44 protein-coding genes, 1 other RNA gene, 1 pseudogene and 2 other annotated features are annotated in these 44,870 nt (G+C 50.1%); of the genes and pseudogenes, 41 read left to right on the top strand and 5 right to left on the bottom strand.

The window, feature by feature from the left end:
* Positions 1-87: 87 nt before the first annotated feature.
* The 16 genes and pseudogenes from IC21_RS16235 to pheA all read left to right on the top strand — a co-directional run.
* Positions 88-213, top strand: a pseudogene (locus IC21_RS16235) (JAB domain-containing protein); the annotation flags it as partial.
* A 171-nt stretch (positions 214-384) separates the two neighbouring features.
* A complete protein-coding gene (locus IC21_RS07860) occupies positions 385-1,401 on the top strand; it encodes a rod shape-determining protein (protein WP_029141928.1) in 1,017 nt (338 codons plus the stop codon).
* A 107-nt stretch (positions 1,402-1,508) separates the two neighbouring features.
* Entirely contained in the window at positions 1,509-2,381 is an 873-nt protein-coding gene (gene mreC / locus IC21_RS07855; protein WP_029141929.1) for a rod shape-determining protein MreC, read from the top strand.
* Positions 2,381-2,899 carry a rod shape-determining protein MreD gene (gene mreD, locus IC21_RS07850; RefSeq protein WP_029141930.1) on the top strand — a complete coding sequence of 173 codons (519 nt, stop codon included), beginning with the start codon at positions 2,381-2,383 and terminating at the stop codon, positions 2,897-2,899. The genes mreC and mreD overlap by 1 nt, the downstream gene beginning before the upstream one ends.
* A gap of 227 nt (positions 2,900-3,126) precedes the next feature.
* Complete coding sequence (gene minC / locus IC21_RS07845; protein ID WP_029141931.1) at positions 3,127-3,819, top strand: septum site-determining protein MinC; 693 nt, start codon at positions 3,127-3,129, stop codon at positions 3,817-3,819.
* Complete coding sequence (minD, locus tag IC21_RS07840) at positions 3,812-4,621, top strand: septum site-determining protein MinD (RefSeq protein WP_029141932.1); 810 nt, start codon at positions 3,812-3,814, stop codon at positions 4,619-4,621. The genes minC and minD overlap by 8 nt, the downstream gene beginning before the upstream one ends.
* 126 nt (positions 4,622-4,747) lie before the next feature.
* Complete coding sequence (locus tag IC21_RS07835) at positions 4,748-5,500, top strand: M23 family metallopeptidase (protein WP_029141933.1); 753 nt, start codon at positions 4,748-4,750, stop codon at positions 5,498-5,500.
* Positions 5,493-6,359 (top strand): M50 family metallopeptidase, encoded by an 867-nt coding sequence (locus IC21_RS07830; RefSeq protein ID WP_029141934.1) that lies wholly within the window; start codon positions 5,493-5,495, stop codon positions 6,357-6,359. Before IC21_RS07835 ends, IC21_RS07830 begins: the two co-directional genes overlap by 8 nt.
* On the top strand, positions 6,359-7,888 hold the full coding sequence (locus tag IC21_RS07825; protein ID WP_234969508.1) for an Rne/Rng family ribonuclease: 1,530 nt from the start codon (positions 6,359-6,361) through the stop codon (positions 7,886-7,888). The genes IC21_RS07830 and IC21_RS07825 overlap by 1 nt, the downstream gene beginning before the upstream one ends.
* Positions 7,889-7,935: 47 nt before the next feature.
* Positions 7,936-8,019 (top strand) — a sequence feature (ribosomal protein L21 leader region).
* A gap of 11 nt (positions 8,020-8,030) precedes the next feature.
* A complete protein-coding gene (gene rplU, locus IC21_RS07820; protein ID WP_013859803.1) occupies positions 8,031-8,339 on the top strand; it encodes a 50S ribosomal protein L21 in 309 nt (102 codons plus the stop codon).
* Between the two features lie 12 nt (positions 8,340-8,351).
* A complete protein-coding gene (locus tag IC21_RS07815) occupies positions 8,352-8,681 on the top strand; it encodes a ribosomal-processing cysteine protease Prp (RefSeq protein ID WP_013859802.1) in 330 nt (109 codons plus the stop codon).
* Between the two features lie 12 nt (positions 8,682-8,693).
* Positions 8,694-8,984, top strand: a complete 291-nt coding sequence (rpmA, locus tag IC21_RS07810; protein WP_013859801.1) for a 50S ribosomal protein L27 — start codon at positions 8,694-8,696, stop codon at positions 8,982-8,984.
* A gap of 207 nt (positions 8,985-9,191) precedes the next feature.
* Positions 9,192-9,722 (top strand): Spo0B C-terminal domain-containing protein, encoded by a 531-nt coding sequence (locus IC21_RS07805; protein ID WP_234969507.1) that lies wholly within the window; start codon positions 9,192-9,194, stop codon positions 9,720-9,722.
* Positions 9,723-9,756: 34 nt separating this feature from the next.
* The gene (gene obgE, locus IC21_RS07800; RefSeq protein ID WP_019720853.1) at positions 9,757-11,052 is read left to right on the top strand and encodes a GTPase ObgE; all 1,296 of its coding nucleotides are present in this window, start codon (positions 9,757-9,759) and stop codon (positions 11,050-11,052) included.
* 47 nt (positions 11,053-11,099) lie between these two features.
* Positions 11,100-11,552 carry a transcriptional regulator ThrR gene (gene thrR / locus IC21_RS07795; RefSeq protein ID WP_014097873.1) on the top strand — a complete coding sequence of 151 codons (453 nt, stop codon included), beginning with the start codon at positions 11,100-11,102 and terminating at the stop codon, positions 11,550-11,552.
* A 25-nt stretch (positions 11,553-11,577) separates the two neighbouring features.
* On the top strand, positions 11,578-12,423 hold the full coding sequence (gene pheA, locus IC21_RS07790) for a prephenate dehydratase (protein WP_029141937.1): 846 nt from the start codon (positions 11,578-11,580) through the stop codon (positions 12,421-12,423).
* Positions 12,424-12,550: 127 nt separating this feature from the next.
* Here the strand turns inward: pheA and IC21_RS07785 are convergent, their stop codons facing one another.
* Positions 12,551-13,138, bottom strand: a complete 588-nt coding sequence (locus tag IC21_RS07785; RefSeq protein WP_029141938.1) for a transcription repressor NadR — start codon at positions 13,136-13,138, stop codon at positions 12,551-12,553.
* A gap of 155 nt (positions 13,139-13,293) precedes the next feature.
* Between IC21_RS07785 and safA the strand changes: the two genes are divergently transcribed.
* The 9 genes from safA (at position 13,294) to yajC (ending at position 21,162) form a co-directional block, all read left to right on the top strand.
* Entirely contained in the window at positions 13,294-14,553 is a 1,260-nt protein-coding gene (safA, locus tag IC21_RS07780; RefSeq protein ID WP_029141939.1) for a SafA/ExsA family spore coat assembly protein, read from the top strand.
* On the top strand, positions 14,553-15,521 hold the full coding sequence (locus tag IC21_RS07775) for an aminoglycoside phosphotransferase family protein (RefSeq protein ID WP_029141940.1): 969 nt from the start codon (positions 14,553-14,555) through the stop codon (positions 15,519-15,521). The genes safA and IC21_RS07775 overlap by 1 nt, the downstream gene beginning before the upstream one ends.
* Positions 15,522-15,632: 111 nt before the next feature.
* On the top strand, positions 15,633-16,355 hold the full coding sequence (locus IC21_RS07770) for a YebC/PmpR family DNA-binding transcriptional regulator (RefSeq protein WP_017552656.1): 723 nt from the start codon (positions 15,633-15,635) through the stop codon (positions 16,353-16,355).
* Between the two features lie 400 nt (positions 16,356-16,755).
* Entirely contained in the window at positions 16,756-17,358 is a 603-nt protein-coding gene (ruvA, locus tag IC21_RS07760; protein WP_019720849.1) for a Holliday junction branch migration protein RuvA, read from the top strand.
* A gap of 16 nt (positions 17,359-17,374) precedes the next feature.
* On the top strand, positions 17,375-18,373 hold the full coding sequence (ruvB, locus tag IC21_RS07755) for a Holliday junction branch migration DNA helicase RuvB (protein ID WP_017552653.1): 999 nt from the start codon (positions 17,375-17,377) through the stop codon (positions 18,371-18,373).
* Positions 18,370-18,576: a DUF2905 domain-containing protein gene (locus tag IC21_RS07750; RefSeq protein WP_013859790.1), complete on the top strand. Its 207-nt coding sequence runs from the start codon at positions 18,370-18,372 to the stop codon at positions 18,574-18,576. Before ruvB ends, IC21_RS07750 begins: the two co-directional genes overlap by 4 nt.
* 35 nt (positions 18,577-18,611) lie before the next feature.
* Positions 18,612-19,640, top strand: a complete 1,029-nt coding sequence (queA, locus tag IC21_RS07745; RefSeq protein WP_029141942.1) for a tRNA preQ1(34) S-adenosylmethionine ribosyltransferase-isomerase QueA — start codon at positions 18,612-18,614, stop codon at positions 19,638-19,640.
* 17 nt (positions 19,641-19,657) lie between these two features.
* A complete protein-coding gene (gene tgt / locus IC21_RS07740) occupies positions 19,658-20,797 on the top strand; it encodes a tRNA guanosine(34) transglycosylase Tgt (RefSeq protein ID WP_013859788.1) in 1,140 nt (379 codons plus the stop codon).
* Positions 20,798-20,826: 29 nt separating this feature from the next.
* Positions 20,827-21,162 (top strand): preprotein translocase subunit YajC, encoded by a 336-nt coding sequence (gene yajC / locus IC21_RS07735; protein ID WP_019720847.1) that lies wholly within the window; start codon positions 20,827-20,829, stop codon positions 21,160-21,162.
* 29 nt (positions 21,163-21,191) lie between these two features.
* On the opposite strand, the gene IC21_RS07730 is transcribed toward yajC, so the two are convergent.
* The gene (locus IC21_RS07730; protein WP_017552650.1) at positions 21,192-21,587 is read right to left on the bottom strand and encodes a TIGR04086 family membrane protein; all 396 of its coding nucleotides are present in this window, start codon (positions 21,585-21,587) and stop codon (positions 21,192-21,194) included.
* 143 nt (positions 21,588-21,730) lie between these two features.
* On the opposite strand from IC21_RS07730, the gene IC21_RS07725 reads away from it, so the two are divergent.
* On the top strand, positions 21,731-22,384 hold the full coding sequence (locus IC21_RS07725) for a DUF421 domain-containing protein (RefSeq protein ID WP_029141943.1): 654 nt from the start codon (positions 21,731-21,733) through the stop codon (positions 22,382-22,384).
* A gap of 34 nt (positions 22,385-22,418) precedes the next feature.
* Here IC21_RS07725 and spoVB read toward each other — a convergent pair whose 3' ends face one another.
* Positions 22,419-23,963 carry a stage V sporulation protein B gene (spoVB, locus tag IC21_RS07720; RefSeq protein ID WP_029141944.1) on the bottom strand — a complete coding sequence of 515 codons (1,545 nt, stop codon included), beginning with the start codon at positions 23,961-23,963 and terminating at the stop codon, positions 22,419-22,421.
* A 102-nt stretch (positions 23,964-24,065) separates the two neighbouring features.
* On the opposite strand from spoVB, the gene IC21_RS07715 reads away from it, so the two are divergent.
* The 9 genes from IC21_RS07715 to IC21_RS07675 all read left to right on the top strand — a co-directional run bounded on the left by IC21_RS07715 (position 24,066) and on the right by IC21_RS07675 (position 35,748).
* Entirely contained in the window at positions 24,066-24,386 is a 321-nt protein-coding gene (locus IC21_RS07715) for a post-transcriptional regulator (RefSeq protein WP_017552647.1), read from the top strand.
* 157 nt (positions 24,387-24,543) lie between these two features.
* A complete protein-coding gene (secDF, locus tag IC21_RS07710; RefSeq protein WP_029141945.1) occupies positions 24,544-26,808 on the top strand; it encodes a protein translocase subunit SecDF in 2,265 nt (754 codons plus the stop codon).
* A gap of 88 nt (positions 26,809-26,896) precedes the next feature.
* Positions 26,897-29,260, top strand: coding sequence for a single-stranded-DNA-specific exonuclease RecJ (gene recJ / locus IC21_RS07705; protein ID WP_029141946.1), 2,364 nt, complete (start codon positions 26,897-26,899; stop codon positions 29,258-29,260).
* Positions 29,251-29,772, top strand: a complete 522-nt coding sequence (locus IC21_RS07700) for an adenine phosphoribosyltransferase (protein ID WP_013859780.1) — start codon at positions 29,251-29,253, stop codon at positions 29,770-29,772. Before recJ ends, IC21_RS07700 begins: the two co-directional genes overlap by 10 nt.
* Before the next feature lie 221 nt (positions 29,773-29,993).
* Positions 29,994-32,183, top strand: a complete 2,190-nt coding sequence (locus IC21_RS07695) for a RelA/SpoT family protein (protein ID WP_029141947.1) — start codon at positions 29,994-29,996, stop codon at positions 32,181-32,183.
* A gap of 13 nt (positions 32,184-32,196) precedes the next feature.
* Positions 32,197-32,637, top strand: a complete 441-nt coding sequence (gene dtd, locus IC21_RS07690) for a D-aminoacyl-tRNA deacylase (protein WP_029141948.1) — start codon at positions 32,197-32,199, stop codon at positions 32,635-32,637.
* Positions 32,638-32,816: 179 nt separating this feature from the next.
* A complete protein-coding gene (locus IC21_RS07685) occupies positions 32,817-33,257 on the top strand; it encodes a MarR family winged helix-turn-helix transcriptional regulator (RefSeq protein ID WP_029141949.1) in 441 nt (146 codons plus the stop codon).
* A 7-nt stretch (positions 33,258-33,264) separates the two neighbouring features.
* Positions 33,265-33,915, top strand: a complete 651-nt coding sequence (locus tag IC21_RS07680; protein ID WP_029141950.1) for a beta-barrel domain-containing protein — start codon at positions 33,265-33,267, stop codon at positions 33,913-33,915.
* Between the two features lie 9 nt (positions 33,916-33,924).
* Positions 33,925-35,748 (top strand): DHA2 family efflux MFS transporter permease subunit, encoded by a 1,824-nt coding sequence (locus tag IC21_RS07675; RefSeq protein ID WP_029141951.1) that lies wholly within the window; start codon positions 33,925-33,927, stop codon positions 35,746-35,748.
* A gap of 30 nt (positions 35,749-35,778) precedes the next feature.
* On the opposite strand, the gene IC21_RS07670 is transcribed toward IC21_RS07675, so the two are convergent.
* Positions 35,779-37,236 carry an N-acetylmuramoyl-L-alanine amidase family protein gene (locus IC21_RS07670; RefSeq protein ID WP_029141952.1) on the bottom strand — a complete coding sequence of 486 codons (1,458 nt, stop codon included), beginning with the start codon at positions 37,234-37,236 and terminating at the stop codon, positions 35,779-35,781.
* A 137-nt stretch (positions 37,237-37,373) separates the two neighbouring features.
* Here IC21_RS07670 and IC21_RS16990 point away from each other — a divergent pair, with 137 nt between their 5' ends.
* The 6 genes from IC21_RS16990 (at position 37,374) to IC21_RS07650 (ending at position 43,329) form a co-directional block, all read left to right on the top strand.
* Positions 37,374-37,550 carry a hypothetical protein gene (locus IC21_RS16990; RefSeq protein WP_013859771.1) on the top strand — a complete coding sequence of 59 codons (177 nt, stop codon included), beginning with the start codon at positions 37,374-37,376 and terminating at the stop codon, positions 37,548-37,550.
* 127 nt (positions 37,551-37,677) lie between these two features.
* Positions 37,678-37,900 (top strand) — a binding site (T-box leader).
* Between the two features lie 144 nt (positions 37,901-38,044).
* On the top strand, positions 38,045-39,328 hold the full coding sequence (hisS, locus tag IC21_RS07665; protein ID WP_029141953.1) for a histidine--tRNA ligase: 1,284 nt from the start codon (positions 38,045-38,047) through the stop codon (positions 39,326-39,328).
* A complete protein-coding gene (aspS, locus tag IC21_RS07660) occupies positions 39,325-41,097 on the top strand; it encodes an aspartate--tRNA ligase (protein ID WP_013859769.1) in 1,773 nt (590 codons plus the stop codon). The genes hisS and aspS overlap by 4 nt, the downstream gene beginning before the upstream one ends.
* 162 nt (positions 41,098-41,259) lie before the next feature.
* Positions 41,260-41,444, top strand: a non-coding RNA gene (ssrS, locus tag IC21_RS16230) — 6S RNA.
* Between the two features lie 108 nt (positions 41,445-41,552).
* Positions 41,553-42,488: a bile acid:sodium symporter family protein gene (locus IC21_RS07655; RefSeq protein ID WP_050996516.1), complete on the top strand. Its 936-nt coding sequence runs from the start codon at positions 41,553-41,555 to the stop codon at positions 42,486-42,488.
* A 73-nt stretch (positions 42,489-42,561) separates the two neighbouring features.
* Positions 42,562-43,329 (top strand): tRNA threonylcarbamoyladenosine dehydratase, encoded by a 768-nt coding sequence (locus IC21_RS07650; RefSeq protein ID WP_017552633.1) that lies wholly within the window; start codon positions 42,562-42,564, stop codon positions 43,327-43,329.
* Between the two features lie 32 nt (positions 43,330-43,361).
* Here IC21_RS07650 and IC21_RS07645 read toward each other — a convergent pair whose 3' ends face one another.
* The gene (locus IC21_RS07645) at positions 43,362-44,639 is read right to left on the bottom strand and encodes a replication-associated recombination protein A (RefSeq protein WP_019720831.1); all 1,278 of its coding nucleotides are present in this window, start codon (positions 44,637-44,639) and stop codon (positions 43,362-43,364) included.
* Positions 44,640-44,870 lie beyond the last annotated feature (231 nt).

The following is a 44,870-nucleotide window of genomic DNA, read 5'->3' as shown; positions in this document are numbered from 1 at the left end:
AAGTAAAGCACGGTAGCCGAAAGTGTACAAAAAGAGTGTCTTGGAATACCCGATATTTAAACCTTGTCGAGAAAAACTTGACACATACAAGAAGATATCGAAGTTACCAAACGGCTTGCCGAATGTGGTAAAATAATGGGGATTGAGATTCTTGACCATTTGATCATCGGTGAGAAAAAATTTGTGAGCCTGAGAGAAAAAGGGTATTTGTAAGGCTTTGAATTTTTTTATGGTTACGATATAATAAATCGTATGATTTTTACGGCCGGCACTGCGCCGGAAAGCCTGAATCCGGATGCATTTTCAAAGCGGCATCCATAAATAAGCAAAAGTATGGCACCAACTGGTGATGAAAATTTATCGTGAAGAAAGGGAGATACATCCATGTTCGGAAGTAAAGACCTGGGGATTGATCTTGGGACAGCCAATACATTGGTTTTTATAAAAGGGAAAGGAATTGTCGTGCGGGAACCTTCCGTTGTGGCTATCCAGACGGATACGAAACAAATTGTCGCAGTCGGGGATGCCGCGAAAAAAATGATCGGCAGGACGCCGGGAAACATCGTGGCGACGCGGCCGATGAAAGACGGCGTGATTGCGGATTATGAAACGACGGCTGCGATGATGAAGTATTATATTCAGCAGGCCACAAATAAAAAAGGCTTTTTTTCAAAAAATCCGTATGTCATGGTCTGCGTTCCGTCCGGCATCACGGCGGTGGAAGAGCGCGCGGTGATTGATGCAACCCGCCAGGCCGGGGCAAGGGATGCTTTTACGATTGAAGAGCCTTTTGCAGCAGCGATCGGCGCCGGGCTGCCTGTCTGGGAGCCGACCGGAAGCATGGTTGTCGATATCGGCGGCGGCACAACGGAAGTGGCGATTATTTCGCTGGGCGGGATTGTGACAAGCCAGTCGATCCGGGTGGCCGGGGATGAAATGGATGAAGCGATCATCAGTTATATCCGCAAAAATTATAATCTTTTAATCGGGGACCGGACCGCAGAACAAATTAAAATGGAAATTGGTTCAGCAGGCGAGCCGGAGGGGATCGAACCGATGGATATCAGGGGCCGGGATTTGCTGACCGGTTTGCCGAAGACGATCACGATTTCCGCGGATGAGGTGGCCGATGCGCTGCACGACACGGTGTATGCCATTGTCGATGCGGTCAAATACACGCTTGAACAGACACCGCCTGAACTGGCAGCTGATATTATGGACCGCGGCATCGTCCTGACAGGTGGGGGTGCCCTGTTGCGCAACCTCGACCATGTCATCAGCAAAGAAACCGAAATGCCGGTGCTCATTGCCGAAAACCCGCTTGACTGCGTAGCAATCGGAACAGGCGGCGCGCTCGAAAATATTGAACTGTTTAAAAACAAAGCAAAAGATTCTAAATAAGAAGAATGTCAGTGTCCTGTTAACTCATTCTCCTGCCGGCTTTCCTGGCGGGAGAATGGTTTTCAATCCGGGAATGGCCGGAACAAAGTGTTATGGGAGTGGATTTTATGCCACAGTTTTTTTTGAATAAACGATTGATCGTCCTTTTAATCAGTGTTATCCTGCTTGTCGCCATGATCGGGTTTTCCATCAGGGAACGCGACCGGATTTCAAAACCGGAACAGTTTGTGCGCGATATCGTCGGGCTCGGCCAGTCCGTCATTGCCAAACCTGCCAATGCCCTTGCCGGTTTTTTTGACAATATCGAGGACTTAAAAAATACATATACCGAAAACAAAAAACTGAAATCCCATTTGGAACAGTTGACAAGCCTGGAAGCGCAAAATCACGAACTAAAAAAAGAAAATGAAAATTTGAGATCTATTATAAAGGAAAAAAACAGTCTCGGAGATTCAGAGTCCATTCAGGCCCAGGTCATTGCACGCAACCCGGATAATTGGTACGAGCAAGTGGTGATTGATAAAGGCGAAGTCAACGGCGTTGCCAAAAACATGGCCGTCGTCACTTCAGGTGGTTTCCTCGGAAAAGTCACGCAGGTCGACAAATTTTATTCAACCGTCGAACTTTTGAGCTCGCCCGATGAAACGAACCGCGTATCCGCCAAAGTGCAAAATGCCAAAAAAGATGCTTACGGATTAATCGAAGGGTACGACAAAAAAACCAAAATGCTGCTTTTGAAACAGCTTGATTTTAATATCAAAGTCAAAAAAGGCGATCATGTCGTGACATCCGGTTTAAGCGGCATGTTTCCGAGCGGGCTTCTGATTGGTGACATCGAAAAAGTGACCCCGGATGAAAACGGGCTGACGCAAACCGCTTATGTCAAGCCGGCAGCCAATTTTTATGATGTCCGCGAAGTGCTCGTCATCAACCGGAAAACACAAAAATTCAACGCGGGCGGCACGGGAGGAGGGCAGTGATGAAACGTATCGTGCTCCCTCTGATTTTAAGCCTGTGCTATATTGCTGAAAGTTTATTTGCCCAATTTTTTGCGGCCCGTTCTTTTGGCGGAAAATTTACCATCGTTCCCCATTTTCTGCTCGTGATGCTGATTTTAATGGGGATGCATTACCGCAAAAGGCTCTCCATCATTTATGCCTTTGTATTCGGCATGCTGTTTGATGCTTTTTACACGGGCATTTTGGGCATTTATCTGTTTTTCTATCCGCTTGCGGTTTACCTGACAGAAAAAATGGACAGGATCCTCCAATCCAATATTTTTACCGGCACGCTTGTGGCAGTCTTAAACATGGCGATTGTCGAATTTTTGGTCTATGGCATCAATGCTTTAATTAATCCGCAGGTGATGGGATTTGACGATTTTCTCTTGTTCAGGCTTTGGCCGACTTTGATCTTAAACGCCGCTTTTTTTATTTTGGCATGGTATCCGATGGGAAATTTTTTAAAGCGGCGCGCAAGGGAAGAAGAAAAGGAATAACCGGCGGGGAGAAAATCTGTTAAAATGGGAAAGAAGGATTCCCTGCCTTTTTGTCGAATTATCCGGACAAGGGGGAGTGGAAAAAGCAAAGGGGTTTGCGGGCCGAAACCAGCCGGAACCGCACGCACGGAGGCTTATTCTTGCGTGCCGGGCCGAAAAACGCCGTCTGAAAGCCATTTCGGATGGATGCCGTTTCATTTATCAGCCGTTGAGGTGAGCAGTTTGAAATGAAAAAAACGCAAAATGTAACCATAAAAGGCACGAAAGACGGAATTGTGCTGCATTTAAACGACCAATGCTCCTTTCAAGCTTTAAAGGCGGAGTTAGAGCAAAAATTACTGGCCCAGGCTGCCGATGAGGAAGAGAACAGCCCGATTCTTGCCGTCAAAATTCAGCTTGGCAACCGTTATTTGACGCCCGGTCAGGAAGAGGAGATCAAAAGCCTTGTGCGTTCCCGGCGGAACCTTGTTGTCGATGAAATCATCAGCAATGTCATCACAAAAGAAGCGGCTGCGCGCGAAAAAGCGGAAAATGAAATTGTGCCTGTCACCACCATCGTCCGGTCCGGGCAGGTGTTAAAGGCGGAAGGCGATCTTTTGCTTATCGGCAATGTCAATCCGGGTGGTACCGTGATTGCAAACGGCAATATTTTTATCATGGGAAACCTCCGCGGCATTGCGCATGCCGGCTACAGTGGGAGAAGGGACGCCGTTGTTGTCGCTTCCAATATGGTTCCATCCCAAATCCGGATTGCCAATTGCCTGAACCGGGCCCCTGATGATTACGGGGAAGAGGGCCGGCATGAGATGGAATGTGCTTACATAGATGAATCGGACCATATTATCATTGATAAATTGCAAGTTTTGAAATATTTGCGGCCGAATATGACAAGATTAAAAGGAGGGTTCTCATATGGGTGAAGCGATTGTCATCACATCCGGAAAAGGCGGCGTCGGCAAAACGACGACATCGGCAAACCTCGGGACAGCGCTCGCGCTTCTCGGAAAGAAAGTCTGCCTTGTCGATACAGACATCGGGCTCCGTAATCTTGATGTCCTGCTGGGGCTTGAAAACCGGATTATCTACGATCTGGTCGATGTCGTAGAAGGCCGCTGTAAAATCCACCAGGCAATCGTAAAGGACAAGCGTTTCGATGACAAGCTCTTTTTGCTGCCGGCTGCCCAGACAAGCGACAAATCCGCCGTCACGCCGGAACAAATGAAACAATTGATCCACGGGTTAAAACAGGATTACGATTATATTCTGATTGACTGCCCGGCCGGCATTGAGCAGGGATATAAAAATGCAGTGGCGGGTGCTGACCAGGCGATTGTTGTGACAACGCCGGAAATCTCGGCGGTAAGGGATGCCGACCGGATCGTCGGGCTTTTGGAAAAGGAAGAACATATCGAGCCACCGAAACTGATCATCAACCGGATCCGGAGCCATATGATGAAAAGCGGGGACATGCTGGACATCGATGAAGTGACAAACCATTTATCGATCGATTTGATCGGGATTGTAGCCGATGATGAAGAAGTGATCCGCGCCTCGAACCAGGGCGAACCGATTGCGCTAAATCCGACGAACCGCGCATCCCTTGCCTACCGGAATATTGCCCGCCGGATTTTGGGGGAAACGGTGCCTTTAATGCCGCTTGAAGACCAGAAACCCGGCATGTTTGCGCGCTTTAAAAAATTATTTAGTTCGAAATCTTCTTAATGGCAGAGCCGTTTCTGAACGTTTTTCCAAACGATCAGGGCGGCTTGTTTTGTTCCCGGTTCTAACCGCTTTGGACAGGTCATACATTGGTAATAAACGAATGCCTGTACAGAAGGGGTGAATCGATTGGGAAACCGCGCCGATGAAATCCGGAGGCAAATGGCGAAGCGGAGAAAAACGATGAAACAGGCTTATAACGGCAAAGAAACGGTCTATGCGAGCCTGATTAAGGATGAAGGCACACATGTATATGAACCGCCGGGCAAAACGCCGCATCCGCTTTTTAAAAAAGAAACGGTGCTATTTAAAATTCTGGCTTCTGCCTGCCTTGTCCTCGCTGTGGCAATTCTGTTTAAATCGGAACGTCCGGAATTTGACAAACCGAAAGCCGCCGTCAAACAGGTAATGGCGTCCGAATTTCAATTTGCAAAAGCAGCCGCCTGGTATGAAAAAAAGTTTGGCAAGCCGGTCGCGCTCTTTCCGGAAAAATCGTCAAAAACGGAAACCGCTGCTTCCAATGAAGATTCGCAATATGCGATGCCGGTATCGGGAAAAGTTCTGACCAGTTTTTCAGCCGATGGAAGAGGGGTTACGATTGAAACAAAGCCGGGCGCAAGCGTAAAAGCGATGAGCGGCGGGACGGTCATTTTTGCCGGGAAAAAGCCGAAACTGGGCAATACCGTCATTATCCAGCATGCCGATTCAACGGAAACATGGTACGCAAACCTCAGCAAAATTGATGTGGGCCAGTATGACAGCCTCAAGACGGGCGAAAAGGTCGGCACGGCGCGAAGCAGCGGGGAAAAAGGGGAATTTTATTTTGCGCTTAAAAAAGACGGCGGTTTTATCGACCCGATCCAGGTGATTAAATTTGAATGAGCGGTTTTGGCTTCTGAAAAAAATCAAAATCCATCCCCTTTTCTGGGCCGTGGCCGCCATTGCAGCTGTTACCGCCCGTTTCCAGGATCTCATCCTGCTGTTTGCGATCATTTTCATCCACGAAATGGGGCACGCGGTTGCGGCGCAATATTTTTCATGGCGGGTTAAAAGAATTGCCATTTTGCCGTTCGGCGGCGTCGCTGAAACGGAGGAACACGGAAACCGCCCGCTGAAAGAAGAACTGATCGTGACACTTGCAGGCCCCCTCCAGCATATTTGGATCGCTGTTTTCGCGCACGTGTTGTTCCGTTTCGATATCTTGCCCGGGCAGATGTATACACAAATCGGGGAGTGGAACCGGGCCATTCTTTTTTTTAATTTGCTCCCGATTTGGCCGCTTGACGGCGGGAAACTGCTGAATATGGCGTTTTCCACGGTCTATCCTTTTTTGCGCGCATTCCGGATGACGATTTGTTGTTCGTTTATCGCGCTGTTCCTTTTTCATGCGGCCGCCCTGTTGAATGCGCCGGCAAATTTGAACGTCTGGGCGATCGTCGTTTATTTATATGCCGCACTTTGGAAAGAATGGAAACAGCTTTACTTTGTTTTTATCCGTTTCCTGCTTGAACGGTATTACGGAAAAAGGGAACCGCTCCGCCATCTGGAAACGATCGAAGTGGATGCGGGCGCATACTTGTATGAAGTGCTTGAAAGCTTTAAACGCGGGCGCAAACATCCGCTCATTGTCCTTAAAAACGGGATGGAAGTCGGGAAACTCGATGAAAATGAACTCCTTCACGCCTTTTTTTCCGAGAAGCAAACCAATGCGAAAGTAAGCGATATACTGTATAATTATTGATGGCAATCGCAATAGAAGCGGCTGAAAGCGAAGACAGTGTGGTGGAATTTTTGGACAGGTCAATCATCATCAATGTGAAAACAAGGGAAAAACGGTATGCGGTCATGGAAAACGGCGAAGTATCCGCCATCCGCATCCGGCAGCCGGGCGGCGCGGCAAAAGTCGGGAATATTTATCTCGGCAAGGTGGCGGACGTCAAACCCGGCATCAATGCCGCGTTTATCGATATCGGCGGAGGCCGGCACGGTTACTTGCATATCAGCCGGCTTCCCGCTTTTGTGCACGGCAAAAATCCAAATGCCGCGATTTCCGCTTATCTTTCGCCCGGGCAGACGGTCATGGTCCAGGTGAAAAAAGATGAAACAGGGCAAAAAGGGCCGCTTCTGACCGGCATCATTGAGCTTTCGGGGGAACAGATTGTGTATCTGCCGGAAGGAAAGTACACGGCTGTTTCCAAAAAAGCGGATGATGCGGACCGGAACAAGTGGCGGGCCTGGGCCCGCAAAGCGCTTGAACCGCAGGAAGGGATTATTGTCCGGACCGCGGCCATCCATGCCGGCGGGGACGGGTGGCTCGATGAACTAAAATCCCTCAGGCTTCGGTACAAAAGCCTGCTCGAAAAGGCGGCACAACTGAAAGCGCCGGCTGTTCTGCACGAAAAAAGCACGGTGGAAGCGGAAATTTTCCGCGAACTTGCCCGTTTAAAAAGCGGCATGGTGATTGCGGACGATGCGGAGGCGCTTGCCCGCCTGAAAGCATTGCTTGCGGGCCGGCCGGAACTGGACTGGTCGTTTGAGCTCTATAGCGGAAGACAGAATATTTTTACCCGCTACCGTATCGACCGGGCGCTTGAGGATGCGTTGAAAAGAGTGGTCTGGCTTGAAAACGGCGCCTATCTTGTCATCGACGAAGCAGAAGCGCTCACCATCATCGATGTGAATACCGGAAAATATACGGGCACAACGGACCAGGCCGAGACGGTGCTGAAAACGAATCTGCTTGCGGCGAAAGAAATCGGCCGCCAGCTGAAACTGCGCGATTACGGCGGCATCATTCTCGTTGATTTTATCGATATGCAGCGCGATGAACAGCGCGCGCAAGTGAGGGCGGCGCTAGAAAAAGAGCTGGAAAACGACGAGAAGCAAACCCGTATCACCGGTTTTACGGAGCTCGGCATTTTGCAAATGACACGCAAGAAAACGCGCAAATCGCTCCCCGAGGCACTGCTTTCCGTTTGCCCGGTCTGCGGGGGCAGCGGCAAAATCGAAAGCCCCGAGACGCTTGCTTTCCGCCTCGAACGCGAGCTGTGGGAAGCGCCGCACGCGGATTACGAAGCCGTTTTGATTGAATGCACGCAAGATGTGAAAGATTGTTTTTGCGGGGAAACGGGGGTACACTTAAAGCGGCTGGAAAACCTGCTCGGCATGAAACTGTTTTTTCACATCTCCCGCGATGCGCATCCGTTTTATGCCATCCGGCAGTTCGGGCCCCTGTCCGCGCTTGCCGCAAAAGGCAAAGATCCCAATTGACAAAGGAAAAAGTGTGTGTTACCATCAGTATGTTATGTTTGTAGCGCCCTGTGCTACAACCGCTCAGGAACAGGCTTTCCAAGTTTTTACGCTTCGTAAAACGCCTGTCTTTGGCGAGTCTGAGTCTTAAGGAGGTGCAGTGATGTACGCAATTATTGAAACCGGCGGGAAACAAATCAAAGTAGAAGAAGGCCAGGCTGTATACATTGAAAAATTGGATGCAGCAGAAGGCGAATCTGTTACATTTGACCGCGTTCTTTTTGTCGGCGGCGAATCGGTAAAAGTCGGCAGCCCTGTTGTTGAAGGCGCTACGGTTACGGGTAAAGTGGAAAAACACGGCCGTGCGAAAAAAATCGTTGTGTTCAAATATAAAGCGAAGAAAAATTACCATAAAAAACAAGGCCACCGTCAGCCGTACACAAAAGTGGTCATTGAAAAAATCAATGCGTAAGGTGCACGCGGCATGATCCGGGTCCGCATCAAACGCAAAAAGAATGGGAACATCTCGTCTTTTGAAATGAGCGGCCATGCCGAATTTGCCGGATACGGCCAGGACATTGTCTGTGCCGGCGCTTCCGCTGTTTCTTTCGGGACGGTGAACGCCATTATGGAAGTGGCGGGGGTTGAACCTGAAATCCGCCAGTCCGAAAGCGGCCTTTTGGAATGCAAAATCCCTGCGCAGCTGCCGGAAGAACAGGCGGCAAAAGTGCAGATTCTGCTTGAAGGCATGGTTGTATCCCTCGAGACGATAGAACGGGAATACGGCGAATTTATCCATATAACCTTTGAATAGGAGGTGAGCATCATGTTGAAATTAGATCTTCAGTTTTTCGCTTCCAAAAAAGGGGTCGGCTCCACGAAAAACGGCCGTGACTCGATCGCAAAACGCCTCGGCGCAAAACGTGCGGACGGGCAGTTCGTAACAGGCGGCTCGATCCTTTACCGCCAGCGCGGGACGAAAGTCTTTCCGGGCGAAAACGTCGGTCGCGGGGGCGACGACACTTTGTTTGCGAAAGTTGACGGCGTTGTGCGTTTTGAACGCCTCGGCCGCGACAAGAAAAAAGTGAGCGTATATCCGGTGGCACAAGAAGCCTGACCCATAAAGCCCCGGGCTGCGATATTCGCGGCCCGGGGCTTTTGCATTTTCCGTCAGTACAAACGCCGCGTCTGTACCGAAAAACGTACAAAAACCGCGCTGCCGCACCCGCCTGGCGAGTGCGCTATCCATTCGCGCCCCGTGCAACCTGGGGCAATTTTTGCTATACTTAAACATAACCTATTTCGGAGAACGGGAGCTATGAAAATGCGGGAATGGACGACGGTTGACGTGCTTCGCCACGCCAGGCATGACTGGCTGAACAAGGTGCAGCTGATCAAAGGATACGCCAGCTTGAACAAGATGGAAAAAGTCAAAAATATTGTGGAAGACATTATCCGGGAAACGCAGCAGGAGTCAAAATTATCAAATTTGCATCGGCCGGAATTTGCCGAACTTTTGCTTACATATAACTGGGAAGGGCACACGGTGCAGATTGCATATGAAATATTGGATGTAGACCGGAATGCGCTCCCGGATGACGGGGAGCTGACCGGCTGGATGAATCATTTTCTCGCGGCTGTTGAGGAAGCAGCCGATCCAAACGGGGACAACCGGTTATATATGTCGGTCAGCACTTTGCCATCCGGTGCCCGTTTCTTTTTCGAGTTTAGCGGAACAATAAAAAAGCGCGGACTGCTTGCCGGGTTTCTGGAAAACGATTGCCCGGGGATGAACGTGATCCACGCATACCCGGCATCCGCTTTCCCGGTTGAAATAATCTTTCCGAAAGCCTAACGATACAGCAATTGCAAAGGTGGTTTTATCTTTTATGTTTGTGGACCAGGTGAAAATTTATGTGAAAGGCGGGGACGGCGGCAACGGGATGGTCGCATTCCGCCGCGAGAAATATGTGCCGATGGGCGGCCCTGCCGGAGGAGACGGCGGCCGCGGCGGCGATGTTATTTTTGAAGTCGATGAAGGGTTGCGGACGCTCATGGACTTCCGCTACAAGCGCCATTTTAAAGCGGACCACGGCGAAAACGGCATGAGCAAAGGAAAACACGGCCGCGGGGCGGAAGACATGATTGTCAAGGTGCCGCCGGGTACGGTCGTCATCGATGACGATACAAAGCAAACGATTGCCGATTTAACGCGCCACGGGGAACGGGCAGTGATTGCCAAAGGCGGGCGCGGCGGCAGGGGCAATATCCGCTTTGCGACACCGGCCAATCCCGCACCGGAAATTGCCGAGAACGGCGAACCGGGCCAGGAACGTTATATTGTCCTTGAACTGAAACTGCTAGCCGATGTCGGCCTTGTCGGTTTTCCGAGCGTCGGGAAATCAACCTTGCTTTCCGTTGTCTCTTCGGCACGCCCGAAAATTGCGGAATACCATTTTACGACGCTTGTGCCGAATCTCGGTGTAGTCGAGACGGAGGACGGCAGAAGTTTTGTCATGGCCGATCTGCCGGGGCTGATTGAAGGCGCGCACGAAGGCGTCGGGCTCGGCCACCAGTTTTTGCGCCATATCGAACGGACACGGGTGATCGTCCACGTTATTGACATGGCGGCGGTGGAAGGGCGCGACCCGTATGAAGATTATTTGACGATCAACAAAGAACTGAAAGCTTATCATGAACGCCTTTCTGAGCGCCCGCAGCTCATTATTGCCAATAAAATGGACCTTCCGGGCGCGGAAGAAAATCTGGCGGCATTTAAAGAGAAGCTGGGCGATGATGCCGCACGCGTCTTCCCGATTTCCGCGGTGACGCGCAAGGGATTAAGGGATGTTTTGTTTGCGATTGCCGATTTGCTCGATGAAACACCTGCCTTCCCGCTTCACGCCGGCGAAGAACCGGATGCGGAACCGTCCCGTGTATTGTACAAGCATGAAAAAGAAAAGGCTGATTTTACCATTACACGCGATCCAGACGGCAGCTTCGTCATCCACGGGGAAAAAGTTGAGAAGCTGTTTAAAATGACGAATTTCAGCCATGACGAGTCTGTCCGGAGATTTGCCCGCCAGCTGCGCGGAATGGGCATTGATGACGCGCTCCGTGCACGCGGCGCGAAAAACGGCGATACCGTCCGCCTCTTGGATTTTGAGTTTGAATTTGTAGATTAACCGTGCTGGGCCGGGGAATCCCGGCTCCGAGTGGAGGAAAGGGCATTTTGGAAAAGAAAGCAGAGCATAAGTTTATCTTGGTGCGTGAGGATGTTTTGCCGGAAGCGATGATCAAAACACTTCAGGCGAAAGAACTGCTGGAAAGGGGACAAGCGGTATCAGTCGGGGACGCGGCGAAAAAAGCGGGCTTAAGCCGCAGCGCTTTTTATAAATACCGCGATACCGTTTTTCCGTTCCATTCAGTTGTAAAAGAAAAAATTGTGACCTTGTTTTTTTATTTGGAAGACCGGTCCGGGACATTATCCGAAATTTTAAGGATCATTGCGTCTTATTCATGCAATATTTTAACGATTCACCAGACGATTCCGATACAGGGGCGGGCAAATGTCACTGTCTCGCTGAATGTGTCCGGGATCAACAGGAGTTTAAATGATCTGCTGGAAGAACTGCAGGCATTTGAGTTTGTCAATAAAGTAGAAATATTAGGGTCCGGAGCCTAGAACTCCGCCCGGCGGGGGAGAGGAAATGAAAGCAGCTTTTTTCGGGCCGGAAGCGACGTTTACCGATATCGCTGTCCAGTCAGTGTTCCCGGAGGCCAGCCGGGTTGCGTACCGGACGATTCCGGAATGCCTGGAAGCCGTTAAGGCAAAACAGGTGGATATGGCGGTTGTTCCGCTTGAAAATGCCCTGGAAGGTTCGGTGAATTTAACGGTCGATTACTTGTATCATGAAGAACTGCCGCCGATCCGTGCGGAAATCATTGTGCCGATCGAGCAGCATTTTATGGTTCATCCTGCAAATGCCGGCGCCTGGCGAGAAACGGAAAAAATCATTTCCCATTCCCATGCGCTTGCGCAGTGCCACCAGTTTCTGCGCCGGGAATTCCAGCATGCGGAAGTGGAACCAATGGGCTCTACGGCCGCTGCTGCGAAATATGTGAGCGAACACCCGGAACTGAAATGGGGGGCGGTCGCCAATGAAATGGCAGCGGAACTGTACGGCCTTGAAATCGTCAGGCGTGCCATCCATGATTATCCGTTTAACCATACGAGATTCATTGTCCTTTCAAATGAGGAGCTTCATATCGAAAAAACGCCTGATTTCCTGAAATCGACGATCATGGTCACACTGCCGACGGACAAGGCCGGCTCGCTGTACCAGGTGTTGTCTGCCTTTGCTTGGCGAAAGATTAACTTGAGCAAGCTTGAATCGCGACCGTTAAAGACGGGGCTTGGAAACTACTTTTTTATGATTGATCTGAACCACTCCTTAGAGGAAAAGCTTGTCCGCTTTTCGCTTGAGGAAATCCATGCGCTCGGCTGCACCGTGAAAGAACTCGGGACCTATTACAGGTATATGGCGGATGAATGATGGCCGCTTCTTCAATATTGTTTTGATAAGCTCGGCTGGAACCCGGGCTTATTATTTTTTTGCAAAACAAGCTTTAAACCCGGTTTTTTAGGCCGGATGGGAGATAAAAAAGAGCTGTCCTTTATGTTCAGGGCAGCTCTTTTTCATTTTCTGCAAATAAAATGCCGGCTTCTTTCAGCGCCTGTTCCGCTTCTTCAAGCTGTCGCCCGCTTGTGGCTTCAACCGTATGCAGGTGGATGCCGCCCGTTAATTCGGATAAGTAGCTGGCATTTGTTTCTTCAATGCGGCGGATAAACCGGGCCACTTCTGCGCGGGTGGAGACCATAATCGAGGCGGTCAGATCGCCGTATACCGGATGCTCCACTTTGACATCTTTTACGGTCACCCCGTGGTCCACGAGCAAATTCAGCTCCTGTGCAACCTGTTCGCGCGTATGCATGCAAACAAGCGTTTTTTCCACTTTGTTTTCCGCACCGGCGGGGTGTATGTACAAATATCCCTGGCTCGTTGCCAGGATCGGCTCGTTTTTCGCTTTCAGGAGCGTAATATCGTTTACAATAATCTGCCGGCTCACATTTGTCCTTTTCGCCAGCTCCCCGCCCGTAATCGGCTCCCGGCTATTCTGCAGCCATTCGAGGATCAAATGCCGCCTTTTTTCCCCGGGAATTTTTTTCTTTCCTGCCAACAGCGTTTCCTCCCATTCATTCGGCCTCATTCGGATTTTATCATACGAAGGCGCCCGGATAAAAGAATCAATCCTTTTAGTGCATAAAGGACGCGGGACGTTCATAAGTTTTTATGTAAAATCAATCGCATTTTGCCCGGCACCACATAGAATGTATGGACTTAAGCCTTGAGGAGGGGAAATGTGTGAAAATCCATATCGTGCAAAAAGGCGATACGCTTTGGAAAATCGCTAAAAAATATGACGTCGATTTTGACGAACTGAAAAAATTGAATGCGCAATTATCCAATCCGGAAATGATTATGCCCGGCATGAAAATTAAAGTCCCGACAACGGGCGGCATGGTAAAAAAAGAGACACATACAGGCCATGCAGGCTACACGGGCCACGCGGGCATAAAAGAAATGCCGCTCGTGACCCATCCGTACGAGCAAATGCCTGAGGTAAAGATGCCTGTGGCGAAAGAAATGCCGGTTCAAAAAGAGTTGCCAAAAGCGGCGGGACCGAAAGAAATGCCGGTGAAAGAAAAAGTGGTTGAAAAAAAAGAAACGATTTATAAGCCGGTAATGCCGCAACCGGTCATTCCTGAAATTGACATCCATAATTACTATGTGACCAATATGGCTGAAATCGAAACCCATACAGCGGCACCGCCGCCGAAGCACCATGAAAGCGAATCGTCGGAAAGCATGCACTACACCATGCCGGTAAAGGAAGAGTGCCCGGAAATGTATGTACCATACAATCCGTGTCCGCCCGTGATGCCGGTATACGATTGCGGCTGCGGGGGAGAGGACATGCACGCCGGATTTTTCCCGCATCCTTTCAGCATGTCTTATCCGCAAGTCCCGTATCCAATGCCGTACCCGATGGCCTATCCGCAAATGCCGGTGATGTCCGCGCCGGCAGGATTTATGCCGCAACAGCAGCCGGCGTGGCAGGAGGGGCAGCAAGTGATGCCGGGTTACGAATGGGAAGAAGAATCTTCTTCATCTTCTCCTTACCCGTATGGCCCCAGTATGCAGGCAGGGGTTTCTGCGCAACATCCTGCCGCCGTGCCGCAATGGGGAGCGCAGCAGGCTCCTTTATACGGCGCTGCTTCAGAAAGCCCCGCTTATATGCCGCAGTACATGCCGCCGCAAACCATGCCGCAGTACGCCCCGTACCCGCCGCACCAGCCGCAGCCATGCGGGTGCCAAAAGCAACCGTACGCCGGCATGCAGGAATCGTACGGGATGGCGGCGCAACCGTACGGCATGCAGGAACCATTTGGCGGCATGCCGCAACCGCCATACGGGATGCCACAACCGCCATACGGGATGCCACAACCGCCATACGGCGTGCAGGAACCGTACGGGATGCAGGCCCCGTTCGGCTATGACCGGGGCGAAAAAACGGACCAGCCGCAGGAAACCCGGGATCCTTCCGGCGAAGAAGAAAAATAATGGGCGGCGGAAGACAAGAAGGAGACGAAACCAAACGTCTCCTTCTTTATGCGGAAACCATGCTGCAGGAACCCATTGTTCACTGGCGCAGGTTGCGCGACCGGGTGTGGCTTGTCTGGACAAAGACAAAAAAAGTGATGATGAAGCAATATGGTTCCGATGCGCGCCTTAAACGGCAAATGCTGCTTACATCGGAACTGCAGAAAAGCGGTTTCACTCAAACTTGCCGTTTTCTGGAAGATGAAAGCGGCAGCCCCTTTCAAGGCAAAACTTTTGGCTTTATGGCATACATTGAAGAAGACCCGGCCGGTTTCAACTTCGGGACGGAAGAAGACATCCGCGCCGCTTTCCGCCTGTTAAAACAGTATCACGAAAAGACTGCACATTTTCCGCAAGCCGTAAAAATGGAATTTCCACGCTTTTTTCAGCTGAGAAAATGGCAGGCGCGGTACCGTGCATTTCTTGAAAACAAAGAACAGATTGTCCGATATTTGCCGGAAACGTATTTCACCGCGTACGAAAGATGGGCAGGCGAGGCGTTAAACCGGCTCGAAAAAAAACAGCATTGGCTTCACCACCCGCCGTACTGCATCACGCACGGCGATGTTGCCCACCATAATTTTTTGCGTGCGAAAAACGGGAAACTGTATTTGATTGATTTTGACCTTGCCCGCCTTGCCCCGGCCTGGACTGATGATCTCCAGTTTTGCAACCGGGTTTTGCCCGCTGCTTCATGGTCGCTTGCCGCCCTTGAAAACTGGGGAATGCTGGACGGCGCGCCGGACCGGGAAACTTTTCTGGAGGCGCTTCTTTACCCGACGGATGTTTTAAGGGAGTGGAACCGTTTTGCTGGAAGCGGCAAAAAAGAAAAAGAGCAGTACTGGCCGCATCTTTCCCTGCTTTCAATTGGGCAGTTCGGGGAACGCGCCCGGTTTCAAAAAGAAGTAAAAAGGCGTTTGCAAGCATAACGGAAAACCAGGGGCGCTCCCCGCCGGCATAACGATTTTCATCCTCCTTTCGGGCGAGTATGGTATAGTAATAGTGGACTGTATCAGCGCTGTCAGAAAGGAGTGATGGCCATGTCCGGCCATTCCAAATGGAAAAATATTCAGGGCAGAAAAAATGCGCAGGATGCAAAGCGCGGAAAAATCTTTCAAAAACTGGCAAAGGAAATTTATGTAGCGGCGAAAAACGGGCCTGATCCGGAAGCAAATTCAAGCCTCCGCCTGGTCATTGAAAAGGCAAAGGCCGCCAATATGCCGAATGACAATATTAAACGCGCCATCGAGAAAGCAAACGGCAGCCAAAACGCCGAACATTACGAGGAAATAACATATGAAGGGTACGGGCCGGGCGGCGTTGCCGTCATGGTCACGGCTTTAACCGATAATAAAAACCGGACCGCTTCGAATGTCCGTGTTGCTTTTTCGCGCAACGGCGGAAATCTCGGCGAAAACGGATGCGTGTCTTTCCTGTTTGACCGGAAAGGGTATCTTGTCATCGAGCGAGAAGGGCTCGAGATAGATGAAGACGGAATGCTGCTTGCCGTGATTGAAGCAGGCGCCGAGGAAATGGAAACGAGCGATGAAGTGTTTGAAATTTATACAGACCCGGAGCAATTCATGGATGTGAAGAAGAATCTGGAGGAAAAAGGCTTTACATTTGCCCGGGCAGAAATCACCATGGTGCCGCAAAACACAATTGCTTTGGATGAAGCGCAAAAAGAAAAGATGGAGCGATTGCTGGACAGGCTGGAAGACGATGACGATGTAAAGGAAATTTACCATAACGCCGAATTATAATGTCCCAGGCACTTTCTGCACCCGGCCCGGCCGGGTGCAGAAAGTGCCTTTTTTGCGGCAAAGCCGGTTAGGCCTGTATCAAACCGGCTACAATGTGGAGTGTGGCCCGTGCTATTTTAAACCGATGCACTGCGGCTAATCGTGCCATTTAAACCCGGGCGATTGTTCCAGCTGAAAATCCGGGGAAGCCCGTCCGGAGGCAGCGGCGGCCCGGTATGCCGGACGGACACTCATCTGTCTCCGGATGCCGGTTTCCTTCCGCCATGGAAACAGGAAAAGCGCCTCATCTTTAGGAACCATCCGGCCGGAAAAAAGGGCAAGACCGGACATTCGTTCCCAAAACGGTTGCGTTCTGTGGTACAATATGGGATAGCAAGTTTTTGAGGAGCGTGTGGGAAGGTTGTACGAATATATTAAAGGCATCATTGATTCCGTGAGCCCGGATTACGTTGTCGTGGAAAACGGGGGGATCGGCTACCGGCTGCTGGCGCCGAACCCGTATATTTTTTCAAAAAGCATCGGGCAGGAACGAAAAATTTTTACATACCAGCATGTGCGCGAAGATTTGATCGCGCTTTACGGTTTTGAAACGGCGGAAGAACGGGCGCTGTTTCAAAAGCTGCTTAATGTTTCCGGCATCGGGCCAAAAGGGGCGCTTGCCATTCTAGCGTACGGGCAGCCGCAGCAGGTCGTTGACGCCATCGAGAATGAAAATGAATCTTTCCTTGTCAAATTCCCCGGTGTCGGCAAAAAAACGGCAAGGCAGATGATTCTTGATCTGAAAGGAAAGCTGCAAGGCCTCGTGCCGGAGATGCCGGATGATGTGGGCGGGGAAAAAGCGGCGCCTGCTTCCGGCAACCAAAACCTCGAAGAAGCGGTGCTCGCTCTGGCGGCGCTCGGCTACTCGGAAAAAGAAATCGCGAAAGTGGTGCCTGAACTTCCGGAAGAAGTGCTTTCTGCGGATGAATATATTAAACTCGCTTTAAAAGCAATGGTAAAATAATGGAGGAGGGGAGAGCATGGAAGACCGCGTAGTTTCCGGCGAGGCAAACGAACAGGAAGTTTCCTTTGAAATGAGCCTCAGGCCGCAAACCCTTGCGCAATATATCGGCCAGGATGAAGTGAAGCATAATTTAGCCGTGTTTATTGAAGCGGCAAAAGGACGGCGCGAAACACTCGATCATGTGCTGCTTTACGGTCCGCCGGGGCTTGGCAAAACGACGCTTGCCGCCGTGATCGCAAACGAAATGGGCGCGAACATCCGGACGACTTCAGGGCCTGCCATCGAGCGGCCGGGCGATCTTGCCAGCGTGTTAACCGCGCTTGAACCGGGGGAAGTGCTGTTTATTGACGAAATCCACCGCCTGCCGAAAGCGATTGAAGAAGTGCTGTACCCGGCAATGGAAGACTTTTGCCTTGATATCGTAATCGGTAAAGGATCGGGTGCCCGCTCCATCCGCCTTGATTTGCCCCCGTTTACTTTGATCGGGGCGACGACAAGGGCTGGTTCGGTTTCAGCACCGCTGCGCGACCGGTTCGGGGTGATCAGCCGGCTCGAATATTATAACGAAGCGCAACTGGCGGAAATTGTGCTGCGGACAGCCGGCATCCTTGAGACGGCGATTGAGCCTGAGGGGGCGGCGGAAATTGCAAGGCGTTCGCGGGGCACGCCGCGGATTGCGAACCGGTTGTTAAGAAGGGTGCGCGACTTTGCCCAGGTCAAAGGAGACGGAAAGGTAACCCTTGAGATCGCCAATTATGCCCTTGAACTTTTGCAAGTTGACAAACGCGGGCTTGACCATATTGATCATAAACTGTTAAAAGCGATCATAGAGCGCTTCCGGGGCGGTCCTGTCGGGCTCGACACGATTGCGGCCAGCATCGGGGAAGAAAGGGAAACGATTGAAGATGTATATGAGCCGTATTTGCTGCAAATTGGCTTTTTGCAGCGAACGCCGCGCGGCAGGGTAGCGACCCCGCTTTGCTATGCGCATTTTCATATGGAGGTGCCGGAATGAGCGGATTTGGAAAAGTGCTGATGACCATCGCCGTGATTCTTTTTGCTCTCGGCCTGTTGTTGCAGTTTACGAAAATCGGCCGGCTGCCCGGCGATATCCTCATTAAAAAAGGGAACACAACCTTTTATTTTCCAATCGCAACATCGATCCTTTTAAGCGTGATCTTAAGTGTGTTATTATATATCATTGGACGGTTCAAGTAGCCGCAAATGGAATTCAAAACGAAGGGGAAGCAACAATGAAACTCGATTTATTTGATTATGACCTGCCGGAAGAGCTGATTGCCCAAACGCCTTTAAAAAACCGTTCGGACAGCCGGCTGATGGTGCTGGATAAAAAAACAGGGGAAATTGAACACAGCGTATTTAAAAACATTACGCAATACCTGCGCCCGGGGGACTGCCTTGTCCTGAACAATACAAAAGTATTGCCGGCAAGGCTGATCGGCATAAAAGACGAAACAGGCGCAAAAATTGAGGTGCTGCTTTTAAAACAGCTCGAAGGAGACCGGTGGGAAACCCTTGTCAAACCGGCAAAACGTGTGAAAACAGGGACGGTTGTCCGGTTTGGCGACGGAAAGCTTTCCGCCGTTTGTGCGGAGGAGCTGGACCATGGCGGCCGGGTAATGAAATTCCGGTACGAAGGGATTTTTTACGAAGTGCTGAATGAACTCGGAAAAATGCCGCTGCCGCCCTATATTAAAGAACAGCTCGAGGACCAGGACCGCTACCAGACCGTGTATGCAAAAGAACCGGGTTCTGCCGCTGCGCCGACGGCCGGGCTCCATTTCACGGAAGCGTTATTGAAAAAAATTGAAGCAATGGGCGTGAAAATAGTCTATATTACGCTCCATGTCGGCCTTGGCACCTTCCGTCCCGTCAATGAGGAAAATATTGAAAACCATGATATGCATGCGGAATTTTACCAGGTATCAGAAGAAGCGGCCCGCACGATTATGGAAGTAAAAGAAAACGGCGGCCGTGTGGTCTCTGTCGGCACCACCTCCACCCGCACACTTGAAACGGTGGCAAGCGCCCATGGTGGAAAAATTGCCGCCTCAAGCGGATGGACGGATATTTTTATTTATCCGGGTTATCAATATAAAGCAATTGATGCCCTGATCACCAATTTCCACCTGCCGAAGTCGACGCTTATTATGATGGTAAGCGCATTGGCAGGGAGGGAAAATATTTTGCATGCCTACGAGACGGCGGTAAAAGAAAAATACCGTTTCTTCAGTTTCGGGGATGCGATGCTGATTAAATAGTGGAAGGAGCGCATCACTTGGCTGCCATTACTTATGAACTGATCAAAACGGAAAAACATACAGGCGCCCGCCTCGGAAAACTCCATACGCCGCATGGCACCTATGATACCCCGATGTTCATGCCGGTCGGAACGCTCGCCACGGTGAAGACGATGTCGCCGGAAGAATTGAAAACAATGGGGGCCGGCACCATTTTGAGCAATACATATCATTTGTGGCTGCGCCCCGGGCATGATATTGTTAAAGAGGCAGGCGGGCTGCACAAATTTATGAACTGGGACCAGGCGATCCTGACCGATTCAGGCGGGTTCCAGGTCTTCAGCTTGAGCAAGATCCGGGACATTACGGAAGAAGGCGTCCATTTCCGGAACCATTTAAACGGGGACAAGCTGTTTTTGTCTCCGGAAAAATCAATGGAAATCCAGAATGCGCTCGGTTCCGATATCATGATGGCATTCGATGAGTGCCCGCCGTACCCTGCTTCTTATGAATATATGAAACAGTCGGTGGAAAGGACAGCGCGCTGGGCGGAGCGCTGTCTCCGTGCGCATGCGCGCCCCGGTGTGCAGGGCTTGTTCGGGATCGTACAGGGTGGCGCGTATGAAGATTTGCGGCTTGAAAGCGCAAATGCCCTTGTGTCTCTCGGCTTCCCGGGCTATGCGATCGGCGGCCTGTCCGTCGGCGAGCCGAAGGACGTGATGAACCGGATGCTCGCATTTACAACACCGCTACTTCCGTCGGACAAGCCGCGTTATTTAATGGGGGTCGGTTCGCCCGATTCTTTGATTGACGGCGCCATCCGCGGCATTGACATGTTCGACTGCGTGCTGCCAACCCGGATTGCAAGGAACGGCACGGTGATGACATCAACCGGCCGGCTTGTTGTCAAAAACGCACAGTACGCCCGCGATTTCCGCCCGCTTGATGAGCATTGCGACTGTTATACATGCCGGCACTACTCACGCGCTTACATCCGGCATTTGATTAAATGTGGCGAAACTTTCGGAATTCGTCTGACCACTTACCATAATTTATATTTTTTGTTAAAATTAATGGAAAATGTAAGGCAGGCGATCCGCGAAGACCGGCTGCTTGATTTCAAGGAAGAATTTTTTGAGCAATACGGATTTAACCGTCCGGATGCAAAAAATTTCTAATACAAGCAACTTAAGAAGGGAGGATTCAGATGGCGTGGGCCCAGTTACTGCCTTTGGTGATTCTGTTTGTGCTGTTTTATTTCCTGCTCATCAGGCCACAGCAAAAAAGGCAGAAAAACATCCAGCAGATGCAGAGCAATCTGGCGAAAGGGGACAAAATTGTCACTATCGGCGGCTTGCATGCAACTGTGGATTCGATTGATGAAAATAAAGTCGTCTTAAGATGCGGCGATGGCACGCGGTTGACGTTTGACCGCTCGGCGATCCGTGAAGTGACGGAATCCGTTGCAGCGAAAAAAGCAAAAGCCGAAAGCCAGAAAGTAGACAAAAAAGCGGCAGAAAAAAATGCCGGGGAAAAGAAATAAAAAAAGCGCCGCGCGATGCGGCGCTTTTTTCAGGTTTCCCGCGACCTTCCCGAGAAGAGGTTGACCCCTAAAATGCCCCCCATTGCGGCGGCAACAATATAGCAAGCATGATAAATGGCCTGTTTCACTGTAAAGAGTTCATTATAACCAAGATACTGGACGAGAAAAACAATCGCTGTGTAGAGGATCCCCGTCAAACTGCCGAGAAGCCACCCTTTCTTTTTCCCTTTTCCGCCCCCGACGAGCCCCCCGAGAAATAAACTGAAAAAAGAAATCATCGTGACCGCCATATGCAAAGCATGCTCCGTCATATCTGAAAACCGCAGAATCAGTGAAATCACGAGGCTTGATATGGCAAGCAGGACAAAAATGGCGCCCAGCCCGTAAACAAGGCCGATGCTATATTTTTGCGCTCCGATTTTCATTCTCCCCCTTTGGCAAGCTTTTTTCCTCAGTACAAGCATATGCCTGGAAACAGCAAAAAGAACCGAGCAAAAGATTTTTGAGAGTTTTTTAAGCATGCTGCGCATACTAAATACATGATTTTGACCGAACGGGGGGATTGGCGTTGGAAAATTTATTGATTATTTTTTTTCGGACACTGCTGATGTATTTTGCCATTCTTATTATTTTCCGGTTGATGGGAAAAAGGGAGATCGGCGAACTGAGCGTTTTGGATCTTGTTGTGTTTATCATGATCGGGGAGATGGCGGTCGTTGCCATTGAAAACCACAGTGAGCCCGTTGTAAATACCCTTTTGCCGATGGTTGTCCTGCTCGGCATCCAAATCGCGCTGGCGCTTTTCTCGCTCCACAGCAACCGGTTCCGCAAGCTGATTGACGGCAAGCCGAGCATTCTCATCAGTAAAGGAAAAATCGATGAAAAAGAAATGCGCAAGCAGCGTTACAATTTTGACGACCTTTTGATGCAGCTCCGTTCAAAAGATATTGACAATATTGCGGATGTGGAATTTGCGATTCTGGAAACTTCCGGGGAGCTGTCAGTGGTGAAAAAAAGCAAAAACAAAAACAAACCGGCATCCTATACGGAACCGCTCATTGTCGGAGGGAAAATCCAGCAAAACAATTTAAAGAAAAGCAACAAGACCGAAGCATGGCTGCGCAGCGAGCTGCAAAAAAGAGGGTACGGGGATATCAGCCGGATTTCGTTTTGCAGTTATCAGGATGGCGAGTTTTATATTGATCTGGATGATGTGCAATAAGCCCGGCCGGAACATGCAGGGCCTATTGCTCTTTTTATAGCCATTTATTCAGGATCGGAACATACATGAGATCGGACCGGCGGATCAATTTTGTCATCACAAGCAGCAGAGCATAAACAGCCACGGTCAAACAAATGCCCGCTAAAAGCCGCAGGAAAGATGCGTCTTGCGCCATTATACCGGTGAACCACCAGTGCCCGAATGCGCCGGAAACGACCGAAACAGCCAGAAGCTTGGCCCAGTCATGGACATACAGGGTAAACTGGATTTTTTTCAAAACGGTTGCAAAATGAAGAAAGGTCACAAGCACCATTCCCGCCATGATGCCGATCGCGGCGCCGTTGATCCCGAACTCCGGTCGGGAAGCAAGGACAAAAATGGTGCCCAATTTCACGACTGCCCCGATGATGCTGTTGATCATCGCCGCTTTTGCCAGATCCAAAGCCTGCAGTGCGGCCTGGAGCGGTGCCTGGCATGCTTGAAAAATAAAAAACGGCGCCATGATTTTGATAAACTGTGCCCCGTTTGCCGTCCCATACATCGCCTGCATGAGCGGTTCCGCAAAGACATACAGGATGACAACCGAGATGCCGCCGGTTAAAAGGGAAAAACGCAATGCCTGCTGGAGCCTGTGTTCAACAAGCCTGGCATTTTTCCTTGAATTGGCTTCGCTGATCGCAGGCACAAGGGCGGTTGACAAGGAAACCGTCACAAAAGACGGCAGCATCAACAGCGGCATGGCAAAGCCGGTTAAAGAACCGTACTGTTTTGTTGCAAGATGTGAAGCGACACCGGCAAGGGTCAGGCAGTGGGAGACGACAATCGGCTCGAGGAACCAGGAGAAATTGCCGATCAGCCGGCTCCAGACGGTCGGAACCGCCACGCGCATCAGTTCGTAAAACGTGTCTTTCCCTGATTTTACGGCTTTGAAAAAATGTTTGCGGACGCGGATCTGCTTTTTCAATTTAAACATCGTAAACATATAAAGAAGGGATGACAGTTCGCCCAATATGGATGCAAACATTACGCCGGCTGCCGCATATTCAATCCCGTACGGCAGAAGCAAATTGGCAAAAAACGCAATCAGCATAATCCGCACACTTTGCTCGATGACCTGTGAGACGGCAAAAGGCTTCATGTTTTGCTTCCCCTGGAAATAGCCGCGCAATACAGCGGAAACCGCTACAATCGGGATAATTGGCGTGATGGCGGCAAGCGGGTAATAGACGCGCGGATCTGTGAATAAATGGTCAGCCAGATACGGCGCCAGTAAAATCAGCCCGGGCGTAAAAACGGCCGACAGCGAAATGGTAACCGTTAAGGAAATGACAAGGATCTTCTTGATTTTTACCCTGTCTCCGACCGCGTCTGCTTCGGCAATGCATTTCGAGATCGCGACCGGCAGCCCGAGCTGGGTTACCGTAATGACGAGCATTAAGGTCGGGAAAGCCATCTGATGGAGCCCGACGCCCGTTTCCCCGAGCGACCGGGCAATGACAATCCGGTTGATAAATCCAAGCACCCTTGTTACAAAACCTGCGGCGAGCAATATAATCGTTCCCCTTAAAAACTTGGACATTCTGTTAACCTGCCTTCTCAAATCTGCAATTTTCCTATACAATGATGTATATGCACGGTAATGGACAAGAATACATCAATGCTCAGGAAAGGGGCAGAACGTGTGAAGGACCGCCATCCGTATGAAAAATACTATAAAAAACTTGAACCTGCGGTTAAAAGCAAGGCGGAAGAACTGGCCGTCTTCGGCTACGGGTCTTTTGAAGCAAGGGATGTCTGGGAATATTTAATCCGGAAAGTGTGGAAAAATCCGGATCCGGCGCATGTCCGCATGTATGCGCTTGTTTCCGACGTTTTAACGGTTAAGCCCGGCGATTTGATGAGTTTTAAAACCGTGGAAGCTTACCGTTCGCCAAACTGGTTTGCCGAGCTGGACGAAAAGGAGCTGGATGCGCTTTTTAACGGGGAAAGGACGGAAGAATAAGCGGGCAAATAAGCAAAACCGGGCATCCTGCTGCTGCATGCGGAATAATAAGAAAAATTGACACGCTTTTTGCCCTGCATCATAATAGAAATGATATTGCCGGAAGCATGTATTTTCGGCATGCTACATGTTTTGATTCGCTAGGAGGCTGTACATAATGGTGAAAAGGAGCCGCATCGTTGCCTTCTTTCTCATTGTCCTGCTGTTTGCGGGATTAATAGGGGGAACGACGGATAAAGTTGTGAAAAAAATTAACCTTGGCCTTGATTTACGGGGCGGGTTTGAAGTGCTTTACAAAGTGGAACCGGTCAAAAAAGGGCAGAAGATTGATAAAGCCGCGCTTGCGGATACGGCAGCCGCTTTGGACCGGCGCGTGAATGCCCTTGGCGTCAGCGAACCGCAGATCTCAGTCGAAGGCAACAACCGGATCCGCGTCCAGCTTGCCGGGGTGAAAGACCAGAACGAAGCGAGAAAGATGCTTTCGACAACCGCGAACCTAACTTTCCGTGACGTCAATGACAAAGTGATGATGGACGGGACGGACCTTGTACAGGGTAAAGCGAAACAGTCATTTGACCAGAACGGCAAACCGGATGTTGTCCTGCAGTTAAAGAGCCGGAAAAAGTTTGCCAATGTCACGAAAAAAATCCTGGCGATGGCGCCGAACAACCAGCTTGTCATTTGGATGGACTTTCAAAAAGGCGATTCCTATAAAAAAGAAGTGGCAAAGAAAAATCCGAAATTTTTGTCAAATCCGAGTGTAAATTCTGTTTTAAATACAGACCAGGTTGAAATTACCGGGAACTTTACGGTAAAAGAGGCGTCCAATCTTGCAGACCTGCTGAATGCAGGGGCGCTTCCGGTGAAGCTGCACGAAATCTATTCGACATCTGTCGGCGCGTCTTTCGGCCAGGAAGCGCTGCATGATACAATTCTTGCCGGAATAATCGGCGTTGCAGCCATTTTTCTCTTTATGATCGGCTACTACCGTTTTCCGGGTTTTATCGCATGCATTACGCTGTCCGTTTATATTTTCCTGATTTTGCTCGTTTACCGTTTAATGGGCGCGGTACTGACGCTTCCCGGGATTGCTGCGCTTGTCCTCGGGGTCGGGATGGCGGTCGACGCCAATATTATCACCTATGAGCGGATCAAAGAAGAACTGCGCGTCGGCAAAAGTGTGAAATCGGCGTTCCGGGCGGGGAACAAGTCATCGTTCGTGGCCATTTTTGATTCCAACATCACGACCATTCTTGCGGCCATCATTCTCTTTTATTTCGGGACAAGTTCAATCAGGGGATTTGCGACAACATTAATTATCAGTATTCTGCTGAGCTTTCTGACGGCTGTTTACGGTTCCAGATGGCTGCTCGGCCTCTGGGTAAACAGCAATTTCCTGAAAAAACGGCCGCACTGGTTCGGCGTGAAAAAATCGGCGATCCACGATATTGCTGAAAACGTTGATACGCATGATTTGAAAACAAAGTTTGACTGGTACGACTTTGTCAAGCACCGCAATATTTTCTTTGCGATTTCAGCTGTGCTGATCATCGGCGGGTTTATTCTCCTTTCGATTTTCAAACTGAATCTGAGCATTGATTTTTCGAGCGGGACGCGCATTGAAGTCAGTTCAAACCATGCGCTCAGCCAGCAGGAGATTCAGCGCGACCTCGACCATTTGCATTTGAAATCAGAAGATATTGTGATGCAGGGGGCCAACCGGCATCATGCCGTGATCCGGGTGAAAGGCTCGTTCAGCGACAAAGAGAAGAGCACAAAAATCAACCAGTATTTTACAGAGAAATACGGAAAGAGCCCGAGCATCAGCTCCGTTTCACCGACAGTCGGAAGAGAGCTGGCCTTAAGCGCCGTGTATTCTTTGCTGTTGGCGGCAGTCGGCATCATTATTTACGTGGCCTTCCGGTTTGAATGGAGAATGGGGGTTGCCTCCATCGTGGCGCTCTTCCATGACGCCTTTTTCATGATCGCCTTTTTCAGCATCACAAGGCTCGAGGTCGACGTCACCTTCATTGCGGCGGTCCTGACGATTGTCGGTTATTCCATCAACGATACGATTGTCACATTCGACCGGATCCGCGACAATTTAAACCGGCGGCGGAAAATTAAAACGGCGAAGGAAATCCATGATATTGTCAATGCCGGGATCCGCCAGACACTGGCCCGGTCGGTCAATACCGTTTTGACCGTGCTGATGACGTCCGTGGCTCTCGCCATTTTCGGCAGCGAATCGATCCGAAATTTCTCGATCGCGCTGATTGTCGGGTTAATTACCGGGACATACTCGTCTGTTTTCATTGCCGCACAAATCTGGTTTGTACTGAAAAAACGGCAGCTGAAAAAACACGGCTCCATTCTCATTCAAAAAGCGCGGCGCACCCGCGCGGATGAACCGCAAGTATAAGAAAAATGCAGGCGAAAAGCCTGCATTTTTTGTAATGACAGTTTTCCTCCGAAACGTTATAATAAAGTATTGTGAAAGAGGTGGGGATATGCTGCAGTCAAGAACAAGGTGGCGGGTGCCGGAAACCGATCCGGAGGCAGCCGCAACGATCTCGCAACAATTGAACGTTTCGCCACTTGTTTCAAAATTGCTTGTAAACCGCGGCATAACGGATGTTGAAGAAGCGCGGTCTTTTTTATTCCATGAAGGGGCAGAATACCATGATCCGTTTTTGCTGCATGATATGGAAAAAGCAGCCGCCCGTATCCGCGAAGCGATTAAAAGGGAAGAGCCGGTTCTCGTCTTCGGCGATTACGATGCGGACGGCGTAACGAGCACCGCGATCATGATGGCCGTTTTAAACGATCTTGGCGCCCGTGCGGAATTTTATATCCCGGACCGGTTTAAAGAAGGGTACGGGCCAAATGAGGCGGCTTTCCGGCGGGCGGCTGAAGAAGGATTCCAGCTGATCATTACCGTGGACACCGGTATTGCCGCTGTCCACGAAGCGGAAGTGGCCCGCGAACTGGGGATCCCGCTCATTATTACGGACCATCACGAACCCGGGCCGGTGTTGCCGGAAGCTTTTGCCATCGTCCATCCGAAGCATCCGGAAAGTACATACCCGTTCCGGGAACTGTCGGGCGCAGGCGTCGCTTTTAAAGTCGCCCATGCGCTGTACGGCAAAGTGCCGGAACAACTTGAAGAACTGGCCGCTATCGGGACGGTCGCGGATCTTGTGCCGCTATTGGATGAAAACCGGCTGATTGCCGCAAACGGCATCAAACGGCTGAGAACAACAAAGCGGCCGGGGCTTGCGGCGCTGTGCCGGTGTGCGGATATCCGCCAGGAAGAGATTAACGAAGAAACAATCGGCTTTGTGCTCGCCCCCCGCTTAAATGCGGCCGGGCGCCTGCAACATGCGGCACCGGCAGCAGAACTGCTGATGACCGAAAACGCAGAAGAAGCCGGGATGCTCGCTGAAACGATTGACGGGCTCAATAAAGAACGGCAAAAAATCGTAAACGAGATGACAAATGAAGCAATCGAAATGGTGGAAGAAGAAGTGGAAAAGGGGGCGCGTGTCCTTGTTGTCGGGAAAGAAGGATGGAATGCCGGCGTAATCGGCATTGTCGCCTCGCGCCTTACAGAACGCTTTTACCGGCCTGCGATTGTGCTCAGCTTTGATCCGGAAACAGGGCTGGCAAAAGGATCGGCGCGCAGTATTGACGGCTTCCATATGTTTAACGAATTATCGAAATGCAGGGATATTTTGCCGCATTTTGGCGGGCATCCGATGGCGGCGGGGATGACGCTTTCTTTATCCGATGTGGATGAACTGCGGCGCCGGCTGAACGAACAGGCCGCGGCATTGCCGGATGAGATGTTTGTGCCGGTTACAAACATCAGCGCTGAAATTTCCATAGAAGAAGCAGGGATGGAAGCGATCCGCGAAATGGCATTGCTCTCGCCGTTTGGCACGGCGAATCCGAAGCCGCTTCTGTTGCTGGATGGGGCCTATTGCCCGCAAATCCGGGCGATCGGCGCAGACGGGAAACATTTGAAATTGGCGCTTTCCAAAAACGGCACAACGCTCGATGGAGTCGGCTTCGGGCTCGGAAATCTTGCCCCGCAGATTTCCCCTTCTGCCTGCATATCGGTTGTCGGGGAACTGTCCATCAATGAATGGAATAATATCCGCAAGCCGCAAATGATGGTAAAGGACATCAAAATCACAAACTGGCAATTGTTTGATTTCAGGGGCAACAGGCCTTTAAAGCAATGGGTCGGGCACGTCCCGGAAGATGGCCAGGCTTTTGTTGTGTTCCAAAAAGAAACATTGCGGAAACTGCCGCTGCCGGATTTTTCCGTCCACCTTGTGCCGGTGGCGACAATGGAAGAGGCAAGGGCATTTGACCCGGCAAATAAAAATATTGTGTTTCTTGATCTTCCGCCAGGCCCGAAGATGATGGCGGCACTGCTTGAAGGCGGTGCGCCGGCCAGGATTTATGCGTATTTTTACCATGCCGGGAACCACTTTTTCAGCACGTTTCCGACGCGCGAACATTTTAAATGGTTTTACGCTTTTCTTGCAAAAAGGAAAACGTTCAACCTGAAGCGGCACGGGGATGAGCTGGCGGCTTACCGCGGCTGGTCGAGAAATACGATCGATTTTATTTCGCAGGTGTTTTTTGAACTTGATTTTGTTACAATAAAGGATGGGTTTATTTCCCTAAAAGCAGCCAAACAAAAACGCGATTTAAAGGAATCTTTTACGTATCAGAAAAAACTGGCACAATATCAAATGGAAAAGGACCTGCTGTACTCATCTTTCCATGAGCTGAAGATGTGGTTTGACCAAATGATCAAGCCTGCTGTACAGTATGAGGAGGAAACAGCAAAATGGATTTAAAACAATATATTGCACTCGTCCCCGACTGGCCTAAGAAAGGCGTGATGTTTAAGGATGTGACGCCTTTGATGAATGATGGAGAGGCGTTTAAATATGCGACGGACCAGATCGTCCAGTATGCGAAAGACAAACATATTGATCTCGTCGTCGGCCCTGAAGCGCGCGGCTTTATTATCGGCTGCCCGGTCGCATACGAACTTGGCGTCGGCTTTGCCCCGGTCCGCAAAGAAGGCAAGCTGCCGCGGGAAACGATCCGTGCGGAATATGATCTCGAATACGGGAAAGCGGTGCTCACGATCCATAAAGATGCGATCAGGCCAGGCCAGCGCGTTTTGGTTACGGACGATCTTTTGGCAACAGGCGGCACGATGGAAGCAACCATCCGGCTTGTTGAAGAACTGGGCGGGGTTGTAGCCGGCCTTGCTTTTTTAATTGAACTGAATTATTTGCACGGCCGCGATAAATTGAAGGGCTATGATATCCTCACCCTGATGGAATACGAGAATGAATAAACTGTAAGGAAATCGGCAAAATTGTCGGTTTCTTTATTTATCCTTCATCCGGATGAAATGACGGGATGGTTTTGTCTGTACCGGGAAAAACCGTCTTTTTTCGCCAAATTTCTTCCATTCTGTGTCATTTGCTTTACAATCTTCTTTTTTTTCATGATAATAATGACAATATGATATTGCAATCATCGATTCATATATTCCAGTTTAAAGGTGATTTTTTTATGGCGAATGACCGAATAATGACCGCCGAAGACGTCATTGACAGGACAAAACAATATTTAAACGACGAACATGTTGAAATGGTGCGGCATGCCTGTGCGTTCGCCAGTAAAGCGCATGAAGGCCAGAAGCGCAAATCGGGGGAGCCGTATATCATTCACCCGATTCAGGTTGCTGGGATACTGGCGGATTTGGAGATGGATCCTTCAACGGTAGCAGCAGGTTTTCTGCATGACGTTGTGGAAGATACAGATGTGACACTTGACGAACTCCGTGAAGAATTTAACGATGAAGTGGCGATGCTTGTTGACGGGGTAACGAAACTCGGGAAGATTAAGTATAAATCGCACGAAGAGCAGCAGGCGGAAAACTACCGGAAAATGTTTGTCGCGATGGCGCAGGATATCCGCGTCATTTTGATCAAACTCGCAGACCGGCTGCACAATATGCGCACATTGAAACATCTTCCCCCCGAAAAACAGCGGCGGATCGCGAATGAAACACTCGAAATTTTTGCGCCGCTCGCCCACCGCCTCGGCATTTCCGCCATCAAATGGGAGCTTGAGGACACCTCGCTCCGTTATTTAAATCCCCAGCAATACTACCGGATTGTGAATTTGATGAAGCGGAAGCGCGCCGAGCGTGAACAGTACCTGCAAAATGTCATTGAAGAAGTGAAGGAACGGCTTGCGGATATTCGCATCAAATCGGAAATTTCCGGCAGGCCGAAGCATATTTATTCAATTTACCGGAAAATGGTCCAGCAGCATAAGCAATTTAACGAAATTTATGACTTGCTTGCCGTAAGGATTATTGTGAAAAGCATCAAAGACTGTTATGCTGTGCTCGGTGTGATCCATACATGCTGGAAACCGATGCCGGGCCGGTTTAAAGACTATATTGCAATGCCAAAGCCGAACATGTACCAGTCGCTCCATACGACGGTGATCGGGCCAAAAGGCGAACCGCTTGAAGTGCAGATCCGGACGTTTGAAATGCACCGCATTGCCGAATACGGGGTTGCCGCACACTGGGCATATAAAGAAGGAAAAACGGTCAATGAGAAAACGTCTTTTGAGAAAAAATTGTCGTGGTTCCGCGAAATTCTAGAATTTCAAAATGACACCAATAATGCGGAAGAATTCATGGAATCGCTGAAAATCGACCTGTTTTCCGACATGGTGTTTGTCTTTACGCCTAAAGGGGATGTCATTGAACTGCCGTCCGGGTCCGTCCCAATTGATTTTGCCTACCGGATCCACTCGGAAATCGGCAACAAGACGATCGGCGCGAAAGTCAACGGCAAAATGGTGACGCTCGATTACCAGTTAAAAACCGGCGATATTGTCGAAATTCTCACTTCAAAACACTCATACGGGCCGAGCCTCGACTGGGTGAACCTTGCCCAGACATCGCAGGCGAAAAACAAAATCCGCCAGTTTTTCAAACGCCAGCGGAAAGAAGAAAATATTGAAAAAGGCCGCGAGATGGTGGAAAAAGAAATCCGGGCGATGGAATTCGACGTAAAAGAAGTGATGGCAGCCGACAATATCAAAAGAGTTGCCGAAAAATTTAATTTTGCCAATGAAGATGATATGTATGCTGCTGTCGGGTACAACGGGATCACCGCAAGCCAAATCGCCAACCGGCTGACGGAAAAATGGCGGAAGCAGCGGGATTCCGAAGAAACGATTAAGGAGATTGTCTCCGAGCAGAAACCGGCCGCAAAGCACCGGAAAAAGGATGCAGGCGTACACGTGAAGGGCGTCGACAATTTACTGATCCGCCTTTCGAAATGTTGCAACCCGGTGCCGGGCGATGAAATTGTCGGCTTTATCACGAAAGGCAGAGGCGTTTCCGTCCACCGTGCCGACTGCCCGAACGTGCAGAACGAAGAGGCGCAAAACCGGCTTATCCCGGTCGAATGGGAAACGGATGCGGCCGACCGGAAAGAGTATAATGTCGACATTGAAATTACCGGGTACGACCGCCGCGGCCTGCTCAATGAAGTCCTGCAGGTGGTCAATGAAACGAAAACGAATATTTCAGCCGTCAGCGGGCGCACTGACCGCAACAAAATGGCTACGATTATCATGTCGATTTCCATTCAGAACATCAGCCATCTGCACCGGGTCGTGGAAAGAATTAAACATATTCCGGATATTTATTCAGTCAGAAGGATCATGAGTTAAAGGAGCCAGAAAAATGCGGGTTGTTTTGCAACGCAGCAAGGAAGCATGCGTCACTGTAGGCGGAGAAGTGGCAGGAAGCATTACAAAAGGCTTTGTCCTCCTTGTCGGCGTAACGCACGAGGATACCGAAAAAGATGCAGCCTATCTCGCCGACAAAATCGTCCATCTCCGCGTGTTTGAAGATGAACAGGGAAAAATGAACTTGTCGCTTTTGGATACCGGCGGGGACATTTTGTCGGTTTCCCAATTTACTTTATACGGCGATTGCCGGAAAGGGCGGCGCCCGAATTTTATGGCGGCGGCAAAGCCCGGACAGGCGGAAAAGCTTTACCATCTGTTTAACCGGAAGCTTGAAGAAAAGGGGGTCCATGTCGAAACCGGCAGATTCGGGGAGATGATGGATGTCCGGCTGGTAAATGACGGGCCGGTTACGCTCATTTTGGAAAGCAAATAAACAGCTAAAACCCCGAAAAATCTGGGGTTTTTCCTTTTCACAAAAAAACGTTTCCAAAAAAGTTTTGGTGTAATATAGTTGACAATTGTACTTTGGATATGCAAAGATAGATAGCGTTAATAATTCGGATGCGAATTATTTCGCAAAGAATCATTTAAAGGTTAAAGGAAGGGGGATACATGGAGAACGGTTCATATGATTTGTTAAAATCGCTTTTCAGGCTGAATAAAGCCATTTTTCGTTTGGCCGCGAAAGACGCGGAACAGCACGGTTTAACCGTGATGCAAATGTTTGCGCTGAATGCCATCGCGCTTCATCCCAATATGCGATTAAATGAGCTGGCGGACAGCCTTTATTTAACGAACAGCACGGTCAGCGGCATTGTCGACAGGCTTGTGCAGCAGGAATTTGTTAACAGGTTATCATCCAAGGATGACCGGAGAGCCGTTGTCCTCTGCCTGACCGAAAAAGGGAGAAGCAAGCTCAAAGCGTTTATGGGCGGCAATACAGTGCTGAAACAAAAAATGGACCTGATCACAGAACGTTATGGAGCGGAGTTGGAAAATCTGTTAAGGCTTCACAACGAAATGCTGGAAATTTTAACATCTGAGGAGGAGTAAACTTTTTATGAACGCAAGACGGATGATTTTGATCAATATTATTATTCTTGTTATTCTCGTTGGCGGCGGTTTTACCGGATATTATTTTTACAACCGCTCGGTCAGCTATGTCACAACCGATAATGCCTATATTGACGGCCAGTCGGTCACCATCGCTTCCCCTGCAACCGGCAAACTCGTTTCATGGGACGGCAAAGAAGGCAAGTCTTTTACCAAAGGGGATAAAGTCGGCACAGTTGAAGTACAAAACGGCGCCAATACGGTGAAAATGGATATTAAAGCGCCGGCGGATGGCACGATCGTGAAAAATTTCGCGGTTGCGAATACGTATGTTGCAGCCGGCACAACGCTTGCACAAAGCTATGATTTGGACAGCTTGTTTGTCACCGCTGAAGTAAAAGAAACGGATCTCAATGACGTGAAAACCGGACAGGACGTTGACGTGTACGTGGATGCCTATCCGAACACCAGACTGACAGGAACTGTCGATTCAATCGGAAAAGCGACTGCCAGCACGTTCTCCCTGATGCCGACGGACAGAAGCTCCGGCAATTATACGAAAGAAACACAGGTCATTCCTGTTAAAGTTAAACTTGACAGCTATGGCGGGCTGGACCTGGTTCCGGGCATGAACGTGACTGTGCGCATTCATAAGTAGGTGAATCCGATGGGAAAATTTATCGCAGGTTATGTTCTTTTATCGGTCATTGTCCTTCTTGTCCTGAATCTCATATTAAGGAACAGGGGAAGGAAGAAAAAGATGGAAAGCCCGCTTCTTGACAAGCGGGTGCCGGAAATGGAAACAATGCCTGCACCGCCTGAAAAAGCGGAAACGCAGGTGTCGGCAAAAACAGATGAAGGATTGGCGGCACGGCCAGAAAAAATGGAAACGCGCCGCGCCGGAACGGACGGCGAAAAACGTCCGACGGAAGCGCCCAGTCGAGCTGTTCCTCGGGAAGTGGAAGAAGGGCACGGCAGGGGGAAAATTGTTGCTGCCATGATGCTCGGGGCATTTGTGGCGATTTTGAACCAAACGCTTTTGAATGTCGCCATTCCGCATATTATGAACGACTTGAATGTGACGGCAAATACGGTGCAATGGCTGTCAACCGGATATATGCTTGTAAACGGGATCCTTGTTCCGGTTACGGCATTTATGATCAGTAAATGGGGCACGCGGAAAATGCTGATTACAGCCGTTTCCCTCTTTACGGCCGGATCGGTTTTTTGCGCCATTTCGACAAACTTCTCGATCCTGATGCTCGGGCGCATTGTCCAGGCTTCCGGTGCCGGGATCATCATGCCGCTGATGATGACGGTGTTCTTAACCATCTTCCCGCCGGAAAAACGCGGTAGCGCGATGGGGATGATGGGGGTTGCCATGATTTTCGCCCCGGCGATCGGCCCGACATTGTCAGGGTGGCTGATCGGCCATTACGACTGGCACATTTTGTTCTGGATTGTCATTCCGTTCGGCGTGATTGATATATTTGTCACTTTGGCATGGATGAAAGATGTCATGAAAACGACAAACCCGAAAATCGATTTTCCGGGTATTATATTCTCCACGCTCGGTTTCGGATTTTTGCTGTACGGATTTAGTGAAGCCGGAAATGACGGCTGGAGCAGCAAACAAGTGGTTATTTCCCTGATCATTGCCGTTATCTCGCTTGTTTTGTTCGTATGGCGGGAATTAACGACGGAAAAACCGATGCTTGATTTGCGTGTATTCAAGTATGATATCTTTACTTTAACGACGATTGTCAGCATGGTGGTGAATATGGCGATGTTTGCCGGGATGATTTTGCTGCCGATTTATTTGCAAAACATCCGCGGGTTTACAGCGCTTGATTCCGGTTTGCTGATGCTGCCGGGGGCGATCATCATGGGGATTATGTCGCCGATATCCGGCTGGCTGTTTGACAAGATGGGGGCAAGGCCGCTCGCTGTCTTTGGTTTGATTATCACCGTCTGGACGACTTACGAATTTACGAAGCTGTCGATGACGACCTCCTACGGCCACTTGTTGTTCCTATATGTTTTGCGCAGCTTTGGGATGTCTTTCATTATGATGACCATCATGACAGAAGGGATGAACCAGCTGCCAATTCATATGACCAGCCATGGGACGGCTGCGGCCAACACCGCCCGTACGGTTGCCGGAAGTCTCGGAACGGCATTTCTCGTAACCGTAATGTCCACTCGTGCCGATTTCCATACGGCAAACTATGTCAATGCCTATGCAAACCTCAACCCGTATGTGTCTGAAAAAATTGCGGCCATCGGACAGGGCCTGGCCCATGCTTCCGGTCTGCCTTCCCAGTACGGACAGGTGCTTGGCTCCTATATTGTATATCAAAAATCGGTTGTGAATGCGACGATCAGCGGCATAAACGATGCCTTTTTCGTCGCGACCGGGATCGCAGCGTTTGCGTTAATTTTGTCGTTCTTTATCAAACGCGCAATGCCGCAGCCAAACATTAAAAAATAAAAAATGCCGGGGATGCCCCGGCATTTTTTTTTACTGAAAATAAGCTTTTAACCCGTTATAAATCCCGGCCACCGCCTTCGTTTGAAAAGATTTCTCCGCGATATGCTTTTCTTCAGCCGGGCTGCTCAAGTAACCGAGTTCAAGCAAAATGGCTGGCTGTGTATTTTCACGGATGACATGGAAATCCCCGAATTTTACGCCCCTGTCAACGGTGCCGAGCCGGCTTGTGATCTGGTTATTGACAAGCCTTGCGAAATTATAGTCCTGCGCGTGGTAATAGTACGTCGTATGCCCGCGCGTATGAGGATCTTCAGCGCTGTCAAAATGAATGCTGACAAAAGCATCGGCATGGTTTGTATTGCTGATGGCGGTTCTTTCCGGCAAGGATACGTACGTATCGCTGTTCCGGGTAAGGATGACGCGGGCGCCTGCTTTTTTCAGCTTTTCGTACAGGGCATTCGCCGTTTTCAGCGTCGCCAGTTTTTCAAGCGTGCCGTAAGCGCCGGTTGTGCCGTTATCCGTTCCGCCGTGCCCGGGATCAAGCACAATCGTCTTTCCCTTGATGCCTTTTTTTACAGTCTTATTGCTTTTTTGGGCGACATTTGCCGGAATATAGGCTGAAATGCCGCTTTCCATCCTGATTTTATACCAGCCGTCCATTTCTGAAACTACGGGAAAACGGTCCCCTGCCTTGGCGGTTCCCACCGTGTCCGAGCTGGATTGGGGCCTTTTGTAAAGGCTTGTGCCGGAATGGAGGGTCACCTCTGCTTCACTGCTGCGCTTTGCCTGGCTTTCGCGCGCCACGTAGAAGCCTGCGACCCATCCGTGCGTGCCGTCGTCCAGTTCGACTTCATACCAGCCGTGGTCGGTTCCGGTAATTTGCAGCCTCGTCCCGTATGTCACCGTTGCCACCGTTTCGCTTTGAAGCGAAGGAGACTGGCGGATATTCAGGCTGGAGGCGGCAACAATCGCGGCGCTTACATTGTTTTCCGCCGTTTTCCCGGCATCCCGGTTTGTTTCCGTCTGTACATACCGGTTGTCTGCCCAGCCTGAAACATTGCCGCTTTCGATATAAACCCAGCTGCCTTCCGTCTTGGCAACCGTGACAGCGGCGTTTTTTTCAAGCGTACCAATGATTGCGGCGGACTTGTCCGGCGCTTTTCTGATGCGCAGGCGGTCAGCGGTGATTTTTCCTTGTTCTGCTTGTTTTGCGGAAGAGATGCCTGTTTCCACAAGCCAGTCCGCAATCCAGCCCGTATTTCCCGACGGCAGGCGGATTTGAAACCAATCCCCGTCTTTTTGAAGAACCGTGTACGTGTCGTTTTCGGCTGCTTTGCCTGTGATCGGGTAGGACACCCCGGGCCCGCTGCGGATGTAGACAGCCGCATGCGTCACCGTCCCGGCCTCTTCCGCCCTCGCATGGATCACGCCGGGTGCAATCTGAAAAAAGAGTGCCAGGAAAAACAGCCGGAAAAAAAGTTTTTTCACATCTCCACCCCTCATCCCTGTCTGGAAAATTATGCACTATTTGTTATTCGCGCTCCGTAAAAAAACTCCTTTTTTCGGGTAAGAAAAAATAAAAAAGGGAAAAATAGAAAAGATGGAACGAGAAGGAGTGAACGGCATTGAGAGCAGCGGATAAAAATATGACAGCAGGTAATGTATTTAATCAAGTTTACGGCGTCAATTTCCAGGATCCGGGAATTGCCGGACAGGAAATGTTCAACGCTGAATCAGCAATCGAACCCGGCCTTTCAAAAGGGGACGTGAAACTTTTAAAAAAGAAGCTGGGGCGCTCATAATGAAAAATCCGATCCGAAAAAAAAGGGCATTTTCAGGCGCTGAACGCAAACCGGGGAAAAACTTTGCCGGCAGCCTTGACAACAGCCGGTGCCACGCGTAACATAATAAAAATAGATGGTAAAATTGGCAAAACCGATGACAAAGAAGAGTAATTAAGATCCGTGTGAAAAGAGAGGAAATGTCCCGGGCTGAAAACATTTCTGCGCAACGGCTTAATGAACGAACACTTTGTAGGTTCTGTCCTGAACGGAAATCCAGTAGGGACGGGCGTTACAGGCGTTAACTGTAAAAGTGGAAGCAGACGCTTCAATTAGGGTGGCACCACGGGAATTTAACTCTCGTCCCTTGTTTACAAGACAAGGGACCGGGGGTTTTTTATTTTACATAAACATTGGCTGAGAAGGAGGATACTCGTCTTCATATTCATTTTTTTAGACATGCAGGATAAAAATGGAACCCCATCATTTTTCAGCAATAGAAGGAGGAGTACGCCATGACCGTTCAAATTCCGCGCGGCACGCAGGACATCCTGCCCGGCGAGGTGGAAAAATGGAATTATATTGAGAACACCGCAAAAAAAATATGTGAAAACTATCAGTACCGGGAAATACGGACACCGATTTTCGAATATACCGAGCTTTTCCAAAAAGGGGTCGGGGACACGACGGATATCGTCCAAAAAGAAATGTACACATTCAATGACAGGGGCGGGCGCAGCCTGACACTGCGGCCGGAGGGCACAGCGCCTGTCGTCCGTTCTTTTATCGGGCATAAAATGTTCGGAAACGCGGTCCAGCCGGTCAAATTGTATTACAACGGCCCGATGTTCCGTTATGAACGGCCGCAAGCAGGGCGCTTCCGCCAGTTTGTCCAGTTCGGCGTTGAAGCGCTCGGAAGCGAAGACCCGGCCATCGATGCCGAAGTCATTTCGCTCGCAATGGACATTTACAAACAGCTTGGTTTAAAAAATGTCAAACTTGTGATCAACAGCCTCGGCGATAAAGAAAGCCGGCTCAGGCACCGTGAAGCGCTGATTGATCATTTCAAACCGCATATCGGGGAGTTTTGCGCGGACTGCCAAAAACGTCTTGAACAAAACCCGCTGCGCATTCTTGACTGCAAAAAAGACCATGACCATCCGCTCATGAAAACAGCACCGTCTATTTTGGATTATTTAAACGATGCGTCAAAAGCCTATTTTGATAAAGTTTTGCAGTTTCTCGCAACGCTCGGCATCCCTTATGAAATTGACCCCGGGCTTGTGCGCGGCCTCGATTACTATGTGCATACGTGCTTTGAAATCATGAGCAATGCGGAAGGATTCGGCGCGATCACCACCCTTTGCGGCGGCGGGCGTTACAACGGCCTCGTGCAGGAAATGGGCGGGCCGGAAACACCGGGGATCGGGTTTGCCCTAAGCATTGAACGGCTGCTTGCGGCACTGGACGCGGAAGGCATCGAACTTCCTGCCGGCCACAGGACGGACTGCTATGTTGTCGCGATCGGCGAGGAGACGAAACCGGCTGCTTTTAAATTGCTCCAGGCATTAAGAAGGGCCGGATTCTCGGCCGACCAGGATTATTTGGGCCGCAAAGTGAAAGCACAGTTTAAAGCGGCGGACCGGGTGAAAGCCGCGTTTGTTGCGGTCATCGGCGAAGCGGAGCTGCAGGCCGGGAAAGCAAGCGTCAGAAATATGGCGACAGGCGAACAAAAAGAACTGCCACTTGAAGGGTTTATTACAGCCTTTAAAGATATGGCAAACAGGGGGGAAGCATGATGGAAGGACGTTCTTACTATTGCGGTGATGTAACGGAACAACAAATTGGCGAAAAAGTGGTGCTGAAAGGATGGGTACAGAGAAGGCGCGACTTGGGCGGCCTCATTTTTATCGATTTGCGCGACCGCGCCGGCATCGTCCAAATTGTATTTAATACAGCGGTCTCTGAAGAAGCTTTTAAACTTGCGGAAAAAGTCAGGAACGAGTATGTGCTCGAAGTAGAGGGAAAAGTCGTCGCCCGTTCCGAAAATACGGTAAATCCGAACTTAAAAACGGGCAAAATTGAAATTCAGGCCGACCGCCTTGCGATCATCAACAATGCAAAAACCCCGCCGTTTATGATTGAAAACGAGACGGATGTGGCGGAAGACGTGCGCCTGAAATACCGTTACCTCGACTTGCGGCGCCCTGTCATGTTTGAAACCATGAAAATGCGCCATGCGATTACAAAGTCGATCAGAGGCTTTCTCGATGAAGAAGGGTTTATCGAAGTAGAAACCCCGGTTTTAACAAAAAGCACCCCGGAAGGCGCCCGTGATTATCTCGTGCCGAGCCGAGTGCACCCTGGCGAATTTTACGCCTTGCCGCAGTCGCCGCAATTGTTTAAGCAGCTTTTGATGATATCCGGTTTTGACCGCTATTACCAGATTGCCCGCTGTTTCCGTGATGAAGACTTGCGTGCAGACAGGCAGCCGGAATTTACGCAAATTGATATTGAAACAAGTTTCATGAGCCAGGAAGACATTTTGGCCATGACGGAAAGAATGATCAAACGGCTGATGAAAGAAGTGAAAAATGTTGACATCGAAACGCCGCTGCCAAGGCTGACCTACGAAGAAGCAATGAACCGGTACGGATCGGATAAACCGGATACCCGCTTCGGCATGGAACTGGTTGATGTATCCGAAATCGTCAAAAACGCCGGTTTTAAAGTATTTGCGTCTGCCGTCACCTCGGGCGGGCAGGTAAAAGCGATCAATGCAAAAGGGGCGGCAAGCAAATATTCGAGAAAAGACATCGACGCGCTCGGCGAATTTGCCGCACGTTACGGCGCGAAAGGCCTTGCCTGGTTGAAAGCGGAAAACGAAGGGCTAAAGGGACCGGTCGCAAAATTTTTCACAGAAGCGGAACAATCGCAAATAGCGGCCGCGACGAATGCAGAAACGGGCGATTTGCTGCTGTTTGTGGCAGATAAAAAATCAGTCGTTGCCGATGCGCTCGGGGCGCTGAGGAACAAGCTCGGCAAAGAACTCGGCCTGATTGACGAGTCGAAATTCAACTTCCTGTGGGTGACGGACTGGCCGCTTTTGGAATATGACGAAGAAGCAGGGCGTTATACGGCGGCACACCATCCGTTCACAATGCCGTTTGAAGAAGATATTGAGAAGCTGGAAACCGATCCGGCAAGCGTAAAGGCGCAGGCCTATGATATTGTATTGAACGGATATGAACTCGGCGGCGGATCGCTCCGGATTTATAAACGGGATATCCAGGAAAAAATGTTCAAGGCGCTCGGCTTTTCAAAAGAGCAGGCACAGTCCCAGTTCGGCTTTTTGCTCGATGCGTTTGATTACGGCACGCCGCCGCACGGGGGCATCGCACTCGGCCTTGACCGGATTGTCATGCTCCTTGCCGGCCGCAGCAACCTGCGCGACACGATTGCATTTCCGAAGACAGCCAGCGCCAGCTGCCTGCTGACGGATGCACCGGGCGCGGTCAGCGAGGCGCAGCTGGATGAACTGCAATTGAAATTAAACGCAAAAAAATGATGTAAAAACCCGGAAAAAAGGGCATGAAATTTTTCCAGCCACTTGGCGAAAAAACGCGCCCGCTGCCGCTATCCCGTACGGACGGGAAAAATGCGGGCCGCCCGCGGGCCTTTTTTCGTTTGAAAACGGGTGAAAAAAATGCTATGATATAAACAAGTTGAATGAGTCCTGGGGTGTTCGTATATGTTCCTATCGTTTTGACCGAACACTTCATTATCGGGAGTCCGGAGTCGCCAGACGGCGTGCATGCCCTTTGCGGGGACGCATAAAGCCTGGTGCAGGGCACCCACCTGCTCGAGAGCGGGATCAAAACAGAGGATTGCAAGAACGGCACGTCCGGGGCTCATTCCACTCTTTTCCCTCTTTTAGAAAAAGAGGGTTTTTTATTTTTTGGAAAAGAAGGAATTTTTGTGTGTTTCTCGTTTTTTGATCGCGCAAACCGTTTCCTTGGCAAAATGATGCCGATTTTTATCCCGGGAAGCTTAATCATCGGGATGGTGCTCGGGCACCGGCTGACGGGCCTTTTATTTTTAGTGCCGTGGCTGTTTGCTTTTATGACTTTTACGGGGAGCATCGGCTCAACCTTTAAGCAGCTCGGGGCGGTTGTCCGCCATCCATTTCCGGTTTTGCTTGCTTTAGGGGTGTTGCATCTTTTTATGCCCCTGTTTGCTTACGGAACGGGGCATTTGCTTTTTTCCGGGCACCCGCTGACGACAACCGGGTTTTTGCTTTCGGCTGCCATTCCGACCGGTGTGACAAGTTTTGTATGGGTTATGATGCAAAAAGGGAATATTCCGCTTGTTCTAACCGTCATTTTGATCGATACCCTGCTGTCGCCGGTTGTTGTGCCGCTTACTTTGCTCTTGTTTGTCGGCAAGAGTGTACATATTGAGGTTTGGCCGCTCATGCAGGACCTTTTTACGATGATCGTCATCCCGTCTTTGCTCGGCATCCTGTTCAGCCAGTTTACACAGCTTGAAACCCAGCGGAAGGCCGCTTCAGTGCTTTCCCCGTTTTCCAAAATCGGCATGTTTCTTGTCGTCATGATCAACGGCGGGGTCGTATCGCCGTACCTCAGGGGAATGGATGCCCATGTGCTGTTTATTATTTTGACCGTGCTGTTTATTTCGGCTTCCGGCTATTTATTAAGCTGGCTGATCGGCGCTTTGTTCCATCTTGACCGCAGCATGATCGTGACATTGACATACAGCGGCGGCATGCGCAATATCAGTGCCGGATCTGTCATCGCCGTCACCTTTTTCCCGGCCCAGGTTGTGCTGCCCGTCATCTCCGGCATGCTTTTTCAGCAGGTGCTGGCATCTTTTTTCGGAACGTTGCTTTCGAGCGTATACAGGGATAAAAAAACGGAAAAGCCGGCGGCAAGCAGCTGAACATAAAGTATTGCTTTCCGGGCCGTTTTTGGATAATCTAGGGAAGAAATGAGTATGTTTGGAGATGAGAAAATTGCTGCACCAGTTTTCACGGAATGAATTGGCGATCGGGCAGGAAGGGCTGCAAAAGCTGAAAAACAGCACCGTTGCTGTTCTCGGGGTCGGCGGCGTGGGCTCGTTTGCGGTTGAAGCTCTGGCCCGGTCGGCAATCGGAAGGTTAATCCTGGTTGACAAAGATGATGTTGACATTACAAATATTAACCGCCAGATTCCGGCGCTGCTTTCCACCGTCGGGCAGGCGAAAGCCGATTTGATGAAAAAACGGATTGCCGATATCAATCCGGATTGTGACGTGATTTCTTTAAAAATGTTCTATACGGAAGAAACGGCTGAACAGTTTTTCTCTTACAAGCCGGATTATGTGGTGGATGCGAGTGATACGATAATTTACAAAGTGCATGTAATGAAAGAATGCCTGAAACGGAAGATCAAAATTATATCCAGCATGGGGGCGGCCAATAAAATGGACCCGACGCGCCTCCGCATCGCAGACATTTCCGAAACGCACACCGATCCGATTGCCCGCGTTGTGCGCCTGAAGCTGCGAAAAGAAGGCATCAAAAAAGGCATTCCGGTCGTGTTTTCCGACGAAAGCCCGATCGTCATCCGCGAAGATGTCCGCAAAGTGGTCGGAAATGAGGAAGCCGAAATCCGCAAAGCGAAAATGCCGCCATCATCCAATGCGTTTGTTCCGTCCACCGCAGGGCTGTTTATGGCCAGTTTCGTTGTCCGTGACATTTTGAAAGACATCCCGGTAAAAAGGGTAAAAGATGAACATTGAAAAAAGAAAGCATCCCAGATGCTTTCTTTTTTTTACGGCTGACGGTTCCACTCAATTTTTTCATATACTTGGGCGAGTGCCTGCTCAAATTTGCCCGTTTTTTTCGGGTCATAATAGCGGGCAAATTTTAGGGTGTCCGGAAGATATTGCTGTTTGACCCAGCCGTTTTCAAAATCATGCGGGTATTTGTAACCGATGCCCCGCCCCAGCCGTTTTGCGCTTTTATAATGGGCGTCTTTCAGATGGGCGGGCACTTCGCCGCTTTTTCCGGCACGGATGTCGGAAAGGGCGGCATCAATTGCCATCATCGCGGAATTCGATTTCGGCGACAGGCATAATTCGATGACCGCGGCTGCAAGCGGGATGCGCGCTTCCGGAAAGCCGAGCCTTTCTGCCGCTTCGATGGCGGCAAGGGTGCGCGCGCCGGCCTGCGGGCTTGCAAGGCCGATGTCTTCGTAAGCAATCACAAGGAGCCTGCGCGCAATGCTCGGCAGATCCCCGGCTTCGATCAGCCGGCCCAAATAATGGAGGGCGGCATTGGCATCGCTGCCGCGGATCGATTTTTGAAAAGCACTCAGCACGTCATAGTGCGCGTCGCCGTCCTTATCATGGGCAAGGCTTTTCTTCTGCAGGCATTCTTCGGCAATGTCAAGTGTAATGTGGATCACGCCGTCATTGTCCGGTTCGCTTGAAATGACGGCCAGTTCCAGCGCATTTAACGCGCTGCGCACATCGCCGTTCGAGCCTTGCGCAAAATGGTTAAAAGCCGCTTCCTCTATTTTCACTTTGTATTTGCCAAGGCCCCTGTCCGCATCATCAAGAGCACGGGCAAGCGCCGTCTTGATCTCATCAAGCGATAAAGGGAAAAGCTCAAAAATCTGGCAGCGGCTTCGGATCGCCGGGTTAATGGCATGGTACGGGTTGCTCGTTGTGGCCCCGATCAGGACGATCATGCCGGACTCAAGATACGGCAGCAAAAAATCCTGTTTTGCTTTGTCGAGCCGGTGGACTTCATCGAGAAGCAAAATGACTTTGCCGCTCATTTTTGCTTCGGCAGCGACAATCTCCATATCTTTTTTATTGTTCGTCACGGCATTTAATGTACGGAATGCATATTTTGTGCTTCCCGCAATGGCACTGGCAATCGACGTTTTCCCAACACCCGGCGGCCCGTACAAAATCATGGAAGAAAGCTGGCGAGCTTTTACCATCCGGTATATGATTTTATTTTTGCCGACGAGATGCCCCTGCCCGATCACTTCATCAATCGTGCGCGGCCGCATCCGGTAGGCAAGCGGTTCGTCTTTCATTTTAATCGCTCCAAACCTGTTTTCGTATCCTTATCTTATCAGATTTCACGGGCATGCGGAAAGCAATCAGTTTTCCCGGGCACGGGTTTTAAAGGGGAATAGGAATGATGGGGCTTTTTATATTTTTCGGTTGATCCCGGCTCAGCTCTGAGGAGTAAAAATTTTTCGTGATAATTTAACTATCCCCCCCAAAAATGCGGCTAAATATGTAATAATTTAAATAATTAGAGC

The organism is Heyndrickxia coagulans DSM 1 = ATCC 7050 (assembly GCF_000290615.1).
Lineage (GTDB): Bacteria > Bacillota > Bacilli > Bacillales > Bacillaceae_C > Weizmannia > Weizmannia coagulans.
The sequence above is the reverse complement of the archived record's forward strand: the minus strand, read 5'-3'. Positions and strand labels throughout refer to the sequence as shown.

What these genes read in the sequence shown, in the direction of transcription:
- IC21_RS07825 (WP_234969508.1), top strand. Translation starts at nt 6,359, where the DNA reads ATGGCAATCGCAATAGAAGCGGCTGAAAGCGAAGACAGTGTGGTGGAA.
- hisS (WP_029141953.1), top strand. Translation starts at nt 38,045, where the DNA reads ATGACCGTTCAAATTCCGCGCGGCACGCAGGACATCCTGCCCGGCGAG.
- minC (WP_029141931.1), top strand. Translation starts at nt 3,127, where the DNA reads ATGAAAAAAACGCAAAATGTAACCATAAAAGGCACGAAAGACGGAATT.
- recJ (WP_029141946.1), top strand. Translation starts at nt 26,897, where the DNA reads ATGCTGCAGTCAAGAACAAGGTGGCGGGTGCCGGAAACCGATCCGGAG.
- IC21_RS07700 (WP_013859780.1), top strand. Translation starts at nt 29,251, where the DNA reads ATGGATTTAAAACAATATATTGCACTCGTCCCCGACTGGCCTAAGAAA.
- minD (WP_029141932.1), top strand. Translation starts at nt 3,812, where the DNA reads ATGGGTGAAGCGATTGTCATCACATCCGGAAAAGGCGGCGTCGGCAAA.
- IC21_RS07680 (WP_029141950.1), top strand. Translation starts at nt 33,265, where the DNA reads ATGAACGCAAGACGGATGATTTTGATCAATATTATTATTCTTGTTATT.
- ruvB (WP_017552653.1), top strand. Translation starts at nt 17,375, where the DNA reads ATGGAAGACCGCGTAGTTTCCGGCGAGGCAAACGAACAGGAAGTTTCC.
- IC21_RS07815 (WP_013859802.1), top strand. Translation starts at nt 8,352, where the DNA reads ATGATCCGGGTCCGCATCAAACGCAAAAAGAATGGGAACATCTCGTCT.
- queA (WP_029141942.1), top strand. Translation starts at nt 18,612, where the DNA reads ATGAAACTCGATTTATTTGATTATGACCTGCCGGAAGAGCTGATTGCC.
- IC21_RS07645 (WP_019720831.1), bottom strand. Translation starts at nt 44,639, where the DNA reads ATGAAAGACGAACCGCTTGCCTACCGGATGCGGCCGCGCACGATTGAT.
- IC21_RS07655 (WP_050996516.1), top strand. Translation starts at nt 41,553, where the DNA reads ATGATGCCGATTTTTATCCCGGGAAGCTTAATCATCGGGATGGTGCTC.
- secDF (WP_029141945.1), top strand. Translation starts at nt 24,544, where the DNA reads ATGGTGAAAAGGAGCCGCATCGTTGCCTTCTTTCTCATTGTCCTGCTG.
- IC21_RS07770 (WP_017552656.1), top strand. Translation starts at nt 15,633, where the DNA reads ATGTCCGGCCATTCCAAATGGAAAAATATTCAGGGCAGAAAAAATGCG.
- IC21_RS07775 (WP_029141940.1), top strand. Translation starts at nt 14,553, where the DNA reads ATGGGCGGCGGAAGACAAGAAGGAGACGAAACCAAACGTCTCCTTCTT.
- obgE (WP_019720853.1), top strand. Translation starts at nt 9,757, where the DNA reads ATGTTTGTGGACCAGGTGAAAATTTATGTGAAAGGCGGGGACGGCGGC.
- IC21_RS07675 (WP_029141951.1), top strand. Translation starts at nt 33,925, where the DNA reads ATGGGAAAATTTATCGCAGGTTATGTTCTTTTATCGGTCATTGTCCTT.
- mreC (WP_029141929.1), top strand. Translation starts at nt 1,509, where the DNA reads ATGCCACAGTTTTTTTTGAATAAACGATTGATCGTCCTTTTAATCAGT.
- aspS (WP_013859769.1), top strand. Translation starts at nt 39,325, where the DNA reads ATGATGGAAGGACGTTCTTACTATTGCGGTGATGTAACGGAACAACAA.
- IC21_RS07730 (WP_017552650.1), bottom strand. Translation starts at nt 21,587, where the DNA reads ATGAAAATCGGAGCGCAAAAATATAGCATCGGCCTTGTTTACGGGCTG.
- spoVB (WP_029141944.1), bottom strand. Translation starts at nt 23,963, where the DNA reads ATGTCCAAGTTTTTAAGGGGAACGATTATATTGCTCGCCGCAGGTTTT.
- pheA (WP_029141937.1), top strand. Translation starts at nt 11,578, where the DNA reads ATGAAAGCAGCTTTTTTCGGGCCGGAAGCGACGTTTACCGATATCGCT.
- IC21_RS07750 (WP_013859790.1), top strand. Translation starts at nt 18,370, where the DNA reads ATGAGCGGATTTGGAAAAGTGCTGATGACCATCGCCGTGATTCTTTTT.
- IC21_RS07805 (WP_234969507.1), top strand. Translation starts at nt 9,192, where the DNA reads ATGCGGGAATGGACGACGGTTGACGTGCTTCGCCACGCCAGGCATGAC.
- IC21_RS07785 (WP_029141938.1), bottom strand. Translation starts at nt 13,138, where the DNA reads ATGAGGCCGAATGAATGGGAGGAAACGCTGTTGGCAGGAAAGAAAAAA.
- mreD (WP_029141930.1), top strand. Translation starts at nt 2,381, where the DNA reads ATGAAACGTATCGTGCTCCCTCTGATTTTAAGCCTGTGCTATATTGCT.
- IC21_RS07695 (WP_029141947.1), top strand. Translation starts at nt 29,994, where the DNA reads ATGGCGAATGACCGAATAATGACCGCCGAAGACGTCATTGACAGGACA.
- dtd (WP_029141948.1), top strand. Translation starts at nt 32,197, where the DNA reads ATGCGGGTTGTTTTGCAACGCAGCAAGGAAGCATGCGTCACTGTAGGC.
- IC21_RS07860 (WP_029141928.1), top strand. Translation starts at nt 385, where the DNA reads ATGTTCGGAAGTAAAGACCTGGGGATTGATCTTGGGACAGCCAATACA.
- rpmA (WP_013859801.1), top strand. Translation starts at nt 8,694, where the DNA reads ATGTTGAAATTAGATCTTCAGTTTTTCGCTTCCAAAAAAGGGGTCGGC.
- IC21_RS07685 (WP_029141949.1), top strand. Translation starts at nt 32,817, where the DNA reads ATGGAGAACGGTTCATATGATTTGTTAAAATCGCTTTTCAGGCTGAAT.
- rplU (WP_013859803.1), top strand. Translation starts at nt 8,031, where the DNA reads ATGTACGCAATTATTGAAACCGGCGGGAAACAAATCAAAGTAGAAGAA.
- yajC (WP_019720847.1), top strand. Translation starts at nt 20,827, where the DNA reads ATGGCGTGGGCCCAGTTACTGCCTTTGGTGATTCTGTTTGTGCTGTTT.